Raw genomic sequence first — 42,157 nt, 5'->3', positions numbered from 1 at the left:
ATAGTGTTTCGGTGGTCATAGCGTTAGGGAAACGCCCGGTTACATTCCGAACCCGGAAGCTAAGCCTTTCAGCGCCGATGGTACTGCAGGGGGGACCCTGTGGGAGAGTAGGACGCCGCCGAACAATTTTTGAGAAGAAGCCCCCAGGCTATTGCCTGGGGGCTTCTTTGCGTTCTCGGTGCCGATCCAACGGTGTTGCCGGCAGCAGTATCGAGCCGGGCCCCGGATTCGATCCGGCCGCCTCCGATGACGATCCCCTGTCTCACGCCATCAACACACCACGACGCCTTCTCGAACCGATCGTAGTGGCCCGTACACCCTCAGCCGGCGATGGTGAACCCGTACTCCCCGGCGAACCTCAGCGGTCCCAGCACTAGAGGCGGCCGGCGGCCTTCAGGGCCAGGTACGTGTCCGCCAGAGCGGGGGCGATGTCCGTGGGTGGGGCGTCGACGACGGTGATGCCGTGGCGGGAGAGGCGCTGGCCGGTGCGGCGGCGTTCGGCTCGCGCTTGTTCGGCTGCTGCTGCCGCGTAGACGGCGTCCAGTGTGCCGCGGCCCCGGACCATTTCCTCGATGCGGGGGTCGGCCACGGACGCGATGAGGACTTCGTGCCGGTGGGTGAGCTGGGGGAGGACGGGAAGCAGGCCCTCCTCCATGGGGGCCGCGTCGAGCCCCGTGAGCAGGACGACGAGGGATCGGCGCGGGGCGCGCTGCAGGATCGCGGCGACCAGGCCCCTGGCATCGGACTCGACCAGTTCGGGTTCGATCGGCGCCATCGCGTTGACGAGCGCCGGAAGCATGTCGGTGGTGCCGCGGCCCTGGACGGAGGCGCGGATGCGGCGGTCGTAGGCGAGGAGGTCCACGCGGTCGCCGGCCCCGCCGGCGAGGACGGCGAGCAGCAGCGCGGCATCCATGGCGGCGTCGAGCCGGGGAGCGTCGCCGACCCGGCCCGCCGAGGTCCGGCTGGTGTCGAGCACGATGAGGATGTGCCGGTCGCGTTCCGGCCGCCAGGTGCGTACGGCGACGGTCGTGCGGCGGGCGCTCGCGCGCCAGTCGATCGAGCGGGTGTCGTCGCCGGGGATGTACTCGCGCAGCGAGTCGAACTCGGTGCCCTGACCGCGGATCAGAAGTGAGGTGCGGCCGTCGAGTTCGCGGAGCCGTGCCAGCCGGGAGGGCAGGTGCTTGCGGCTGGTGAAGGGCGGCAGTACGCGGACGGTCCACGGGATGCTGTGCGAGCCCTGGCGGGCGGCGAGGCCGAGCGGACCGTGCGAGCGCACGATGACACGTTCGGCTTGGCGGTCGCCGCGGCGGGTCGGGTGCAGCACGGTCGTGACGCGGCGGCGCTCGCCCGGTGGGACCACCAACCGGTGCCGGGACGCGGCCACTTCGGTGCCCGGGTGCCAGCTGCTGGGCGGCCAGGAGTCGCGCAGCAGGGCGCGCAGCGGCCGCCGGCCGGGGTTGGTGACGGTCAGCGTGACGTTCGCGGTTTCACCGAGTCGAACGGATGTATCACCGATTCGAGTGAAATGGAGCTTTCGTACTGGCGCGGCGAGCGCGAGGTCGCACAGAATTCCGAGCAGAAGCACGCCTTCGACAGCGAGGATGCCGCTCCAGCCGGGGAGCAGCACACCGACGGCGAGGGCGCCGAGTGCGGCGAGAAGGGCGGTGCGTCCGGTGAGTGCCATGGGCTGTTCCTGCCGGCCTAGCGAGGCACGGGGACGTGGGCGAGGATCGCGGTGATGACCGAGTCGGCCGTCACGCCCTCCATCTCGGCCTCGGGCCGGAGTTGCACCCGGTGGCGGAGGGTGGGCAGGGCGAGGGCCTTGACGTCGTCGGGAGTGACGTAGTCCCGGCCGGTGAGCCAGGCCCAGGCGCGCGAGGTCGCCAGCAGGGCGGTCGCACCACGCGGTGACACTCCGAGGGTGAAGGAGGGGGATTCTCGGGTGGCCCGGCAGAGGTCGACGATGTAGCCGGTGATCTCGGGGGAGACGGACGTCTTGGCGACGGCCGCGCGGGCGGCTTCGAGGTCGTCGGGGCCCGCGACGGGACGCAGGCCGGCGCCGGCGAGGTCCCGGGGGTTGAAGCCTTCCGCGTGCCGGGTGAGGACGTCTATCTCGGTGGCGCGCGAAGGCAGCGGAAGGATCAGCTTCAGCAGGAATCGGTCGAGTTGGGCTTCGGGGAGGGGATAGGTGCCCTCGTACTCGACCGGGTTCTGGGTGGCTGCGACCAGGAACGGGTCGGGTAGGAGGCGCGGAGTGCCGTCGACCGATACCTGGCGTTCCTCCATCGCTTCGAGGAGGGAGGCCTGGGTCTTGGGCGGGGTGCGGTTGATCTCGTCGGCGATCAGGAGGTTGGTGAAGACCGGGCCGGGCTGGAAGGAGAACTCGGCGGTGCGGGCGTCGTAGACGAGGGAACCGGTGACGTCGCCGGGCATGAGGTCGGGCGTGAACTGGACGCGCTTGGTCTCCAGTTGGAGCGAGGCTGCCAGGGCGCGGACCAGGAGGGTCTTGGCGACTCCGGGGACGCCTTCCAGGAGGACATGGCCGCGGCACAGCAGTGCGACCACCAAGCCTGTCACTGCTGCGTCCTGGCCGACGACGGCCTTGGCGATTTCGGTGCGCAGGGCCTCGAGTGAGGTGCGGGCACTGTCGGCTGTCGGGGCGCTCACGGAGTTGCGTACCTCTCTGTGGAAGTGATCCGGCGCTCGAGGTCGTCGAGGTCGTCGGCCAGACGCAGCAGGGCCGCGTCGTCGGATGGGGGCGGGCCGTAGAGCAGTGCGCCCGGGTCGGGATCCGGGCCGCCGGTGCCGGGGCTGCCGAGGAGGGCGGCGACGGCTGCGATGAGGGCCTCGGGGGCGGGTGCCGGGGAGATGCCGACGATCGGTGCGAGCCGGTCGCGGGTCGCCTGGCGCAGTGCTTCGGCGGCCCTGGCCCGGGCGTTGGCCCGGCGGTAGAGGCGGGCGCGGCCTTCGGTGGTTTCGGAGGCGTGCACGGCCACGGGGAGTCGTTCGGCGATGACGGGGCCGAGCCGGCGGGCTCTCCAGAGGGCGGTGACGACGGCGGCGATCAGCAGTTGGAGGAGACCCCAGCTCCAGCCGTCGGGGATGAGGTCGAAGAAGCTCTTGCGCTCGCCGTCGAGTGCGGAGGTGTCGCTGAGGGAGGGGAGGTACCAGACCAGTTTCGGGTGGGCGCCGAGGAGTTGGAGGGCGAGGGAGGCGTTGCCCTGCTCGGCGAGGCGGTCGTTGGTGAGGAGGACGGCGGAGCCGAGGACGACGGTGTCGCCGGTGCCGGCGGCAGGCAGCCGGATCAGGGTCGGGTTGCCGCCGCTGAGGTAGCAGCTGTCGGCGCCGGGGACGGAGGTCGCGTACTCGACGCCGCCGAGTTCGACGTCGCCCGCTCGGATGGCGCCGGGCAGCGAGCACTGCGGGGCGAGGGTCCGGGTGGCGGTGGGCGCGAGGGCCTGGACGCCGGGGGCGAGCGCTTCGGCCGCGGAGGGGCCGGGGGAGACGAGAACGGTACGGCCGCCGGACTGTTCGGCGGCGCTGTGGAGGAGGGACTGCTGATGAGGGGTGAGCAGGTCGGGGACGGCCACGAGCAGGGTGGTGTCCGTACCGAGCGCGGCGGTGGCTTCGTTGGTGGTGGTCACGACGGTGGTGGTGACGCCCTGGGCCGCGAGGAGTTGGGCGACGGCACGGCTGCCCGCGGGGTCGGCGGAGCGGGGGTCCAGTGCCCCATGGCTCTCGCCGGAGCGCAGCGCGGCATAGCCGATGCCGAAGATGAGGACGGCGAGCGCGGCTGCCAGGAGGGCGCGCGCGCGGGTCCACAGCTGGCGGGCGGTGGGGGAGACCGACGTGTCGCCCGTGTTGTCGGCGGGATCGGCGGCAGAGGTGGCCGGCGGGGCGGGTGCCGCGGAGAGGGGAGTGGTCATGGGCGGGCGTCCCCGGCGCCGGCGAACTGGGGTTTGGCGCGCTGCAGCCGGCTGTCGAGGTCGCGCAGGACCGCGTACGTCTGCTCGGTGCCGGTGCGGCCGCCGTAGGTGAGGTCGTCGAAGAGCCGGGCGGCGTCGCCCAGTTCGGTGGCGTGGCCGGGCAGCGCGCGGCCGGCGTCCGCGGCGGCTTCGTCGGCGGTACGGCCGGGACGCGGGTCCAGGACGGTCCGTTCCTCCAGGGCGCGGACGAGGGCGCGCATCCGTTCCTGGGACGCCTCGGTCCATCTGCGGGCGGCGGCGTGCTGCTCGGCGGCCGTGCGGTGTTCCGCGGCGGTGCGGGTGCGGTCGCCGAACAGGCCGGGCCCGCCGGTGGAGACCTGGCGCACCTTGCCGAGCCGCCAGCGCAGGGCGAGCAGCAGCAGGACGACGGTGAGGACGATGGCCAGCAGCCCCACCCCGCCGCCAGGGGTGGCGCCGGAGGCCACGGTCAGGAGGTCACCGACCTTCTCCCAGAGCCAGTCCAGGGCGCGCTGGAACAGGCTCGGGTCGTGCTGGTGGTAGATCCCCTTCGACAGCTCGTGCTCGGCCGCTTCGCGGGCGGCGTCGCGCGGGGTGGTGACCGGTGCGTCCCCCGACACCTGGGGTCAGCTCTCGGGAGTGGTGCGGTCCGGGGTCCGGGTGTCGCCGTAGCCCGGGAGGCCTGCGGCGCGGGCCAGTTCGATGTCGAGGGCCTCGCGGCGGATGCGCTGGTCCATGTAGAGCAGGGCGGTGACGCCCGCGCTGATGGGGAGGGTGATGGCAGTGCCGATGACGCCGCCGATGGCGGTGACGATGAGGAAGGTCCAGCCGAGGTTCGCGTTCTCGGACATGAAGGAGGTCATGCCGTCTCCGCTGACGGCCCCGGCGATGAGGGTGAACGGAGTCTGGATGATCATGGAGACGATGGTGACCAGGACCCAGGCGAGCAGCTGGACGCCGAGGATCCGCCACCAGGCTCCGCGGACCAGTTTCATGGAGCGCTTCATGGACGTGATGACGCCCTGCTTCTCCAGCATGAGGGTGGGAGAGGCGAGGCTCCAGCGGACCGACAGCCAGATCGCGACGACGGAGGCGGCGAGGCCGCCGATCACGGCGAGGGCGATACCGCCGCCGGTGCCGCCCAGGGCGATGATCACGATGCCCGGCACGGTGCCCGCCGCGATGATGAGCAGGGCGATCAGGGGGAGCAGCAGGGTCAGTCCGAGCAGGCGCAGCAGCTGGGGACGGGAGTCCCGCCAGGCCTCGCCGGTGGTGACCGGTCGTCCGAGTACCGCGCGGCTGATGACCATGGTGAGCATCGCGGTCGCGAAGATCATGGCGAGCAGGCTGATCAGGGCCGCGATGCCGGAACCGGCGAGGGCGCCGCCGGCCGAGCGCAGGATCTCGCCGGACGTCGCGTTCGGGTCCTTCTGGACCTGGTTGAAGTCCGAGTTCTCGTTCAGGAACAGGCCCTGGAGGACGACGAGTACGGCCTGGGTGACCAGGGCGACGGCCAGGGAGATGCCCAGCACGACCCGCCAGTGGGCGCGCATGGTGGAGACCGCGCCGTCGAGGATCTCACCAACGCCCAGCGGGCGGAGCGGGATCACCCCGGGCTTGGCCGCCGGGGGCCGGCCCCACGGTGCCGACTGCCAGCCGCCCGGGGCACCGCCCCAGCCGGGGCCGGGCTGCGGGGGCGGCGGAGGCGGGCTGCCCCAGCCGCCGCCGGCCGGCGCGGACCACTGGTCCGGCGGGGGCTGCTGCTTGGACCAGTTCGGAGCCGCGTCCTGCGGAGCGGGGGGTGGGGGCGGCGCCTGGGGACTGTCGCCGCGCTCCGGCTCGTCGGAGTCGGAGGATCCGGGCGATGCCCAGCCCGGAGAGTCGTTCATTGCTGCTGCCCCTTCGCCTGCGTTCAGTGTGCTGGCCATCGTGCCATGGGCTGCCGCCGGTGGGGCCCGGCAGGGCAGACTGGGCGGATGGGTGATCAGTTCTCGATACCGGCGGCCGATGTCATTCCCGCGCTCCGTTGGGAGGAGCCGCCGGAAGGACCGGTGCTGGTGCTCCTCGACCAGACCCGGCTGCCGGCCGAGGAGGTGGAGCTGGTCTGCACCGATGTGCAGGCGCTGGTGCGGGCGATCCGCGATCTCGCGGTGCGGGGTGCGCCGCTGCTGGGGATCGCCGGGGCCTACGGAGTGGCCCTCGCCGCGGCGCGTGGGTATGACGTGGACGAGGCGGCGGACCTGCTCGCGGGTGCCCGGCCGACCGCCGTCAATCTGGCGTACGGGGTGCGCCGGGCGGTGGACGTGTACCGGGCGGCGCTGCCCGGCGGCCTGGACGCGGCAGCGGCGGCGGTGCTCGCCGAGGCCCGTGCGGTGCACGCCGAGGACGCGGCGGCCAGTGCGTCCATGGCCCGCCGCGGTGCCGAACTGCTGGCGGAGCTGGCGCCGGGCGGTGGCTATCGGATCCTGACGCACTGCAACACCGGGGCGCTGGTCTCCGGCGGCGAGGGCACGGCGCTCGCCGTCGTGCTGGCGGTGCACCGGTCCGGTGAGCTGCGCCGGCTGTGGGTCGACGAGACCCGTCCGCTGCTCCAGGGCGCCCGGCTGACGGCGTACGAGGCGGCCCGCACCGGCATGCCGTACACCGTGCTCACCGACAACGCGGCCGGTTCGCTCTTCACCGCGGGCGAGGTCGACGCGGTGCTGATCGGCGCGGACCGCATCGCCGCCGACGGTTCGACGGCGAACAAGATCGGCAGCTATCCGCTGGCGGTGCTCGCCCGCTACCACAACGTCCCGTTCATCGTGGTGGCACCGTGCACGACCGTGGACCTGGCGACTCCGGACGGGGCCGCGATCGAGGTGGAGCAGCGTCCGGGCCATGAGGTGACGGATCTGGGGTCTCCGCTCGGTGCCCAGGCGTACAACCCCGCGTTCGATGTCACGCCGCCGGAGCTGATCACGGCCATCGTCACGGAGCGCGGCGTGGTTTCACCCGTCACGGCGGACGCACTCAGGGTGATGTGCGGTCCCGGGGCGGAGTGACGGCCGGATCCGTGGGCCGCTTGCGCTGCGTAACCTGTCCCTGGGCTCTGGCGCACGGTTGCACGGTCAGTGGCGAGATCCTGCACTGGCGTCTGTGCGCAGTACCGGAGTGACCTATACGCCATTTTTCAACGGGGCGCGATACCGCAGGCCGACCGCTGACCTGCGCAGACACGCCCGTGGACGAGGTGACTATTAACACGCTGGTCGATCAAACGGTTACGACAATGGGATGATGATGCAATGAAGGGTCGAGTCCTGGTCGTCGATGACGACACCGCACTGTCCGAGATGCTCGGCATCGTGCTGCGTGGTGAAGGTTTTGAGCCGTCGTTCGTAGCAGACGGTGACAAGGCTCTTGCCGCTTTCCGGGAGACCAAGCCTGATCTGGTTCTCCTCGACCTCATGCTCCCGGGTCGGGACGGCATCGATGTATGCCGGCTGATCCGTGCGGAGTCCGGGGTACCTATCGTCATGCTCACCGCGAAGAGCGACACCGTCGACATCGTGGTGGGCCTGGAGTCCGGCGCCGACGACTACGTCGTCAAGCCGTTCAAGCCGAAGGAGCTGGTCGCACGCGTCCGGGCCCGGTTGCGGCGGGCGGAGGAGCCGACACCCGAGCAGCTCGCGATCGGTGACCTCGTCATCGATGTGGCCGGGCACTCCGTCAAGCGGGAGGGCCAGCCGATCGCGCTGACCCCGCTGGAGTTCGACCTGCTGGTCGCGCTCGCCCGCAAGCCCTGGCAGGTGTTCACCCGCGAGGTGCTGCTGGAGCAGGTGTGGGGATACCGGCACGCGGCCGACACCCGGCTGGTCAATGTGCACGTCCAGCGGCTGCGCTCCAAGGTCGAGCAGGACCCCGAGCGTCCCGAGATCGTGGTGACCGTCCGCGGCGTCGGCTACAAGGCCGGTCCGGGCTGACATGTCGGCGTCGTACGAGCGTGAGCGCTTGGAGAGCCGGCATGCGGACCCGCTGAGCGGTCTGCTGCCGGTGCTGCGCTCGTGCGTGCGCTGGGCACGCCGTCCGTTGCTGCCCGCTGTCCGGCTGTGGCGGCGCAATATCCAGCTGCGCGTGGTGGCGGTGACGCTGCTGATGTCGCTGGGTGTCGTGCTGCTGCTGGGTGTGGTCGTCATCGGGCAGGTGAAGAACGGTCTGCTCGACGCGAAGGAACAGGCGTCGCGGGGCCAGGCGAGCGGTGGTTTCTCCGTGGCGCAGGCGCAGGCCGACAAGGAGAAGGAGCGGGACGCCGTTCCGGTCGCGGGGGGTGCGACCACCCGCGGAATGATCGACTCCGGCACCTGGCTGACCAACCTGGTCGGCCAGCTCGCCAGTGGCGGCAAGGGCGTCTACTCGGTCGTCGCGCTCAGCCCCGGGACCGGTGACGGCGCCGATGCCCGCGGCCCGCGCACCTCGGGCCTGCTGCTGCCGGACGACAGCATTCCGCAGGACCTGCGGGACAGCGTCGAGACGCGTTCCGGGTCGCACGAGACCTACGCGACGATCAAGCGGGAGAACGATTCCAAGCCGCAGAACGCCCTGGTCATCGGCAAACGGCTCAGCGATGTGAACGGCAAGCCGTACCAGCTCTACTACGTCTTCCCGTTCGATCAGGAAGAGACCACCCTCGGTCTGGTCAAGCGCACCCTGGCGACCGCGGGGATCTTCGTCGTGGTGCTGCTCGGGGCCATCGCCTGGCTGGTCACCCGCCAGGTCGTGACCCCGGTCAGGATGGCCGCCGGGATCTCCGAGCGGCTCGCCGCCGGCCGGCTCCAGGAGCGGATGAAGGTCTCGGGCGAGGACGACATCGCGCGGCTCGGCGAGTCCTTCAACAAGATGGCGCAGACCCTGCAGATCAAGATCCAGCAGCTGGAGGAGTTGTCCCGGCTGCAGCGCCGCTTCGTCTCGGACGTCTCGCACGAGCTGCGCACCCCGCTCACCACCGTCCGGATGGCCGCGGACGTCATCCATGACGCCCGTGAGGACTTCGACCCGGTCACCGCGCGCTCCGCGGAACTGCTCGGCAGCCAGCTCGACCGGTTCGAGGGGCTGCTGTCCGACCTGCTGGAGATCAGCCGCTTCGACGCGGGCGCCGCGGACCTGTCCGCCGAACCGATCGACCTGCGCGACGTGGTGCGGCGCGTGGTGGACGCCGCCGAGCCGCTGTCCGAACGCAAGGGCAGCCGGGTGATCATCAGGGGCGACGAGCAGCCGGTGATAGCGGAGGCCGACCCGCGCCGGGTCGAGCGCGTCCTGCGCAACCTCGTGGTCAACGCCGTGGAGCACGGTGAGGGCCGCGATGTGGTGGTCCGGCTGGCGACGGCCGACGGGGCGGTCGCGGTCGCGGTGCGGGACTACGGCGTGGGACTCAAGCCCGGTGAGGCGACCCGGGTGTTCAACCGGTTCTGGCGCGCCGATCCGGCGCGGGCCCGTACCACCGGCGGAACGGGCCTCGGCCTGTCGATCGCGGTGGAGGACGCCCGGCTGCACGGCGGGTGGCTGCAGGCATGGGGCGAGCCCGGCGGCGGCTCGCAGTTCCGCATGACGCTGCCGCGTACCGCGGGCGAGAGCCTGCGCGGCTCACCGATCGCGCTGGAGCCCGAGGACTCCCGGCGCAATCGCGGCCTGAACGCTTCCGGCGCGCCGCCGCGGCCGGACGCCCCGCCGATGCCACGTACCTCCCCGCTGTCGCCCGCGCTGCCGCCGATGCCGTCGGCACCGGCGCGGCCGCCGTCCGCGAACCCCGCGGCGCTGCCCGGGAACGGGTCGCGGGTGGTGGGGCACGAGCCGGGTGTCCCGGGAGACTCTGCACGGGAGGACGAACGCTGATGCGGGCGATGGGGGAGCGGCGGACCGGGTGGGGCGGTCGGCAGGCCCGGCTGTGGCTGCCGGTGGTCTGCGCGGTGCTGCTCGCGGGATGCGCGTCGATGCCGGGCAGCGGCGAGGTGCACAAGGTCGCGGGGGAGCAGAGCGCCGATTCGGACCAGCAGGTGCAGGTGCTCGGGATCAAGCCGCAGCCCGGCGAGTACCCCGACCAGATCGTGCGCGGGTTCCTGGAGGCGACCACCAGTGACGAGGCCGAGTACGCGACGGCCAAGGAGTACCTGACGACGTCGATGGCCCAGCACTGGGACCCGTTCGCGAAGATCACGGTCCTGTCGGGCGGCCCGTCGCCGGTCGAGGAGCAGGCCGGGACCGCGCGCAAGGAGGGCCTCCACACGTTCGGGCTGAGCGGTACGCAGGTCGCGGCGGTGGACGAGAAGCACGCCTACACCTCGGGTGACGGCACGACGTTCCACACCTCCTTCCAGCTGGTGAAGGAGAAGAACGAGTGGCGGATCGACTCGGTCGACAACGGGCTGGTGCTCACCGAGTCGGATTTCCAGCGGATCTACCACTCCGTCAACATGTACTACTTCGCCAACCTCGGGACACCCAGTGCGGGGGCGCCGACGCTGGTGGCCGACCCGGTGTATCTGCGGCGGCGGATAAATTCGCTGGAGTCGGCGGTCTCGGCGATGCTCGGCGGCCCGACCGACTGGCTCGGTCCCGTGGTGCGCTCCGCGGCGCCCAAGGGCGTGGCGCTCTACAACAAGGACGCGGACCACGGCGTCTCCCTCGATGACTCGCAGCATCTGCGGGTGCGGCTGAACTCGATGGCGGACCGCCTGGACGCGGCGCAGTGCCAGCGGCTGGCGGCGCAACTGCTGCCCACGGCGCAGAGCCAGTCGGCGACGAAGATCACCTCGGTGGAGGTGCAGCGCGCGAACGGCGATTCGGCGTGCACCCTGTCGGACGAACGGGCCAAGCCGTATCTGCCGGAGACGCTGAGCGGGGTCTCGCCCCGGCAGTTCTTCATCGACGACCACCAGCAGCTCGTCGCGCTGCCCGACGACAGCAGTTCGCTGGCGGAGACCGTGCCGGGCGTGCTCGGCGGCGCCACCGCGAAGCTCGTGTCGGCCGCGGTGCAGCGGGACGAGCAGTTCGCGGCCGGGGTCAGGACCGGCGGCCGCGAGCTGATCGTCGCGAGTATCGCCAAGAGCTCCGCCGACCCCGGACGGGTGGTGTTCACCAGCGCCGCGCACGCCGCGAACGACGGTCTGAGCGCGCCCAGCTGGGACGGGTACGGCAACCTGTGGGTGGCCGACCGCGACGGCCCGCGGTCCCGGCTGCTGATGCTGCGCGGCGGTACGGGCGAGCCCTACGAGGTGCCGGTGCCGGATCTCGGCGACGGGCGGATCCAGTCGCTGCGCGTCGCACCGGACGGGACGCGGATCGCGATGCTGGTGAAGAAGGGCGGCCGGACGACGCTGAAGCTCGGCCGGATCGAGCGGGGCGGGACGGCGGAGGTGCCCGTGATCACGGTGACGGCGCTGAAGGGCGTGACTCCGCAGCTGGAGGACGTCACCGCCGCGTCCTGGGCGGGCGGCAGCCGCCTGCTGGTGGTCGGGACCGAATCGGGTGGCCTGCAGCAGATCCAGTACATCAACACGGACGGCTCACTGCCGTCCACGCCCGCCCTGCCGGGCATCAGCGACGCGGCCTCGGTGGCGGCGTCGGAGGACCAGACGAAACCGCTGCTGGCGGCGTACAAGGGCGGTATCTACCGGCTGTTGGCGCAGGACGCGAACTGGAAGCAGATCGCGGCGAAGGGCATCGGGCCGGTCTACCCGGGCTGACGTCCGGCACGACACCCCTGGTGAGGGCCTTGTCCGGCGCCGGGTGAGGGTTCCGGGCCATGCCGGGCATCCGGTGCGGGCTCGGCCACGGTTCTCCCGCGCGGGGTTATCCACAGGCCGGGCGGGGGTCTGGTGAAGGGATCCCGCAGCGGGCAGAGTGGTGGCCATGCGGGCGTGGTGGCGGGAGTTCACCGGACTGGTCCTGCCGGTCGACTGCGCGGGATGTGGCCGGCCGCGCACGGCACTGTGCGGTGCGTGCGGAGAGCTGCTGGGCTCGACGGACGGGGCGGCCGTGCGGCGGGTGCGGCCGGATCCGGCGCCGGGCGGGCTGCCGGTGGTCCATGCCGCGGCTACCTACGCGGACGAGGTGCGGGCGGTAGTGCTCGCGCACAAGGAACGCGGCGCTCTGGGGCTGGCACGGCCGCTGGGCGCGGCATTGGCCGGGGCGGTGCTCAAGGTGGGCGCCGTGGGGCCGTTGCTGCTGGTGCCGGTGCCCTCCGCGCGGCGGACGGTCGCGGCCCGGGGGCACGACGCGACCCGGCGGATCGCACGGTGCGCGGCCGGGGAACTGCGCAGGTCGGGGCAGCGCGCGCGGGTGGCCGCCGTGCTGCGCCAGCGGCGGGCGGTCGCCGACCAGGCGCGGCTGAGCGGGCGCGAGCGGCTGGAGAACCTGTCGGGTGCCGTGGTGGCCGCAAGCGGTGGCCACAGGCTGCTGGAGGTGGCTCCTGTGGTGCTGGTGGATGACCTGATGACCACCGGGGCGTCGCTGGCCGCGGCGGCGCGGGCGGTGGAGGCGGCGGGCGGCCGGATCGCCGGTGCGGCGGTCGTCGCGGGGCCGGTGGGAACGGAACTTTGGCCTGAAAGACATCGTTGCAGCTAGTACAGCCGGGCGTTCACCCGAACGGAGGTATACCGATGCTGGGGATGCCGACCTCCGCTCCTCAGGACTATGTTCGGTTGTGAGGCAAGGTGAACATCATGGGGTGTTGATCTTGCTGGTGGGGGAGAAGGAGGTGAAAGCGGCCGCTTCGGTGGCTCCGGGGAATTCCGGGGCAGGAGAAGCAGCAGCTGACGCAGCGCCGGACGGGACAGGTGCCCGGCCGGCCTAAGCGAATGGGATGCGCTCCGCGTGTTCGGAGCGATCCGGAACGGAGTTCTGAGTGGACATCGTCATCAAGGGCCGCAAGACCGACGTGCCTGATCGGTTCCGTAAGCACGTGACCGAGAAGCTGGACAAGATCCAGAAGCTCGATGGCAAGGTGATCAGCCTTGACGTCGAGGTGTCCAAAGAGCTCAACCCCCGCCAGTCGGACCGTTCCGACCGGGTGGAGATCACACTGAACACCCGCGGCCCCGTGGTGCGAGCCGAGGCCTCTGCGGCCGATCCGTATGCCGCGCTCGACCTCGCGGTGGCCAAGTTGGAGGCGCGGCTGCGCAAGGCGGCCGACAAGCGCCGGGTGCATCACGGCGGAGGGCGTACGCCCCTCAGCGTCGCCCAGGCCACAGCCTCGCTGACCGGCGAGCTGAACGGCTCGGCGCCCGCACCGGCCGTGGAGAACGCCGTACCGACGACCCGGATCGGGCCGCTCGAGGTACAGGGGGACGGCCCGTTGGTGGTGCGCGAGAAGACGCACGCCGCGGCGCCGATGGCGCTCGATCAGGCTCTCTACGAGATGGAGCTGGTCGGGCACGACTTTTATCTGTTCATCGACTCCGACACGGGCTCACCGAGTGTCGTCTACCGGCGGCACGGCTACGACTACGGAGTCATTCACCTGAAGGCGGACCCGTCCGCCGAGGAGGCGCCCGCAGGCGCGGGCGGCGCGCTACGCCGCTGATTCACAGCTGAAACGCACCATGGATGGCATCGCCCCCGGGGCCTTTCCCGGGGGCGACGCCGCGCCCCGGACAGGCCCCAATCATGAAAGCATGGGTGTAGCTGCCAACTCTGGCCTGAGGGGGAGGATCTGATGCCGGACAGCTTCGAGCCCGCAGACATCAGCGACGAGGGGCACGCCCCTGCGAGGGACCACCTGGAGGCGCCCCGCAAGGAGCCCATCCGGGTACTGGTCGTCGACGATCACGCCCTGTTCCGGCGGGGGCTGGAGATCGTCCTCGCGCAGGAGGAGGACATCCAGGTCATCGGCGAGGCGGGGGACGGCGCGGAGGCGGTGGAGAAGGCCGCCGACCTGCTGCCGGACATCGTGCTGATGGACGTCCGGATGCCCAGGCGCGGCGGTATCGAGGCCTGCACCTCCATCAAGGAGGTCGCCCCCAGCGCCAAGATCATCATGTTGACGATAAGCGATGAAGAGGCCGACCTCTACGAAGCGATCAAGGCCGGCGCGACGGGATATCTGCTCAAGGAGATCTCCACGGACGAGGTCGCCACCGCCATCCGCGCGGTCGCCGACGGCCAGTCGCAGATCAGCCCTTCGATGGCGTCCAAGCTCCTCACCGAGTTCAAGTCGATGATCCAGCGGACCGACGAGCGGCGGCTGGTGCCCGCACCGCGGCTCACCGACCGGGAGCTGGAAGTGCTCAAGCTCGTGGCGACCGGTCTGAACAACCGTGACATCGCCAAGCAGTTGTTCATCAGCGAGAACACCGTGAAGAACCACGTGCGCAACATCCTGGAGAAGCTGCAGCTGCACTCCAGGATGGAGGCCGTGGTCTACGCGATGCGCGAGAAGATCCTCGAAATCAGATAGCCGGTAGCCGGTGTCCGGTGGCCGGTAGCCAGCAACAGGAGACGCCGGCGCCGGGCAAGGGGCGCCGGGTCAGCGGCGGTCGTGAGTCCGGTTCAGGGCGTCCGCCAGCGGCTCCCGCAGCGCTTCCGGCAGCACCCGTTCCACCCGCGCCTCCACGCAGCCGACCCAGCCCGCCGCCTCGGCGATCGCCTCGGCCGCCGGCTGCACCGCCTTCGGGCCGTCGAGCGTCACCTGCCGGGCCACGAGGGTGCTGCCCTCGCGTGCCGGGTCCACCCGGCCCACCAGATTCCCGCCCGCCAGCAGCGGCATCGCGAAATAGCCGTGGATGCGCTTCGGCTTGGGGACGTACGCCTCCAGCCGGTGGGTGAAACCGAAGATCCGCTCGGTGCGCGGCCGGTCCCAGACCAGGGAGTCGAACGGGGACAGCAGGGTCGTACGGTGCCGGCCGCGCTTCGCGGCGGACTCGGCGTCCAGCACCAGCGGGTCCGCCCAGGCCGGCTTGCCCCAGCCCTCGACCTCCACCGGGACCAGTCCGGAGCCCTCGATCACCGCCATCACCTGCTCGCCCTTGAGCCGGTGGTAGTCCGCGAGGTCGGCGCGGGTGGCCACGCCCATCGCCGCCCCGGCCTGCGCCACGAGCCGCCGCATGCACTCCGCGTCATCGATGTCGTCGTGCAGCAGAGCGTCCGGAATGGCGCGCTCCGCCAGGTCGTAGACGCGCTTCCAGCCGCGCCGCTCGGTGCAGACCACCTGGCCGGTGTCGAGCAGCCACTCCACCGCGATCTTCGTCTCCGACCAGTCCCACCAGGGGCCGCCGTTCTTGGCGCCGCCCAGTTCCGTGGACGTGAGCGGCCCGTCGGCCTTGAGCCGGTCCAGTACGGCGCCGCACGAGCGGTCGGCGTCCTCCAGCACGTGCCAGCGGTGGCCGCGGTCCCGCCGGGCGCGGCGCCGGAAGGCGAAGTGCGGCCATTCCTCGATGGGCAGGATGCAGGCGGCGTGCGACCAGTACTCGAAGGCGTGCGACTCGGTCCAGTACGCCTTCTCGATGGCGTCCCGGCCCACGGCGCCCAGCCGTGCGTACGGAATGAGCTCGTGCGACCGCGCCAGGACGGAGATCGTGTCGAGCTGGACCGCTCCCAGCCGGCGCAGCACCCCGCGGACCCCGGCGCGCCGGTCCGGGACGCCGAGCAGGCCCTGCGCGCGCAGGGCGATCCGGCGGGCATCGTCCGCGGACAGGGTGGCTACGGGGCGGGGCAGCGGTGTCATGCCGGAGAGCCTAGAACGCGCCACTGACAATGCCCCGGGCCCACCGGCGACCCGGCCGCCCGCGACCCGTGCACCGCCTGCCGAGGTCCCACTCGCCCGCCGAGGATCCCTACTCGACCGGGAAGGGCAGATACGGCGTCGCCAGCGGAAGCCCCAGGTCCGAGGGGAGCAGCGAACCGGTCCAGCAGTCCCGCCGGGTGCCGTTGTGGACGATCTTGGCCCGCATGGTGCCCTCCATGACGAAGCCGATCCTGCGGGCGACCGCGCGCGATCCCTCGTTGCCCGCGTCCGCGAACCACTCCATCCGCTGCACGCCCAGGTCGGCGAAGGCCCACCGGCACACCGCGAGGCCGGCCTCCACGGTGTATCCGCGGCCGCGCTGCTCCTTGACCGCCCAGTAGCCGAGCTCGGCCTGGTGGTCGGGCGCGCCCAGCTTGCCGAGCCGCACCAGTCCGACGGAGCCGACCAGCGTGCCGCCGTCCCTGGTGAAGGCGCCGAAGTTGTAGAGGATGTCGTCGGCCCACCCCTGGGCGCTCACCGGACCGGTGAAATCCGCCGCGTCCTGACGCGTGTACGGCGACGGGACGCTGGTCCAGCGGGGGATCTCCGGGTCCTGGCAGGCCTGGTACACCGCGTCGGCGTCGGCCGGCCCCAGCGTGCGCAGAACCAGGCGTTCGGTGGTGAGGGTGATGGGCTCCATGAGCGGAGTATCGCCGACCGCCGGGCCGGTTGAAAAAGCGATTTGTATCACTACGCGGGGTGACGGCGGACCGGTGTGCTGACGGACCTCCCGGCCTGCAGGTGTCCTCGCTTACGATGGCCGTTGCGGCGGAGTGCATCCCGCTGTGCCCAGCGCGAGATTACGTGCCAGGCCCGACCGGCAAGGAGCCAGCCTACGTGTCCGTCTTCAACAAGCTCATGCGTGCAGGCGAAGGCAAGATCCTGCGCAAGCTGCACCGCATCGCGGACCAGGTCAATTCCATTGAAGAGGACTTCGTCAATCTGACGGACGCCGAGCTGCGGGCCCTCACCGACGAGTACAAGGAACGGTACGAGGGCGGCGAGACCCTCGACGACCTGCTTCCCGAGGCGTTCGCCACGGTCCGTGAGGCCGCCAAGCGCGTGCTCGGCCAGCGTCACTACGACGTCCAGATGATGGGCGGCGCAGCTCTCCACCTCGGATATGTCGCGGAAATGCGCACCGGTGAGGGCAAGACCCTGGTCGGCACCCTGCCCGCGTACCTGAACGCGATCTCCGGCAAGGGCGTCCACCTCATCACCGTCAACGACTACCTCGCCGAGCGTGACTCGGAGTGGATGGGCCGGGTGCACAAATTCCTCGGCCTCGAGGTCGGCTGCATCCTGGCGAACATGTCGCCGGCGCAGCGCCGCGAGATGTACAACTGCGACATCACGTACGGCACCAACAACGAGTTCGGCTTCGACTACCTGCGCGACAACATGGCGTGGTCGAAGGACGAGCTGGTGCAGCGCGGCCACAACTTCGCGATCGTCGACGAGGTCGACTCGATCCTCGTGGACGAGGCCCGTACCCCGCTGATCATCTCCGGCCCCGCGGACCAGGCCACCAAGTGGTACGCCGACTTCGCGCGCCTGGTGAAGCGGCTGAACAAGGGCGAGGCCGGCAGCATCGGCGTCGAGGAGACCGGCGACTACGAGGTCGACGAGAAGAAGCGCACGGTCGCCATCCACGAGAGCGGCGTCGCCAAGGTCGAGGACTGGCTCGGCATCGACAACCTCTACGAGTCGGTGAACACCCCGCTCGTCGGTTACCTGAACAACGCGATCAAGGCCAAGGAGCTCTACAAGAACGACAAGGACTACGTCGTCATGGACGGCGAAGTCATGATCGTCGACGAGCACACCGGCCGTATCCTCGCGGGCCGCCGCTACAACGAGGGCATGCACCAGGCGATCGAGGCGAAGGAAGGGGTCGACATCAAGGACGAGAACCAGACCCTCGCCACGATCACCCTGCAGAACTTCTTCCGCCTCTACGACAAGCTCTCCGGCATGACCGGTACGGCCATGACCGAGGCCGCCGAGTTCCACCAGATCTACAAGCTCGGTGTCGTCCCGATCCCGACCAACCGGGACCTCGCGCGGCTGGACCGGGCGGACCTGATCTACCGCACCGAGGAGGCGAAGTTCGCGGCGGTCGTCGAGGACATCGCCGAGAAGCACGAGAAGGGCCAGCCGGTCCTGGTCGGCACCGTCTCGGTCGCGAAGTCCGAGTACCTGTCGGCGCAGCTGTCCAAGCGCGGTGTCCCGCACGAGGTGCTGAACGCCAAGCAGCACGACCGGGAGGCGTCCATCGTCGCCCAGGCCGGCCGCAAGGGCGCGGTCACCGTCGCCACGAACATGGCCGGCCGTGGCACCGACATCAAGCTCGGCGGCAACCCCGAGGACCTCGCCGAGGCCGAGCTGCGCCAGCGCGGCCTGGACCCGGTCGAGCACGTCGAGGAGTGGGCCGCGGACCTGCCGGCGGCGCTGGAGCGCGCCGAGGCGGCCGTCAAGGCCGAGTTCGAAGAGGTCAAGGAGCTCGGCGGCCTGTACGTGCTGGGCACCGAGCGCCACGAGTCCCGCCGGATCGACAACCAGCTGCGCGGCCGCTCCGGCCGTCAGGGCGACCCGGGCGAGTCCCGCTTCTACCTCTCCCTCGGTGACGACCTGATGCGCCTGTTCAAGGCGCAGATGGTCGAGCGTGTGATGTCGATGGCCAATGTGCCGGACGACGTCCCGATCGAGAACAAGATGGTGACGCGCGCGATCGCGTCCGCCCAGTCGCAGGTCGAGCAGCAGAACTTCGAGATCCGCAAGAACGTCCTGAAGTACGACGAGGTGCTCAACCGCCAGCGCGAGGTCATCTACGGCGAGCGCCGCCGCGTCCTGGAGGGCGAGGACCTGCACGAGCAGGTGCGGCACTTCATGGACGACACGATCGAGGCGTACATCGACGCCGAGACGAAGGACGGCTTCGCCGAGGACTGGGACCTGGACCGGCTGTGGAACGCCTTCGGGCAGCTCTACCCGATCAAGATCACCGTCGAGGACCTGGAGGACGCGGCCGGCGACCGGGCAGGCATCACCGCCGAGTTCATCGCCGAGACCGTCAAGGACGACATCACCGAGCAGTACGAGGAGCGCGAGGCGCAGCTCTCCGGTGACGTCATGCGCGAGCTGGAGCGGCGCGTGGTCCTGTCGGTGCTGGACCGCAAGTGGCGCGAGCACCTCTACGAGATGGACTACCTCCAGGAGGGCATCGGGCTGCGCGCCATGGCGCAGCGCGACCCGCTGGTCGAGTACCAGCGCGAGGGCTTCGACATGTTCACCGCCATGATGGAGGGCATCAAGGAGGAGTCCGTCGGCTACCTGTTCAACCTGGACGTCCAGGTCGAGCAGCAGGTCGAGGAGGTCCCGGTCGAGGACGCGGCGCCGTCGCTCGTCAAGGACGCCCGTCCGGAGATCCGCGCCAAGGGCCTGGAGGCCCCGAAGCGGGCGGACCGGCTGCACTTCTCCGCTCCTTCGGTGGACGGCGAGGGCGGTGTCGTCGAGGGCGACTTCGAGAGCGAGGGTGCCGGTTCCGACGGGGACGGCCAGACGCGCGCGGAGCGCCGCAAGGCCGCCAAGGGCGGCAAGCGCCGCAAGAAGTAGCGCGGGCGCACGGCGCGAAAAGTCGCGCGGTAAGCACCGGCCGGGGCCGGACTCCCATCGTGGGGGTCCGGCCCCGGCCGCGTTCCCACGAGGCCGCGGGGGCGGCGGGTCAGCGGGCCTCGACCGCGGTGCAGCGCCAGACACCCCCGCCCGCCCCGTCGGCGTCCCCGCCCGTTCCGCCCGCCGGGCCGCGCTCCAGCCGGAAGGCGATGGCGCGGAAGGCGTCATGGGCCAGGGAGACGACGGCCGTCACCTCCAGGGCGCCGTCGTGCTGCCGCGCGACCTGGCAGCTGTGGACGTAGGGTGCCTCCCCGCGGGCCCGGCGCTGCCAGTCGGCGCGGGAGGTCACCAGCTCCCAGAGCCGGTCGTAGGCGGGGCCGCGGACCCGGCCGGCGAGGCAGCTGATGGGCTGCCGTCCGGTGAGGACGGTGAGCAGCCGGCCGGCGAACCACAGGTGTGGCGGAACGGCGGCCGGCCGGCCCGCCCGGACCGGCGGGCGCCGGTGGTCGTGCCGGTTGGGCGGCCCGGACCGGCGGGTGCGGGCCGGGCCGGGACGGGCGGACGCGGGTGAGGTGACGGCCATGCTGATACCCCCGTGGTGCGGTGCCGGCGGGATCCGCCGGATTCGGCCGGATGTGGCCGGGTGCGTACCCGGGCCACCGGTTTCTACCGTTCGGTAACCCGGTTGTACGCGCCACCGGGGGGCGGGGACAACGCGGTCCGCCGGCGCGGGACGCGGGCGGCCGTTTCACCTATCCGCGTGGTCGCGCCGTTACGCACATATGCTGACGGCCATGCGCGTCTACATCCCCACGACCCTGTCCGGCCTGGCCGAGGCCCACAAGGCGGGCGAACTGGGCCCCGCACCGCTGGACGCCTACGCGGTCACCCCCAGCCTTCGCGAGTGGTACGTCTCCGACGACATCGAGGAGCTGGAGTACGCGGCGCTGACCCGGGCCGCCCAGGCGTCGCTCCGGCAGCTCGCCGTGAACCCCGACGCCCCGCGCCGCCGCATCGTGCTCGCGGTGGACGTGCCGGAGTCGGCCGTCACCTTCGACCCGGACCGCGGGCTGGACGCCGCAGCCCTCGGCGAGGTCCGGCTGGCCGCGGTGGTGTCGATGAGCGATGCCGCCGCCGTACACCTGGACGCCACCGACGCGGAGCAGGACGTGACCGCCGCGGCGCTGGCGCTGGGCGCGGCCGACGCGGGCGACGACGACGCCCAGTTCACCGTCGACGGCGCGGAGGACCACGAGCTGCTCTGGTTCGCGACGCAGGAGATCCCCAACCTGATCGGCTGAGGCCGCCGGGCTGTCGTACCCGCCGGGTAACGTCGGGGGCGTGAACGCTCATCTGGTGTGGGACTGGAACGGGACCCTTTTCCACGACATCGACGCGGTGCTGGAGGCCACGAACGCCTCCTTCGCCGAGCTCGGCCTGTCCCCGATCACCCTGGACCGCTACCGCGAGCTGTACTGCGTGCCGGTGCCGAAGTTCTACGAGCGGCTGATCGGCCGGCTGCCCACGGACGCGGAGTGGGTGGTGATGGACGAGGCGTTCCACCGGCACTACTGGGAGCGGGCGGGGAACTGCGGTCTCGCCGAGGGCGCGGCCGAGCTGCTCGCCGCCCAGCAGCACGCGGGGCTGACGCAGTCGCTCTGTTCGCTCGCCCCGCACGATCTGCTGATACCGATCGTGCGCACCCACGGCATCGAGCGGCACTTCGTCCGGATGGACGGCGCGACCGGGCCGTCCGGCGGCGGCAAGGCCGAGCAGATGGTCCGCCACCTTGCCGCCCTGGAGGGCGTCTCACCCGACCGCGTCGTCGTCATCGGCGATGCGGTGGACGACGCGCTGGCGGCGGCCCACGCGGGCGCACACGCCGTTCTGTACACCGGGGGGTCGCACAGCCGGGTCAGTCTGGCGGCCGCCGGGGTGCCGGTGGTGGATTCGCTCGCGGAGGCGGTCGAGGCCGCCCGGCGGCTCACCGCGGGATGACAGGTCCGGATGATCGGCCCTGAATGACCAGGGCCGGTCGGCCGGGCCCGGGATGACGGGGCCTGACCGGATCGGACATCCGGCTGTTTGCGCGCTGTCCATTTGGTCCAAGAATCCGGCCAGGTTTTGTACAGAGGCGTCCCCTGACAGCCCCCCGGGCCGGAGCGATAGCCTTACTGCGTGATCAGCGTTGATCCATGCAGGCGGGTCCGATCCGTAAACAACGGTACGGCGCCCCTGTATCCCGGCATAGCGTCGTCCCGTAGCGGTGAACCCGCGCCCCGGGACGCCGCGCCATCACCCGACGTCACGCAACGGCGCGCGACAGGAGTCAGAGGACATGCAGACCAAGCTGGACGAAGCCAAGGCCGAGCTGCTCGCACGGGCGGCCCGGGTAGCTGAGAACAGCCCGGCAGGGGGACACCCCGGCCAGGGCCTCGACGCAGAGGCGCTGACCGCGTTCCTCCAGCGCTACTACCTGCACAGTGCACCGGAGGACCTGCTCGACCGCGATCCGGTCGACGTGTTCGGCGCGGCACTGTCCCACTACCGGCTCGCAGAGGTACGCCCGCAGGGCACCGCGAATGTCCGGGTCCACACCCCGACGGTCGAAGAGAACGGCTGGGCCTGCAGCCACACCGTCGTCGAGGTCGTCACCGACGACATGCCCTTCCTCGTCGACTCGGTCACCAACGCCCTGTCGCAGGCCGACCGGGCGATCCATGTGGTGGTCCACCCGCAGATCGTGGTGCGCCGCGACGTGACGGGCAAGCTGCTGGAGATCATCGGCAACGGCTGCTCGCTGCACGACAACGGCGGCGACCCCGACAACCTCCCGCACGACGCGCTCACCGAGTCCTGGATCCACGTCGAGATCGACCGTGAGACCGACCGCGAGGATCTCAAGCAGATCACCGCGGAGCTGCGCGGCGCGCTGTCCGACGTCCGTGAGTCCGTCGAGGACTGGACGAAGATGCGCGAGGCCACGCTCCGGATCGCCGAGGAGCTCGCCGCGACGCCGCCGCCGCTGCCCGAGCAGGAGGTCGGGGAGGCCTGGGAGCTGATGAAGTGGCTCGCCGACGACCACTTCACCTTCCTCGGCTACCGCGAGTACGAGCTGACCACCGACGCCGGCCCGGACGGCAGCGGCGAGGACGTCCTGTCGGCGATCGCCGGCACCGGCCTGGGCATCCTGCGCTCCGACCCCCAGCACGGGGACGACGGCACGCACCCCGGCTCCCCGTCGTTCAACCGGCTGCCGGCCGACGCACGGGCCAAGGCCCGTGAGCACAAGCTGCTGATCCTCACCAAGGCCAACAGCCGCTCCACCGTCCACCGGCCCTCCTACCTCGACTACGTCGGGGTGAAGAAGTTCGACGCCGAGGGCAACGTCATCGGCGAGCGGCGCTTCCTGGGCCTGTTCTCCTCAGCCGCGTACACCGAGTCGGTGCGCCGCGTCCCGGTGATCCGCCGCAAGGTGGAGGAGGTGCTGGAGGGCGCCGGCTTCACCCCGGACAGCCACGACGGCCGCGACCTGCTCCAGATCCTGGAGACCTACCCGCGCGACGAGCTGTTCCAGACCCCGGCCGACGAGCTGCGCTCCATCGTCACCAGCGTGTTGTACCTGCAGGAGCGCCGCCGGCTGCGGCTGTTCCTGCGGCAGGACGAGTACGGCCGCTACTACTCCGCGCTGGTCTACCTGCCGCGCGACCGCTACACCACGGCGGTGCGGCTGCGGCTCACCAACATCCTCCAGGACGAGCTGAACGGCCACAGCGTCGACTTCACCGCCTGGAACACCGAATCGGTGCTCTCCCGGCTGCACTTCGTCGTCCGCGTGGCGCCCGGCACGGCCCTCACCGACCTCACCGAGGCCGAGATCGACCGGATCGAGGCCCGGCTCGTCGAGGCGGCCCGCTCCTGGGCCGACGGCTTCGCCGAGGCGCTCACCGCCGAATGCGGCGAGGAGCGGGCCGCCGAGCTGACCCGCAGCTACGCCCAGGCCTTCCCCGACGGCTACCGGGCGGACTTCACCCCCCGTTCGGCCGTCGCGGACCTGCAGCACATCGAACAGCTCAAGCCCGAGGGCGACTTCACCCTCAGCCTGTACGAGCCGGTCGGCGCGGCTCCCGGGGAGCGCCGCTTCAAGATCTACCGCACCGGTGCGCCCGTCTCGCTCTCCGCCGTTCTGCCGGTGCTGCAGAAGCTCGGCGTCGAGGTCGTGGACGAGCGCCCCTACGAACTGCGCCGCACCGACCACACCCGTGCCTGGGTGTACGACTTCGGCCTGCGGCTCGACCCCTCCCTCGGCGATCTCGGCGACGACGCCCGTGAGCGCTTCCAGGAGACGTTCGCCGCCACCTGGACCGACGAGGCGGAGAACGACGGCTTCAACTCCCTGGTGCTGCGCGCCGGGCTGAACTGGCGCCAGGCCATGGTGCTGCGCGCCTACGCCAAGTACATGCGGCAGGCCGGCTCCACCTTCAGCCAGGACTACATGGAGGACACCCTCCGGAACAACGTCCACACCACCCGGCTGCTGGTGAACCTCTTCCAGGCCCGGATGTCCCCGGACCACCAGCGGGCCGGCAAGGAGCTGACCGACGGGCTCCTGGAGGAGCTCGACGGCGCGCTCGACCAGGTCGCCTCGCTGGACGAGGACCGCATCCTGCGGTCCTTCCTCACCCTCATCAAGGCGACGCTGCGCACCAACTACTTCCAGCGCCGCGACGACGGGCAGCCGCACAGCTACCTGTCGATGAAGTTCGACCCGCAGGAGATCCCGGACCTGCCCGCGCCCCGCCCGGCCTTCGAGATCTGGGTGTACTCACCGCGGGTCGAGGGTGTCCACCTGCGCTTCGGCAAGGTCGCCCGCGGCGGGCTGCGCTGGTCCGACCGGCGCGAGGACTTCCGTACCGAGGTGCTGGGCCTGGTCAAGGCGCAGATGGTGAAGAACACCGTGATCGTGCCGGTCGGCGCCAAGGGCGGCTTCGTCGGCAAGCGGCTGCCCGACCCGGCGGTGGACCGTGACGCGTGGCTGGCCGAGGGCATCGCCTCGTACAAGACCTTCATCTCCGGCCTGCTCGACATCACCGACAACCTGGTGGGCGGCGAGGTCGTCCCGCCGAACGGCGTGGTGCGGCACGACGAGGACGACACGTACCTGGTCGTCGCCGCGGACAAGGGCACCGCGTCCTTCTCCGACATCGCCAACGAGGTCGCCGTCAGCTACGGCTTCTGGCTGGGCGACGCGTTCGCCTCCGGCGGCTCGGTCGGCTACGACCACAAGAAGATGGGCATCACGGCCAAGGGCGCCTGGGAGTCCGTCAAGCGGCACTTCCGCGAGATGGGCCACAACACGCAGTCCGAGGACTTCACGGTCGTCGGCGTCGGCGACATGTCGGGCGATGTGTTCGGCAACGGGATGCTGCTCAGCGAGCACATCCAGCTGATCGCCGCCTTCGACCACCGGCACATCTTCCTGGACCCGACCCCCGACGCGGCGGTGTCCTACGCCGAGCGGCGCCGGATGTTCGAGCTGCCGCGCTCCTCGTGGGCGGACTACGACAGCTCGCTGATCTCGGCGGGCGGCGGCATCCACCCGCGCAGCGCCAAGGCCATCCCGATCACCGCGCAGGTCCGCAAGGCGCTCGGCATCGAGGGGAACGTCGCCAAGCTGACGCCCGCCGAGCTGATGAAGGCGATCCTGCAGGCCCCTGTGGACCTGCTCTGGAACGGCGGCATCGGCACCTACGTCAAGGCCTCGACCGAATCGCACACCGACGTCGGCGACAAGGCCAACGACGCGATCCGCGTCGACGGCGCGGACCTGCGGGTCAAGGTCGTCGGCGAGGGAGGCAACCTGGGGCTGACACAGCTCGGCCGTATCGAGTTCGCGCTCAACGGCGGCCGGATCAACACCGACGCGATCGACAACAGCGCCGGCGTGGACGCCTCGGACCACGAGGTCAACATCAAGATCCTGCTCAACAGCGTGGTCGCGGACGGCGATCTGACCGTCAAGCAGCGCAACACGCTGCTCGCCGCGATGACCGACGAGGTCGGCAGCCTGGTGCTGCGCAACAACTACGCGCAGAACGTCGCGCTCGGGAACGGCATGGCGCAGGCGTCCAGCCTGCTCCACGCCCACCAGCGCTTCATGCGCAAGCTGGTGCGCGACGGCAGGCTCGACCGGGCGCTGGAGTTCCTCCCCACCGACCGGCAGATCCGCGAGCGGCTCGCCAACGGGCAGGGGCTGAGCCAGCCCGAGCTGTCCGTGCTGATGGCGTACACGAAGATCACCGTCGCGGAGGAGCTGATCCACACCGACCTCCCGGAGGATCCGTACCTGCGCACGCTGCTGCACGACTACTTCCCCAAGCCGCTGCGCGAGCGGTTCGAGACGCAGATCGAGAGCCACGCGCTGCACCGTGAGATCGTCACGACGATGCTGGTCAACGACACCGTCAACACCGGTGGCACGACCTTCCTGCACCGTTTCCGCGAGGAGATCGGCGCGACCGGCGAGGAGATCGTCAGGGCGCACACCGCGGCCCGCGCGATCTTCGGGCTCTCCGCGATCTGGGACGACGTCGAAGCGCTCGACAACGTCGTGGACGCCGATGTGCTGACCCGGATCCGGCTGCACTCGCGCCGGCTCGTCGAGCGTGCCACGCGCTGGCTGCTCAACAACCGGCCGCAGCCGCTGGAGATCGCCGGGACGATCGAGTTCTTCCGCGACGGGGTGGCCACCGTCTGGTCCCAGCTGCCGAAGCTGACGCGCGGCGCCGACCTGGAGTGGTACCAGAGCATCCATGACGAGCTGACCGGCGCGGGTGTCCCGGAGGAGCTGGCCACCCGGGTCGCGGGCTTCTCGTCCGCCTTCCCGGCCCTCGACATCGTCGATGTCGCGGACCGCACCGGCAAGGACCCGCTCGAGGTCGCCGAGATCTACTACGACCTCGCCGACCGGCTCCAGATCACCAAGCTGCTGGACCGCATCATCGAACTGCCGCGGGCCGACCGCTGGCAGTCGATGGCCCGCGCGGCCATCCGCGAGGACCTCTTCGCGGCGCACGCCTCGCTCACCGCCGACGTGCTGTCCGCCGGGAACGGCACCTCCAACCCGGAGCAGCGCTTCAAGGCGTGGGAGGAGCAGAACGCGGCGCTCATCGGCCGTGCCAGGACCACTCTCGACGAGATCCAGGGCTCGGAGGAGTTCGACCTCGCGAACCTGTCGGTCGCGATGCGGACGTTCCGTACGCTGCTGCGCGCCCGCCGCTGAGGCGGGGGCCGACAGGCCCACGCCGACGCAGGACCGTGAACGCCGGCCGGACCCCGTACACCGGGGCCCGGCCGGCGTTCGTGCGCCCGGGGGAGCGTCAGCCGGCCGTTCCCGGCACGGGTGCGCTCGGTGCCGACCCCTGGGGCGATACCGGTGTTCCGCAGCACCGCGAGGTGCCGGGCGCCGGTGAAGGGGTGGCCGGTGGCGGGCGGTGGTCGCCGTTCCGCACGAAGGCGAAGGTCAGGGTCACCGCGAGGAGCAGGGCGACGACGCTGCCGGCGATCGCGAGCAGCGTCTGCTGACGGTACTTGCCGCCCACCGGCGGTACGTCGGGTGTGGCGGTGCCCCAGTTGGACCAGGTGGAGACGACCGGGCCGAAGAGGTTGCCGGGAGCCGGCTCGGCGGAAGGGTCCGGTGCGGAGTCCGGTGCGGAGTCGCCTGATGCCATGGATTCCGGCTCGGGCGGCCGCTGGGCCGCGGCCGCGCGCCGGACGATCTCCGCCGTCAGCGGCTCGGGCAGCCAGTCGGTGACATCGCGCAGCGGCCGTCCGGCGGCCCGTTCACACAGTCCGGCCAGTTCGGCGGGCTCGGGCCGGTCGGCGGGATCGGCGGCCAGACAGCGCTCCAGTACCGGTCGCAACAGGTCCGGGTAGCCGGACAGGTCCGGTGGCCGGAGGGCGGTGTTGGCGATCCGGGTGGCGAGGCTGATGGGGCCGCCGGGACCGCCGTCGCCGTACGGATGGCGGCCGGTCGCGACCACCGCGGCGAGCAGGCCGAGCGAGAAGATGTCGGTGGCGGGCGTGAGGGCGTCCCCGTTGGCGTGCTCGGGCGACATGTACTGCGGGGTCGTGATGAGGCCGCCGCCACGCGTCGGACGGGTGGATTCGGCGGCCCTGGCTATGCCGAAGTCGGCCAGCCAGGGACCGTCGTCGCTGAGCAGGACGTTGCCCGGCTGGAGATCGCGGTGCACGATGCCGCCGGCGTGCACCGCGCGCAGCCCCTCGGCCACACAGCCGGTCAGCTGCAGGGCGGCGGGGAGTGGCAGCGGCCCGAAGGCGGTGAGCGCGTCGTCGAGGGAGAGGCCGGGTACGTAGGCGGTGGCCAGCCAGGGCCGGTCCCCGGTGGAGTCATGGCCGACGATCGGGACGACGTGGTAGCCCCGGACGTCCCGTGCGGCCCGCACGTCCCGCTGGAAACGCCGGCGGAACTCCTTGTCCCGCGCGTACTCCCGGCGGATCACCTTCAGGGCCGCGGGCTGCCCGCCCGGGGTGTGCGACAGATAGACCGTGCCCAGGCCGCCCTCGCCGATCCTGGCGAGCAGCCGGTACCCGGCGATCTCGCGGGGATCGTCCGGCCGCAGTGCGCCGAGAGCGCCGGGCGCGTCGCCGCTGTCGCTGTCGTTGCTGGCGATGTCCGGCACCCCCGATTGGCGATCGAGGGACGATGCTATCGGTCCGAACTCCTGTGCATGGCAGGGGAATCCGGCCAGGAAAAGGATGCTCCACGGCCGTGTTCCGCCCCGCGGGGACGACTGCGCCCCCGCCCTCCCGGCGGACCGGGTGGACGGGGGCGCGGCTGGTTCGCGGAGTGCGGCCGGTCAGGCCGCCGGAGCCGAGGAGACCAGGACGAACTCGTTGTAGGGGAAGATCTTCCCGGCGGCGCGGGGGAACGGGAAGGAGTACGTGCGCTTCGTGGTCAGACCCGCCTCGTCGGCGTAGGCCCGCAGCTCCTCGAAGCCGACGAAGCGCACATGCGTGGCGTCCGTGCGGTAGCCGGCCTCCTGCGGGGTGATGAGCACCACCGAGCCGCCGGGCTTGAGGTACGGCAGGTACTGGGCGAGCAGACCGGACGCGACGTCCTCGTCCAGGTGCTCCAGCACGTGCGCGCAGAGCAGGCTGTCGAACGAACCGGGCCCGCAGTCCGCGGCCTCGGCCAGCTCCTCCGGGGTGTACGCGGTCAGACCGCGCTCACGGGCGGTCGCCACCGACGTCGGGTTGTGGTCCACACCCACGCTGTCCGGACCGCAGTTCTGCAGGTTCCGGCCCAGTCCGCAGCCGATGTCGAGCACCCGGCCCAGCTTCAGGCGACGCAGGTTCCAGCGGTACGGGGCCTGCGTGGGAAGCAGCCGCTTGATGCCGGCCTTTTCCAGGGTCGCCAGACGCTCGGTGTAGTTGGCGTCGGCGGTGCTCTTACGGTCCTGCGAGGTGTCGGACATCAGCCGGAGTAGCTTTCTCTGGGATGAACGGGAAGAACGCTGGGTGACGAGAGGCCGGGCCCGGCCCGGGGACCGGCGGCGGGCGACCCTGTCTGAGCCGACCTGGACGGGAGGCACTCTTCTTGAATCCTCCCCCAGCCGAAGCAGGGGGATTCCTGGCTCACGCTGCTCGGTCGCTCAGCGAACAATCGAGTCTGACGCGATCAACACCAGCCGGGGTGAAACCAGCCCGGTTTACGTGAACGCTAGCAGCGCGGAGAACGCAAATACCAGGGCCGTCCGGCACGGTGGCCGGCGGGCTCTCACCCTTGATCGGAAAACAGCAGGTCAGCGACCCGGGAGGCGGCCGAGCCGTCGTCCAGGGGGCAGAAGGCGCTGTGGAAACGGGCATAGCTCTCCGCACTGCGCCGGATGACGGAGTCCAGATCCCGCAACGCGCCGATCAGGTCGTCGGTGCTGCGCAGCAGCGGGCCGGGCGCCTGGGCCTCGAAATCGAGGTAGAAACCGCGGACGGTGTCCCGGTAGCGGTCCAGGTCCGGCGTGAGGAACAGCATGGGGCGCCCGGTGTTGGCGAAGTCGGCCATCACGGACGAGTAGTCGGTGACGAGCACGTCCGCGATCAGCAGCAGCTCCGCGAGATCCGGGTAGCCGGACACATCGCGGGCGAAACCGCCGCCGTTGACCGGCACCCGGTCCGCGACCAGCGGATGGGCGCGCACCAGGAGCACGTGGTCGGCGGCGAGCGCCGACTCGGCGGCGGCGAGGTCCAGGGCCAGGTCCAGCCGGTAGTGGCGGTCGTCGTACGCCCGGTCGTCGCGCTGGGTGGGGGCGTACAGGACGACCCGCTTGTCCGCCGGGAGACCGAGCCGGGTGCGGACCTCCTCCGCGAGCTTGTCCCGGTCGTCGGCGAAGAGCAGATCGGTGCGCGGCAGCCCGGTCTCGACGACCTCACCGTCGTAACCGAGCGCCTGGCGCAGCAGCGGGGTGCTGTACGGGTTCGGGGAGATCAGTACGTCCCACTGGTGGCCGCGCCGGGGCTGCGGCCACAGGTGGGCGAGGTCGGCGCACAGGGTGCCGGCCAGGTCCTGGCCGATGCGCTTGACGGGGGTGCCGTGCCAGGTCTGGACGACCCGCTGGCCCTCGCGCCGCTCGAACCAGGCGGGCAGGTGGGTGTTGGTGACCAGATGACGGCTGCGGGCGAGCGCCTCGTGCCACGCCGCGCTGCCATGGGTGACGGCGCGCGCGGTGGGCGGCAGCTGCACACGGGCGTCGCCGACCACCCACAGGTGGTCCAGGGCGGCGCCGCGGCGCACCAGCTCCTCGTGCACGGCGCGCGGCGAGTCGGAGTACTGGCGCCCGTCGAAGCTGCTGTACAGCACGGTGTCGCGCAGCGTACGGGCGCGGGCCTGCGGATAGTGCCGCTCGCGCAGCAGGCGGCCGCGGTACGGGCCGCGGTCCTCCGGCGCCACGGTGGGACCGGCGTCCAGGAACAGCTGGTCGTGGCAGCGGCGGTCCAGCGTGAGGGCCCGGTCGGCGTCCGGTAGCTGCGTCGGGACCGGGAGCGGGAGAGGAAGCGACGGGAACGCGCAGGGGGCCACGTGGACGGGGGTCTCGCCGGTGACGTCGGTGTTCTCCGCGCTGCCGGTGCGCAGGTGGAGGTACCAGTGCCCCTCGGTCGGCGCGGCCTCCGCGGGCCGGACGGTCACGCTGAAACGGTCCCCGTCCGCGGTGACCGGGAAGGCTGCCTCCGCCCGGTGGGTGCCGTGCCGCAGCACCAGTTCGGCTCCCTCGGGGGTCCTGCCCGGCAGTTCGCCCTCGATGAGCAGCGAACCGTCCGCCTGCAGTCCCACCTGGTCGGCCACGGCGCGGAGCGTACGGTCCCGCAGCTCCAGGTCGCCGGCGGCGGTGACCCCGAGGACCAGCTCACGGTGGAGCCCGCCGAGCAGGGGGTCGGTGCCGAGCGCGTACCGGCCGGGCGACAGCGACGGGCCGACGGCGATCCGGGTCGACCCGTCGGCCAGGGTGAAGGCGACGTCCCAGGTCGCGCTCGCCCCGGGGGAGGCGCCCGCCGGGCCGTCGGTGCCGCTGCCGGTCCCGTCGGCGGGGGCTGGAGTGGTGGCGGTGGCGCGGGCGGTCGCCAGGTCGGCGAGGGAGAACCGGGCGGTGACGACGCTTCCGGGCTTTCCGGCGGAGCTGGCCGGCCGGCAGACGGCGGGGTATTCGAGGAACGCCCCGGAGGCGCGGTGGGTCAGGAGCAGGGTCCGCGGCTGCTCCGTGCCGCTGTTGACGGCGAGCACTTCGACGGTGTCGTCGTCCACTGCGTGGTGGCCGGTCAGCCGGACCTCGACCGGTTCGACCGACAGCCGCAGCCGGCCGTCCTCGAAGCAGGGGACGAGGCGCAGCCCGTCACCCAGCGGATGCGGCACCGGTGAGGCGCCGGAGCCGGTGTCCCCGGCGTGCACCTCGGTGGTCCTGACGACGCCGGAGGTCGCCACGGTGACGCCCAGCCGCCACCGGCCGGCGGTCCACCGGCCGCCGCGCCGCAGCCGCTTGGGGTCGACGGTGATCTCGAAGCCGGACCAGTCGTAGCAGTGCTGCTCCTGCCGTGAGGTGTCCGTGGCCTCCGGGACCGGCACGGTACGCAGCGGGACCAGGAGTTTGCGGCGGCCCGACGTCAGGACCGCGGTCTTGAGCGACCTGCGCTTCGCGGAGGCGTCCAGGTTCTGGATGTACGCATAGCCCCTGAGGACGAGCTTGCCGTCCTGCCAGCGCGTTTCCAGCAGGCGGGACCGTACGGGGAGGTCGGCCGCGGAGAGCGCGGCCACGTCGTACGGCAGCCGGATCGTGCCACCGGCGCGCGCGCCGTCGGGGATCTCGGCGCGCCTGCGGAGCGGGGGGCCCGCGACGGTGAAGCCGGCGTGGTTGCGCTCCTCGTGCGCGAGCGCGGCGAGCAGGTCGTCGAGCCGGCCCTCGCGGATGAGGTGGCACGTGATCCGCAGCCCGACCGGGAGTTCCCCGTGGAGGGAGGGGTCGACGCGGGCGAGGAAGTCCCGGGCGCGGTCCATGAAGACCTCGCGGTACTCGGGGCCTGCCATCGGCAGCGCCCCGGCGCAGTCCAGCAGGTCACCGGAGAGGATGGAACGGTCGTACTCCCGCTTGAGCGCCTCCCGCTTGTGCGTTGGCGTCGACGCTGACATGGACGTCGACGTGCCGGCGAGGAAACGGCTGACGCCGTCGACGGCCGCGAAGCGGTCCCGCAGGTCCTGGACGTCGGTGCGGCGGCGGGTCGCCGGGCGGGGGTGGGGCTGGTGCCGGTCGCGCTCGCGCTCGGGCAGGACGTCGACGGCTTCGGCGAGGAAGTGCGCGGGGATCGTGACCGCGCCGTCCTCGTGGCGGACGTCTTCGGGGAACGTGAGGGCGTGGCGGTCCCAGAAGGTGCGGCGGAACACCTTGTTCGTCGCCGAACGGTCCGCGAGGAGGGCGCCGTCCCGGGTGATGTGGGTGGTGGTCGCCGTGGTCGTGACTTGTGCGGCGGCGGTGGTGGCGAGGTCCGCGCCCGAGCGGTCCAGCCGGGTCACCAGCTTTTCGTACGTGCGGGGCGGGAGGGTGTCGTCACCGTCGAGGAAGGCCAGGTACGTGGTGCGGGGATCCGCCTGCCTGGCGCCCGCGTTGCGGGCGTGACCGACGCCCAGTGCGTCCGGCCGCGCGGCTCGTACCAGCCGGAAGCGCCGGTCGTTCGCGGCGAACCGCCGCGCGATCTCCGGGGCGTGGTCCGCGTCCCCGTCCGTGACGTCGACCATCACCACATCGAGTGCGTCCAGCGTCTGTTCCGCGACCGACCGGAGGCATTCCTCCAGGTGCTGTTCGACGTTGTGGACGGGGACGACGACGGTCAGTCGGGGCGTCATACGGCGGCTCGGGCCTTTCCGGGTGCGGGTGCCGGGGCCGGGCTCTCCGGCGCGGGGGTCCGAAATCGTGTATTTACGGGCCTGGCGGCCCACACATACACGGCAGCATTTCGGACCCCCGCGCCTACGACCCCGTCCCCTCCCGTCGCCGGGCCTGCTCGACCCGGCGTGGCGATCTGGTCGACACAGCGTAGCTGTTCCATCGCCCAACGTAGTCGCCCGGAAAGTGGTGTTGCCCTCCCCGCTCGTCAGCCGCGGCGGCTCACCACTGCCTTCGTGATGAACGGCGGCAGCACGTTCACCGCGAAGCGCCGCAGCGGGGAGCGGCGGCGCTTCGCGGGTGCGGGCGCCACGGTTGCCGGTGCCGGGCTGACCGCGGGGGCCGCCGGGGCCTTGGCGGTGGCCTGGTGGCGGGAGGCGGGCTGGGCCGGCAGGGCCGCCTTCCGTCCGTTGATGCGGATGAGCTGTTCGCCGGCGACGCTCTGCACCTCGTGCCAGAGGTCCTCACGGGTCTCCAGCCAGGTCAGCAGCTCGGCGCGCACGGCCGCCGGGTCGCCCCAGGTGCCGTAGAGCTTCCGCTCGGTGATGCAGATGACGTGCAGTCCGCCGGTGGTCACGGCCTGCCAGGCCGCGGCGGCGACGCCGGGGCAGTGCTCGGCGCGGAAGTCGTCGAGGACGACCACGCCGTGCGCCTTCAGCAGGTCCCGGGCGTCGGTGATGTCCGCGTGGACGTGCTCGTAGAGGTGCGAGGCGTCGATGTGGACGAACCGGCAGCTGTCGGCGGTGACATGGTCGGGCACCACCGAGGACAGGCCCTGCACGACCGTCGGCAGCTCCTCGTGGAAGGAGAGGTAGTTCGCCTCGAACGCCCGCCGGGTGAGCGTGGAGTACGACCTGGCCATCTCCGCGCTGTTGTCGGTGTCCTCGGCGGGCGCGTCGAACAGGTCGCAGACCGTGAAGCGCTCTCCCTCACGTCGGTAGGAGCCCGTGAAGATGGCGCTCTTGCCCATGTACACGCCCACTTCGAGCAGATCGCCCGGTTCGGTGCGCTCCTGCTGACGGCTGAGGAGCCAGTCGAAGAGCAGCTGGTCGGCCGGGAAGAACCAGCCCTTCACCTCGGCCAGTTCGGTGGGGGTGGGGAGCTGCTCGGTGGGCTTGGTGGGGGCTTCCATGGGTGTTCCGTTCAGCTGGGCGCGAGTGAGGCGGAGAGGGTTCCGGTGTGCGGGCGGCTGGACAGCGCGCGCACATGGCCGGGGGCGGGCGCCGGGCGGCGGTCCTGGAGCGGGATCACCGACGGGAGGGTGTCCCCGCGGTTCTCCAGGAACAGCCGGCGGACGACGCGCTCCGCGGCGTATCCGTCGTCGTACGGGCAGAAGCGTTCGCGGAACGCGGCGCGCAGCTGGGCCGAGCGGGGCCCGCGCCAGGCGTCGGTCGCGAGGATGTCGATCAACTCGTCCTCGCTGCGCGCGAGGAGGCCGGGCGGGTGCGCGGTGATGTCGAAGTAGGCTCCGCGCGAGGCACGGTAGACCTCCCAGTCCTCGGCATGGATGACGATCGGCCGGTCGAGATTGGCGTAGTCGAACATCAGCGACGAGTAGTCGGTCAGCAGCACGTCCGAGGCCAGGCACAGCTGTTCGACGGACGGGTGCCGGGACACATCGAGGAAGGCCGGCTGTCCGGCAGCGTGCTGGGCGCCGGTGTCGTAGAGGTGATGTGTGCGCATCAGGACCGTGAATCCGGGGCCAAGTTCGCGGGCGATCCTTTCCACGTCGAGATCGGCGTGGAATCCGGCGCGGTAGTCGCGGTGGGTGGGTGCGTAGAGCACGGCCGTGGAGTCGCGCGGAATGCCCAGTTCGGCGCGGATGCGCAGCACGTCGTCGGTGGTGGCGCGCTGGTAGACGTCGTTGCGGGGCTGGCCGTACTCCAGGGTGGTGAAGCCGGACGGGTAGGCGCGTTCCCAGGTGAGGCTCGAGTGCCGGCTGGACGACAGGTTGTAGTCCCAGAGGTCCGCCTGGGCGAGGACCTGTGCGAAGTCCGTCGACCTCGCGGCGGCCGGGAAGTCCCGCAGGTCCAGGCCCATGTGCTTGAGCGGGGTGCCGTGGTGCGTCTGGAGGGTGAGCTGGCCGGCGCGCTTGGCGTAGCGGGGGTGCAGGTCGTCGTTGGTGACCAGGTACTTGGCCCGGGCCATTGCCGTCCAGAACGCGGCCGAGCCCGGCTGCAGGCGGCGTACGCCGGGCGGCAGGGTGTGGGCGTGCTCGGGGGTGGTGACCCAGGCGGTGCGGATGTGCGGCGCCAGCTCGCGCAGCCGGGTCTCGATCGCGGCCGGGTTGCAGACGTAGCCCCGGTCCCGGTACGCGGAGAAGACCGCCAGTTCCTGGTCGAGGGCGCGGCGCCGCTGCAGGCGGTAGTGCAGCCGCAGCGCTGCCTCGCGGATCCGGCCGTACCGGGCGGCGACCCGGGCCTGCGCCCGCAGCCGTGTCCGGTGGACGCCGCCGAGCGCCTGGAAGGCGCGGCGGGCCCCGAGGCGCACCAGGAGGTAGCGCAGCCCCGCCTGGCCGAACGGGGTGGGGGCACGGAAGGCCCGCGGGCGGTGCCGGCGGTAGTAGGCGCGGCACCGCTTGAAGTAGTCGGCGCGCGATGAACGCGGCAGCCGGTCGGGGGAGTTGTAGACGGTGGTGAGGTGGTCGAGCATCCGGCGGAAGAGGGCCGGCCGCCAGTGCTCCAGCCGGGGATGGCTGTCGAGGAAGGCGAAGACCCGGTCGTACTGCTTGAAGATGTCGAAGTGCCGGCGGCTGGTGGTGCCGAGGACGGTGCCGCGGCGGCGCTGCCGGTAGCGGACGCACACCTGGTCCAGGACGGCGATGGTGCCGGCGGCCAGCAGCGCCGGGTACGTCCACGCGGTGGCCTCGTAGTAGCCGGGCGGGAAGGCGAGGTCCACCCGCTCGGCGAACTCCCGGCGGTAGGCCTTGTTCCAGACGACGGTGAGGAGCTGGAGCAGTTCCGGGCGGTCACCGAGGGTGAACGTCTCCGGCCCGGTCTGGCTCAGGTGTCCGGCCAGGCCGTTGCGCCGCGCCTCGCCGTTCCAGTAGGTGCGCTCGTAGTCGAAGACGAGGATGTCGGGGCCGCCGGTCTCCTTGAGGCGGTCCGTGATCGCCAGCAGGGAGCCGGGGGCGAGGCTGTCGTCGGCGTCGAGGAAGAGCAGGTAGTCGCCGGTGGCGCGGATCAGCCCGGCGTTGCGGGCGTGGCCGGGGCCGACGTTCTCGGGGAGGTGGATGGCGGTGATCCGGCGGTCGCGGCCGGCGAACTCGTCGATGATCTCGCCGCTGCCGTCCGGGGAGCCGTCGTTCACCACGATCAGCTCGAAGTCGGTGAAGGACTGGGTCGTTACGGATTCCAGGCAGGCGTGCAGATAGGCCTGAACCTTGTAGGCGGGAACGATGACGCTGAACCGGGGCAAGGGACATCCAGGTGTTGACGCGGGCGCTGTGGACGGGCGCCCGCGTACACACGAGGATTGCTCGGTTATCGGATGAACAATGACGTACGCGGCCTGTGCCCGTTATATGGGGCGCAACGTCGCGGAGAGTGATCTGGTTACGGCGTCCAGGGGTGAGCTTCCCGCGGGTGGGCGCGGGCTACTTCACGGCGCCGGCCATCACCCCCGAGACGAACTGCCGCTGGAAGGCGAAGAACACCACGAGCGGGATGACCATGGACACGAACGCGCCCGGCGCGAGGATGTCGATGTTGCTGCCGAACTGCCTGACCTGCTGCTGCAGCGCGACGGTGATCGGCTGCGAGTCGCTGTCGGCGAAGATCAGCGCCACCAGCATGTCGTTCCACACCCACAGGAACTGGAAGATGCCCAGAGAGGCGATGGCGGGGCCGCCCAGCGGCATGATCACGGTGGTGAAGAGCCGCAGCTCGCCGGCTCCGTCCAGCCGCGCCGCCTCCAGCAGTTCGCGCGGGATCTCGGCGAAGAAGTTCCGCAGCAGGAAGATCGCGAACGGCAGGCCGAAGGCGGTGTGGAAGAGCACGACGCCGGTGATGTCGCCGAAGATGCCGATCTTCCCGAAGAGCTGGGCGACCGGGATCAGCGCCACCTGGATGGGGACCACCAGCAGGCCCACCACGGCCAGGAACCACCAGTCGCGGCCCCGGAAGTCCATCCACGCGAACGCGTAGCCGGCCAGCGAGCCGATGACGACGACGAGCAGCGTGGTGGGGACGGTGATCAGGATGGTGTTGACCAGCGAGTTGACGACGGTGTCGTTGCTGAGCAGCGACTTGTAGTTGGAGACGGTGAGCTGGGAGGGGGCGCTGAGGACCTTCCACCAGCCGGACGCCGCGATGTCCGTGGGGTCGCGCAAGGAGGACAGCAGCAGACCGATGGTCGGCAGCAGCCAGAAGAGCGCGACCACGATGAGGAAGACGCGTACCGCGCCTCCGCTGACCCAGGAGGCGAGTTTCGCCGCGATCGCGCTCATCGTCGTGCCTCTCTGCGCAGCCGCCGGATATTGAAGATCATCACGGGCAGGACGAGCAGCAGCAGAAGGACGCCGATCGCACTGCCGACGCCCTGGTCGTTGCCGCCGCCGAAGGACTTCAGGTACAGCTGCAGGGCGAGCACGTTGGCGTCGCTCTGGGAGGCACCCGGGGCGATGATGTAGACGAGGTCGAAGATCTTCAGCACGTTGATCATCAGCGTGATGAGGACCACCACCAGCACCGGTGCCAGCAGCGGCACGGTGATCTTCCGGAACACCTGCCACTCGTTCGCGCCGTCCACCCGTGCCTGCTCCAGCAGTTCACGCGGCACGCCCGCCAGGCCGGCCGCGATCAGCACCATCGCGAAGCCCGCCCACATCCAGATGTACGAGACGATGATCGACGGCGTGACCAGGCTCGGACCGAGCCAGTCCACCCCGTTGTACTGGGTGGCGAAGTTGGACGAGGGCAGCCGCAGCTGGGCGCCGGCCGCCGAGGCCGGCAGCGCGAACGTGCCGTCGTCACCGGACTTCGCCGACGCGACGACCTTCCCGTCCTTCACCGCCTCGACCTTGACGCCGGGCAGCGCCTTCTCGCCCGGGTCGATCGCGCCGGTCGTGCCGCCGCCACCGGGCTTGAAGTCCAGCCACACCGTGCCCGAGACACCGCCGTCCGCCGCCGGCGCGGCGGCCTTGGCGTCCTGCGTGTCACCCGGCAGCTTGTTCTGCGGGACGCCGATCAGCGGCAGCGCCGCCGCCGTGCCCGGCTGCGCCTGCGCCTTGGTGGTGAACGAGCCGCCCGCCGACGGTGCGAGATCGGCGTTCGGACGCGGTCTGGCGCCCGGATAGGCGGACGCCTCGGCGAAGGTGTCATGGATGCCGACCACGACCGCGTTGGCGACGCCGCGGTCCGGGTCGTTCTCGTAGACCAGCCGGAAGATGATGCCGGCCGCCAGCATCGAGATCGCCATCGGCATGAAGACGACGAGCTTGAAGGCCGTGCCCCAGGAGACCCGTTCGGTCAGCACCGCGAAGATCAGGCCCAGCGCGGTGGCCACCACCGGGGCGATGACCACCCAGATCGCGTTGTTCTTGACGGCCGTCAGATTGCTGTGGTCGGTGAAGACCTCGCCGAAGTTCTTCAGGCCGACGAACGCCGAGTTGTCCGCGTCGAAGAGGCTGCGCTGGATCGTGTACCCGATCGGGTACAGCACCAGCGAGCCGAGCAGCACCAGCGCGGGCAGCAGGAAGACCAGTGCCACCCAGGGGCGGGTGCCCATCAGGGACTTGCGCTTCACGGGAGGCGGGCCGGCCGCGGCCGCGCCCCCCGTGGTCACCGTCGAGGCCACCGGTGCCTCAGTTCTTGTACGCCTTGGCGGCGTCCGCTTCGAGTTTCGCCTGGGCGCCCGCCACGTCGGTCGGCTTCACCAGGAAGTCCTGCAGGTCCTTCCATTCGCCCTCGCCCTTGGTACCGCCGAAGGCGGCGGGAGCCTGGTCGGACATGTCGAAGCGGAAGTCGTCGCCCGCCGAGATCAGCGCCTTGGCGATCGCGCGCGAGACCTCGTCGGGATAGGCCGCCAGGTCCAGCGACTTGTTCGGCGACACGTAGCCGCCGGGCTTCGCCCACACCTGCGCCGCGTCGGTCGAGGCGAGGAAGGTCAGCAGCGCCTGCGCGCTCTTGCCGTCCTTCAGCACCACGGCGACGTCACCGCCACTGACCACGGGCGGCTTGCCGCTGCCGACGGCCGGGAAGGGGAACACCTTGGCGTCGGTGCCGACCTTCGCCTTGGTGCTGGAGGAGATGACCGCGGCGGAGAAGTCGCCCTCGTAGACCATCGCGGCACCGGGCGGGGTGCCGGTGAACGTCTGGCTGATCGACTTCGGGAAGTCGGTCTGCAGGGCGCCGCTCTGGCCGCCCGCTATCAGGTCCTTCTTGCCGAAGAGCCCGGCCAGCGTGGTCAGCGCGTCCTTCACGGACGGATCGGTCCACTTGATCTTGTGCTGCGCGAGCTGGTCGTACTTCTCGGGGCCGGCCTGGCTCAGATAGACGTTCTCGAACCAGTCGGTGAGGGTCCAGCCGTCCGCGCCGCCGACCGATACCGGGGGCGTGCCCGACTCGAAGACCGTCTCCGCGGCCTTCAGGAAGTCGTCCCACGTCTTCGGCTCGGTGACGCCCGCCTGCTGGAAGGCCGCGGTGTTGTACCAGACCAGCGACTTGTTGGCGGCCTTGGCGTAGACCCCGTACTGCTTGCCCTGGTAGGCGCCGAGATCCTGCCAGCCCTTCGAGAAGTTCTTGGTCAGCTGCGCCTGGGCCTCGGGCCCGATCGGCTTGAGCCAGCCCTTGTCCGCGAACTGGTGCAGCACGCCGACCTGTGGCAGGAACGCCACATCCGGCGGCGCCCCGCCCTGGATCTTCGTCCCGAGGAAGGTGGAGGTGCTGTCGCCCGTCGGGACGAACGTCACCTTCGCACCGGTGCGCTTCTCGAACTCGTCCAGCACACCTCGGAAGTTCTTCTGCTCGGCGCCCGTCCACACGGCGGCCACTTCGAGCTTCTGGCCCTTGAGATCCGGCAACTGGAGCCCCGACGACGAGGCCGACGGAGCGCCCGATGACGGCCCCGCGTCCTTCTTGTCGTCACTGCCGCAGCCGGCCGCGGTGAGCGCCAGTGCGGCGGCCGCCACAACGGCCAGCGCGGTTCGTGCCTGGTGGTTGTGCGCGCGCGTGCTGAATGTACGCATCTGCTCATCCCCTCGGTCCGGTCCGTCTGTCCTACGCCCGGGCCGATCGGCGACGCAAGGGCATGGGCGGGGTATAGGGGTTGATCGTGACCTTGACGTGATGCGGCGTCAGAGGGGTTTAATCACCGGAGAATTGGGCCCCCCGCCCGATCCGCCGGAGCCGGCGGTCGCGCCTCGGTCACACCAGCGGCTGGGCCGGGCCCGCCCCCGCGGACTCCGCGGCCCGCTGCAGCGCGCTGGCGAGCAGCGCCAGGTCCGTCGGCCCGTTGCCGAGCTCGCGCAGCGGCCGGCGGGTCGGCGGGTCGCCCATCCGCTCCCACTCCAGCGGTACGACCGTGGGCCGCAGCGTCGCCGTACGGGGGATGCGTCCGCTGACCCGGCCCGCCTGGAACGGCGCCACCGCGCCGCCGGGACGGCGCAGATAACCGCGGCCGGGCACCTCCTCGTCCAGCCCCGCCGGATCCTCGACATGGACCAGCAGGGCGGCCGACGCGGGATCCTCGGTGCGCAGCGCGATCCGCAGCCGTGACCGTTCGTCCGCCTCGGTCCCCGAGGTGCGCTCCGGGCGCCCCGTCGACGCGATCAGGTGCACGCCGAGCCGCTCGCCCTCGCGGGCCACCGCCTCCAGTGCCCGCACGACGGAACCGGCCGCCGGGCGGCCGGTACTGCCGAGCCCCGGCGCCACCAGTGCGTCGAAGTCGTCGACCACGACCACCAGCCGGGGGAGTGCGGAGTCGCTGCGGGTCTGGACGCGCAGCGCGCCCTGCTCGGACGGTTTGCGGCCGTCGCCCCGCCCGCCGTCGCGCGCCGTCGACTGCCGTGGCACGGTCACCATCCGGTCCGCGTGCCACTCGCCGAAGCCCTGGCCGCCGAGCAGTTCCTCGCGGCGCTTGAGCTCCGCGCCGAGCGCCTGGGCGAACTCCCGCATGCGGGTCGGGTCGGAGGCGGCAAGATACGTCGAGACATGCGGCAGGTCCGTGACCGCGCGCAGTCCTTCGCCGCGCTCGGTGCCCGCGCCGTCGACCAGGACCAGCGCCAGCCGGTCCGGCCGCTCGGCGGCGGCGAGAGCGGACGCGATCGACCGCAGCAGCTCGGTCTTCCCCGAACCGGCGGCGCCGCCCACCATCAGATGCGGCCCCTCGGCCGCCAGGTCCACGACGACCCGGCCGCCGGAGCCCGAGCCCAGCACCGCCAGGGCGCGGCCCCCGGCCCGTGCGTAACCGGTGAGGGCCGGCCGCCCGCCGTCCTGTCCGGCCTCCTGGGCGTCCGCGTCGTCCGGGGTGCCGTCCCAGCGGGCGGTGATCTTCGCGGGGGTGGCCAGCGCCAGATCCAGCGCGTCCAGCAGCCGCACGGTGCGCGGCAGCGCGTTGCGGGCGCGCGGCGCCGCCGTGTCCGTCTCCCGCAGCGGCGCGAGCGCCCGCGCGAAACGCTCCGCCCACGCGGGCGAGACCGCGTCGACGACGACCTGCGCCGGCCCGTACGGATCCATCCGCAGGGTCGTCGCCACATCGCCCGACAACTGGGCGACGGCGCCGCACTCCGTCGCGAGCCGGTCCGGCGACTCGGCCAGGCACAGCACATGCATCCCGACCGAGGGACCGGCGGCCGCTATCCGTTCGAGGGTGTCGCGCAGCGTCGCGGAACCGGGGTCGCCGTCCACGACGACCAGGGTGTACGGGCCCTCGCGGTGGGCCGCGGCCTCGGCGACGGCCTCCGTGGTGGCGGCGGCCCAGCCGGAGCCCAGCGGCCCTTCCTCCAGCCGGCGGGCCAGCTCCGTGACGCGTGCCGCGGCCTGGTCGCGGTCGAAGGCGAGCAGCAGCCGGCAGTCCTGGCCGTGCGCGGGACGCAGCTGCGGCAGCCAGTTGAGCCAGGACCACTCGTCGGCCCGCTGCTCGGCGCCGCGCGAGCGGTCCGCACTGATCAGGACGAGCTCCAGCGTGCTGGGGGAGTGCAGCGCGCAGGCCTGCGCCAGCACCGCGCGGGCCAGCCCGGCCAGCCGCGGCCGGGGCCCGGCGAGGCCGAGCGCGAAGGTGTGCGGATCGCGCAGGTCGACGGTGAAGGGGACGGTGCGCAGGGTGCCCGCGCCGTCCTCCGACGGCAGATCGGCCGTGCCCAGCCGCAGCGTCAGCGCGTCCGGGTGGTCGGGCCCGCGCTCCCACAGCCGGCGGCCGGGGCCCAGCGCGGTCAGCAGCACGGTGGCCGGGTCCGG

The 42,157-nt window shown here is 71.5% G+C and carries 28 protein-coding genes and 1 rRNA gene; 12 read left to right on the top strand and 17 right to left on the bottom strand.

Features of this window, described 5'->3' with window-relative positions:
• Positions 1 to 7: 7 nt before the first annotated feature.
• A 5S ribosomal RNA gene (gene rrf, locus G3I60_RS39205) occupies positions 8 to 124 on the top strand.
• Between the two features lie 249 nt (positions 125 to 373).
• Here the strand turns inward: rrf and G3I60_RS39200 are convergent.
• The 5 genes from G3I60_RS39200 to G3I60_RS39180 are packed head-to-tail and all read right to left on the bottom strand — an operon-like array spanning position 374 to position 5,833.
• On the bottom strand, positions 374 to 1,684 hold the full coding sequence (locus tag G3I60_RS39200; protein ID WP_164608356.1) for a DUF58 domain-containing protein: 1,311 nt from the start codon (positions 1,682 to 1,684) through the stop codon (positions 374 to 376).
• Between the two features lie 17 nt (positions 1,685 to 1,701).
• Positions 1,702 to 2,667, bottom strand: a complete 966-nt coding sequence (locus tag G3I60_RS39195; RefSeq protein WP_138358896.1) for a MoxR family ATPase — start codon at positions 2,665 to 2,667, stop codon at positions 1,702 to 1,704.
• Positions 2,664 to 3,926, bottom strand: a complete 1,263-nt coding sequence (locus G3I60_RS39190) for a DUF4350 domain-containing protein (RefSeq protein ID WP_164608355.1) — start codon at positions 3,924 to 3,926, stop codon at positions 2,664 to 2,666. The genes G3I60_RS39195 and G3I60_RS39190 overlap by 4 nt, the downstream gene beginning before the upstream one ends.
• Positions 3,923 to 4,564: a DUF4129 domain-containing protein gene (locus G3I60_RS39185; protein WP_164608354.1), complete on the bottom strand. Its 642-nt coding sequence runs from the start codon at positions 4,562 to 4,564 to the stop codon at positions 3,923 to 3,925. Before G3I60_RS39185 ends, G3I60_RS39190 begins: the two co-directional genes overlap by 4 nt.
• A gap of 6 nt (positions 4,565 to 4,570) precedes the next feature.
• Complete coding sequence (locus G3I60_RS39180) at positions 4,571 to 5,833, bottom strand: glycerophosphoryl diester phosphodiesterase membrane domain-containing protein (RefSeq protein ID WP_164298264.1); 1,263 nt, start codon at positions 5,831 to 5,833, stop codon at positions 4,571 to 4,573.
• 87 nt (positions 5,834 to 5,920) lie between these two features.
• On the opposite strand from G3I60_RS39180, the gene mtnA reads away from it, so the two are divergent.
• From mtnA to G3I60_RS39145, 7 genes are all read left to right on the top strand, one after another.
• Positions 5,921 to 6,988: an S-methyl-5-thioribose-1-phosphate isomerase gene (gene mtnA / locus G3I60_RS39175; protein ID WP_164298262.1), complete on the top strand. Its 1,068-nt coding sequence runs from the start codon at positions 5,921 to 5,923 to the stop codon at positions 6,986 to 6,988.
• 243 nt (positions 6,989 to 7,231) lie between these two features.
• Positions 7,232 to 7,909: a two-component system response regulator MtrA gene (gene mtrA, locus G3I60_RS39170; protein ID WP_138358886.1), complete on the top strand. Its 678-nt coding sequence runs from the start codon at positions 7,232 to 7,234 to the stop codon at positions 7,907 to 7,909.
• 1 nt (position 7,910) lies between these two features.
• On the top strand, positions 7,911 to 9,815 hold the full coding sequence (gene mtrB, locus G3I60_RS39165) for an MtrAB system histidine kinase MtrB (RefSeq protein WP_138358884.1): 1,905 nt from the start codon (positions 7,911 to 7,913) through the stop codon (positions 9,813 to 9,815).
• Positions 9,815 to 11,665: an LpqB family beta-propeller domain-containing protein gene (locus G3I60_RS39160; RefSeq protein ID WP_239070823.1), complete on the top strand. Its 1,851-nt coding sequence runs from the start codon at positions 9,815 to 9,817 to the stop codon at positions 11,663 to 11,665. The genes mtrB and G3I60_RS39160 overlap by 1 nt, the downstream gene beginning before the upstream one ends.
• 166 nt (positions 11,666 to 11,831) lie before the next feature.
• The gene (locus G3I60_RS39155; protein ID WP_138358882.1) at positions 11,832 to 12,545 is read left to right on the top strand and encodes a ComF family protein; all 714 of its coding nucleotides are present in this window, start codon (positions 11,832 to 11,834) and stop codon (positions 12,543 to 12,545) included.
• A gap of 280 nt (positions 12,546 to 12,825) precedes the next feature.
• Entirely contained in the window at positions 12,826 to 13,503 is a 678-nt protein-coding gene (gene raiA, locus G3I60_RS39150; protein WP_138358880.1) for a ribosome-associated translation inhibitor RaiA, read from the top strand.
• A gap of 159 nt (positions 13,504 to 13,662) precedes the next feature.
• Positions 13,663 to 14,376, top strand: coding sequence for a response regulator transcription factor (locus tag G3I60_RS39145; protein WP_307811558.1), 714 nt, complete (start codon positions 13,663 to 13,665; stop codon positions 14,374 to 14,376).
• A gap of 69 nt (positions 14,377 to 14,445) precedes the next feature.
• Here G3I60_RS39145 and G3I60_RS39140 read toward each other — a convergent pair whose 3' ends face one another.
• Entirely contained in the window at positions 14,446 to 15,642 is a 1,197-nt protein-coding gene (locus G3I60_RS39140; RefSeq protein WP_187144894.1) for a winged helix-turn-helix domain-containing protein, read from the bottom strand.
• Positions 15,643 to 15,751: 109 nt separating this feature from the next.
• Positions 15,752 to 16,342, bottom strand: a complete 591-nt coding sequence (locus G3I60_RS39135) for a GNAT family N-acetyltransferase (RefSeq protein ID WP_164608353.1) — start codon at positions 16,340 to 16,342, stop codon at positions 15,752 to 15,754.
• 197 nt (positions 16,343 to 16,539) lie between these two features.
• On the opposite strand from G3I60_RS39135, the gene secA reads away from it, so the two are divergent.
• The gene (gene secA / locus G3I60_RS39130; protein ID WP_164298260.1) at positions 16,540 to 19,317 is read left to right on the top strand and encodes a preprotein translocase subunit SecA; all 2,778 of its coding nucleotides are present in this window, start codon (positions 16,540 to 16,542) and stop codon (positions 19,315 to 19,317) included.
• A 109-nt stretch (positions 19,318 to 19,426) separates the two neighbouring features.
• On the opposite strand, the gene G3I60_RS39125 is transcribed toward secA, so the two are convergent.
• On the bottom strand, positions 19,427 to 19,900 hold the full coding sequence (locus tag G3I60_RS39125; protein WP_164608352.1) for an Rv3235 family protein: 474 nt from the start codon (positions 19,898 to 19,900) through the stop codon (positions 19,427 to 19,429).
• 211 nt (positions 19,901 to 20,111) lie between these two features.
• Between G3I60_RS39125 and G3I60_RS39120 the strand changes: the two genes are divergently transcribed.
• From G3I60_RS39120 to G3I60_RS39110, 3 genes are all read left to right on the top strand, one after another.
• Positions 20,112 to 20,618 (top strand): hypothetical protein, encoded by a 507-nt coding sequence (locus G3I60_RS39120; protein WP_164298256.1) that lies wholly within the window; start codon positions 20,112 to 20,114, stop codon positions 20,616 to 20,618.
• A 40-nt stretch (positions 20,619 to 20,658) separates the two neighbouring features.
• A complete protein-coding gene (locus G3I60_RS39115; protein WP_138357599.1) occupies positions 20,659 to 21,315 on the top strand; it encodes an HAD family hydrolase in 657 nt (218 codons plus the stop codon).
• A 340-nt stretch (positions 21,316 to 21,655) separates the two neighbouring features.
• Positions 21,656 to 26,599, top strand: a complete 4,944-nt coding sequence (locus G3I60_RS39110; RefSeq protein ID WP_164298254.1) for an NAD-glutamate dehydrogenase — start codon at positions 21,656 to 21,658, stop codon at positions 26,597 to 26,599.
• Positions 26,600 to 26,696: 97 nt separating this feature from the next.
• On the opposite strand, the gene G3I60_RS39105 is transcribed toward G3I60_RS39110, so the two are convergent.
• From G3I60_RS39105 to G3I60_RS39065, 9 genes are all read right to left on the bottom strand, one after another.
• On the bottom strand, positions 26,697 to 28,019 hold the full coding sequence (locus G3I60_RS39105) for a serine/threonine-protein kinase (RefSeq protein ID WP_343242002.1): 1,323 nt from the start codon (positions 28,017 to 28,019) through the stop codon (positions 26,697 to 26,699).
• A gap of 177 nt (positions 28,020 to 28,196) precedes the next feature.
• Positions 28,197 to 28,814, bottom strand: a complete 618-nt coding sequence (locus G3I60_RS39100; protein WP_164608351.1) for a bifunctional 2-polyprenyl-6-hydroxyphenol methylase/3-demethylubiquinol 3-O-methyltransferase UbiG — start codon at positions 28,812 to 28,814, stop codon at positions 28,197 to 28,199.
• Between the two features lie 302 nt (positions 28,815 to 29,116).
• Positions 29,117 to 32,722, bottom strand: a complete 3,606-nt coding sequence (locus G3I60_RS39095) for a CDP-glycerol:glycerophosphate glycerophosphotransferase (protein ID WP_164608350.1) — start codon at positions 32,720 to 32,722, stop codon at positions 29,117 to 29,119.
• A 248-nt stretch (positions 32,723 to 32,970) separates the two neighbouring features.
• Positions 32,971 to 33,894 carry a class I SAM-dependent methyltransferase gene (locus tag G3I60_RS39090; RefSeq protein ID WP_164298251.1) on the bottom strand — a complete coding sequence of 308 codons (924 nt, stop codon included), beginning with the start codon at positions 33,892 to 33,894 and terminating at the stop codon, positions 32,971 to 32,973.
• An 11-nt stretch (positions 33,895 to 33,905) separates the two neighbouring features.
• On the bottom strand, positions 33,906 to 36,179 hold the full coding sequence (locus tag G3I60_RS39085) for a bifunctional glycosyltransferase/CDP-glycerol:glycerophosphate glycerophosphotransferase (RefSeq protein ID WP_164608349.1): 2,274 nt from the start codon (positions 36,177 to 36,179) through the stop codon (positions 33,906 to 33,908).
• A gap of 178 nt (positions 36,180 to 36,357) precedes the next feature.
• Positions 36,358 to 37,209 (bottom strand): carbohydrate ABC transporter permease, encoded by an 852-nt coding sequence (locus tag G3I60_RS39080; protein WP_138357593.1) that lies wholly within the window; start codon positions 37,207 to 37,209, stop codon positions 36,358 to 36,360.
• Positions 37,206 to 38,489 (bottom strand): carbohydrate ABC transporter permease, encoded by a 1,284-nt coding sequence (locus G3I60_RS39075; protein ID WP_164298272.1) that lies wholly within the window; start codon positions 38,487 to 38,489, stop codon positions 37,206 to 37,208. Before G3I60_RS39075 ends, G3I60_RS39080 begins: the two co-directional genes overlap by 4 nt.
• A 76-nt stretch (positions 38,490 to 38,565) precedes the next feature.
• Positions 38,566 to 39,948, bottom strand: a complete 1,383-nt coding sequence (locus G3I60_RS39070) for an ABC transporter substrate-binding protein (RefSeq protein WP_164298247.1) — start codon at positions 39,946 to 39,948, stop codon at positions 38,566 to 38,568.
• A gap of 178 nt (positions 39,949 to 40,126) precedes the next feature.
• The coding region (locus tag G3I60_RS39065) for an FtsK/SpoIIIE domain-containing protein (RefSeq protein ID WP_275419057.1) at positions 40,127 to 42,157 on the bottom strand (2,031 nt) is incomplete at its 5' end.

Source organism: Streptomyces sp. SID13666, assembly GCF_010548325.1.
Taxonomy (GTDB): domain Bacteria; phylum Actinomycetota; class Actinomycetes; order Streptomycetales; family Streptomycetaceae; genus Actinacidiphila; species Actinacidiphila fildesensis.
This window is presented reverse-complemented; position numbering and strand designations above follow the sequence as displayed.

Coding starts and splice junctions, on each gene's coding strand:
- G3I60_RS39190 (WP_164608355.1), bottom strand. CDS start 3,926: ATGACCACTCCCCTCTCCGCGGCACCCGCCCCGCCGGCCACCTCTGCC.
- G3I60_RS39180 (WP_164298264.1), bottom strand. CDS start 5,833: ATGAACGACTCTCCGGGCTGGGCATCGCCCGGATCCTCCGACTCCGAC.
- G3I60_RS39100 (WP_164608351.1), bottom strand. CDS start 28,814: ATGTCCGACACCTCGCAGGACCGTAAGAGCACCGCCGACGCCAACTAC.
- G3I60_RS39120 (WP_164298256.1), top strand. CDS start 20,112: ATGCGCGTCTACATCCCCACGACCCTGTCCGGCCTGGCCGAGGCCCAC.
- G3I60_RS39200 (WP_164608356.1), bottom strand. CDS start 1,684: ATGGCACTCACCGGACGCACCGCCCTTCTCGCCGCACTCGGCGCCCTC.
- G3I60_RS39110 (WP_164298254.1), top strand. CDS start 21,656: ATGCAGACCAAGCTGGACGAAGCCAAGGCCGAGCTGCTCGCACGGGCG.
- G3I60_RS39080 (WP_138357593.1), bottom strand. CDS start 37,209: ATGAGCGCGATCGCGGCGAAACTCGCCTCCTGGGTCAGCGGAGGCGCG.
- G3I60_RS39070 (WP_164298247.1), bottom strand. CDS start 39,948: ATGCGTACATTCAGCACGCGCGCGCACAACCACCAGGCACGAACCGCG.
- G3I60_RS39155 (WP_138358882.1), top strand. CDS start 11,832: ATGCGGGCGTGGTGGCGGGAGTTCACCGGACTGGTCCTGCCGGTCGAC.
- mtnA (WP_164298262.1), top strand. CDS start 5,921: ATGGGTGATCAGTTCTCGATACCGGCGGCCGATGTCATTCCCGCGCTC.
- G3I60_RS39125 (WP_164608352.1), bottom strand. CDS start 19,900: ATGGCCGTCACCTCACCCGCGTCCGCCCGTCCCGGCCCGGCCCGCACC.
- G3I60_RS39095 (WP_164608350.1), bottom strand. CDS start 32,722: ATGACGCCCCGACTGACCGTCGTCGTCCCCGTCCACAACGTCGAACAG.
- G3I60_RS39135 (WP_164608353.1), bottom strand. CDS start 16,342: ATGGAGCCCATCACCCTCACCACCGAACGCCTGGTTCTGCGCACGCTG.
- G3I60_RS39140 (WP_187144894.1), bottom strand. CDS start 15,642: ATGACACCGCTGCCCCGCCCCGTAGCCACCCTGTCCGCGGACGATGCC.
- mtrA (WP_138358886.1), top strand. CDS start 7,232: ATGAAGGGTCGAGTCCTGGTCGTCGATGACGACACCGCACTGTCCGAG.
- G3I60_RS39160 (WP_239070823.1), top strand. CDS start 9,815: ATGCGGGCGATGGGGGAGCGGCGGACCGGGTGGGGCGGTCGGCAGGCC.
- mtrB (WP_138358884.1), top strand. CDS start 7,911: ATGTCGGCGTCGTACGAGCGTGAGCGCTTGGAGAGCCGGCATGCGGAC.
- G3I60_RS39075 (WP_164298272.1), bottom strand. CDS start 38,489: ATGGGCACCCGCCCCTGGGTGGCACTGGTCTTCCTGCTGCCCGCGCTG.
- G3I60_RS39090 (WP_164298251.1), bottom strand. CDS start 33,894: ATGGAAGCCCCCACCAAGCCCACCGAGCAGCTCCCCACCCCCACCGAA.